Origin of the sequence: Embleya sp. NPDC059237, assembly GCF_042754105.1 — a bacterium.
Classification (GTDB): Bacteria; Actinomycetota; Actinomycetes; order Streptomycetales; family Streptomycetaceae; genus Embleya.
Genome location: NZ_JBHZAE010000014.1, coordinates 225,238 through 282,908 on the forward strand (window position 1 = coordinate 225,238; position 57,671 = coordinate 282,908).

At 70.8% G+C, this 57,671-nt stretch carries 44 protein-coding genes (2 of these 44 only partly in view); 20 read left to right on the plus strand and 24 right to left on the minus strand.

Annotated elements, in window-relative coordinates; translation table 11 throughout:
- The 9 genes from ACFXKZ_RS36295 to ACFXKZ_RS36335 form a co-directional block, all read right to left on the minus strand.
- Positions 1 to 862 carry the 5' portion of a helix-turn-helix domain-containing protein gene (locus ACFXKZ_RS36295; protein ID WP_380006637.1) on the minus strand. Its footprint begins 104 nt before the window's first position, so 862 of the gene's 966 nt are visible here — the first part of the coding sequence; the start codon lies at positions 860 to 862; its stop codon lies off the left edge, out of view.
- Between the two features lie 153 nt (positions 863 to 1,015).
- Entirely contained in the window at positions 1,016 to 1,909 is an 894-nt protein-coding gene (locus ACFXKZ_RS36300; RefSeq protein WP_380006640.1) for a helix-turn-helix domain-containing protein, read from the minus strand.
- 15 nt (positions 1,910 to 1,924) lie between these two features.
- Positions 1,925 to 2,779, minus strand: coding sequence for a helix-turn-helix domain-containing protein (locus ACFXKZ_RS36305; protein WP_380006643.1), 855 nt, complete (start codon positions 2,777 to 2,779; stop codon positions 1,925 to 1,927).
- Positions 2,780 to 2,967: 188 nt separating this feature from the next.
- Positions 2,968 to 3,960, minus strand: coding sequence for an alpha/beta hydrolase (locus ACFXKZ_RS36310; protein WP_380006646.1), 993 nt, complete (start codon positions 3,958 to 3,960; stop codon positions 2,968 to 2,970).
- A 214-nt stretch (positions 3,961 to 4,174) separates the two neighbouring features.
- A complete protein-coding gene (locus ACFXKZ_RS36315; RefSeq protein ID WP_380006649.1) occupies positions 4,175 to 4,381 on the minus strand; it encodes a hypothetical protein in 207 nt (68 codons plus the stop codon).
- A gap of 62 nt (positions 4,382 to 4,443) precedes the next feature.
- Positions 4,444 to 4,833 carry a hypothetical protein gene (locus tag ACFXKZ_RS36320; RefSeq protein ID WP_380006652.1) on the minus strand — a complete coding sequence of 130 codons (390 nt, stop codon included), beginning with the start codon at positions 4,831 to 4,833 and terminating at the stop codon, positions 4,444 to 4,446.
- Positions 4,834 to 5,078: 245 nt separating this feature from the next.
- The gene (locus ACFXKZ_RS36325; RefSeq protein ID WP_380006655.1) at positions 5,079 to 6,095 is read right to left on the minus strand and encodes an SMP-30/gluconolactonase/LRE family protein; all 1,017 of its coding nucleotides are present in this window, start codon (positions 6,093 to 6,095) and stop codon (positions 5,079 to 5,081) included.
- Positions 6,096 to 6,315: 220 nt separating this feature from the next.
- Positions 6,316 to 7,380: a sensor histidine kinase gene (locus tag ACFXKZ_RS36330; protein ID WP_380006876.1), complete on the minus strand. Its 1,065-nt coding sequence runs from the start codon at positions 7,378 to 7,380 to the stop codon at positions 6,316 to 6,318.
- Between the two features lie 127 nt (positions 7,381 to 7,507).
- Positions 7,508 to 8,203 carry a response regulator transcription factor gene (locus ACFXKZ_RS36335; RefSeq protein ID WP_380006658.1) on the minus strand — a complete coding sequence of 232 codons (696 nt, stop codon included), beginning with the start codon at positions 8,201 to 8,203 and terminating at the stop codon, positions 7,508 to 7,510.
- A 157-nt stretch (positions 8,204 to 8,360) separates the two neighbouring features.
- Here ACFXKZ_RS36335 and ACFXKZ_RS36340 point away from each other — a divergent pair, with 157 nt between their 5' ends.
- From ACFXKZ_RS36340 to vanX, 4 genes are all read left to right on the plus strand, one after another.
- On the plus strand, positions 8,361 to 9,515 hold the full coding sequence (locus ACFXKZ_RS36340; RefSeq protein WP_380006661.1) for a lipid II:glycine glycyltransferase FemX: 1,155 nt from the start codon (positions 8,361 to 8,363) through the stop codon (positions 9,513 to 9,515).
- A gap of 124 nt (positions 9,516 to 9,639) precedes the next feature.
- Positions 9,640 to 10,698: a D-isomer specific 2-hydroxyacid dehydrogenase family protein gene (locus ACFXKZ_RS36345; RefSeq protein ID WP_380006664.1), complete on the plus strand. Its 1,059-nt coding sequence runs from the start codon at positions 9,640 to 9,642 to the stop codon at positions 10,696 to 10,698.
- Positions 10,691 to 11,731: a D-alanine--(R)-lactate ligase gene (gene vanA, locus ACFXKZ_RS36350; RefSeq protein ID WP_380006667.1), complete on the plus strand. Its 1,041-nt coding sequence runs from the start codon at positions 10,691 to 10,693 to the stop codon at positions 11,729 to 11,731. Before ACFXKZ_RS36345 ends, vanA begins: the two co-directional genes overlap by 8 nt.
- Positions 11,728 to 12,336, plus strand: coding sequence for a D-Ala-D-Ala dipeptidase VanX (gene vanX / locus ACFXKZ_RS36355; RefSeq protein ID WP_380006670.1), 609 nt, complete (start codon positions 11,728 to 11,730; stop codon positions 12,334 to 12,336). Before vanA ends, vanX begins: the two co-directional genes overlap by 4 nt.
- A gap of 489 nt (positions 12,337 to 12,825) precedes the next feature.
- On the opposite strand, the gene ACFXKZ_RS36360 is transcribed toward vanX, so the two are convergent.
- Both ACFXKZ_RS36360 and ACFXKZ_RS36365 read right to left on the minus strand, forming a co-directional pair.
- Entirely contained in the window at positions 12,826 to 13,188 is a 363-nt protein-coding gene (locus ACFXKZ_RS36360; RefSeq protein WP_380006673.1) for a DoxX family protein, read from the minus strand.
- A 138-nt stretch (positions 13,189 to 13,326) separates the two neighbouring features.
- Positions 13,327 to 13,839 carry a cupin domain-containing protein gene (locus tag ACFXKZ_RS36365; protein WP_380006676.1) on the minus strand — a complete coding sequence of 171 codons (513 nt, stop codon included), beginning with the start codon at positions 13,837 to 13,839 and terminating at the stop codon, positions 13,327 to 13,329.
- A 95-nt stretch (positions 13,840 to 13,934) separates the two neighbouring features.
- Between ACFXKZ_RS36365 and ACFXKZ_RS36370 the strand changes: the two genes are divergently transcribed.
- Positions 13,935 to 14,786 carry a LysR family transcriptional regulator gene (locus tag ACFXKZ_RS36370; protein WP_380006879.1) on the plus strand — a complete coding sequence of 284 codons (852 nt, stop codon included), beginning with the start codon at positions 13,935 to 13,937 and terminating at the stop codon, positions 14,784 to 14,786.
- Positions 14,787 to 15,342: 556 nt separating this feature from the next.
- Here the strand turns inward: ACFXKZ_RS36370 and ACFXKZ_RS36375 are convergent.
- Positions 15,343 to 15,993 (minus strand): response regulator, encoded by a 651-nt coding sequence (locus ACFXKZ_RS36375; protein ID WP_380006679.1) that lies wholly within the window; start codon positions 15,991 to 15,993, stop codon positions 15,343 to 15,345.
- Positions 15,975 to 17,195 (minus strand): sensor histidine kinase, encoded by a 1,221-nt coding sequence (locus ACFXKZ_RS36380; protein WP_380006682.1) that lies wholly within the window; start codon positions 17,193 to 17,195, stop codon positions 15,975 to 15,977. The genes ACFXKZ_RS36375 and ACFXKZ_RS36380 overlap by 19 nt, the downstream gene beginning before the upstream one ends.
- Positions 17,196 to 17,304: 109 nt before the next feature.
- On the opposite strand from ACFXKZ_RS36380, the gene ACFXKZ_RS36385 reads away from it, so the two are divergent.
- The 6 genes from ACFXKZ_RS36385 to ACFXKZ_RS36410 all read left to right on the plus strand — a co-directional run bounded on the left by ACFXKZ_RS36385 (position 17,305) and on the right by ACFXKZ_RS36410 (position 24,809).
- The gene (locus tag ACFXKZ_RS36385; RefSeq protein WP_380006685.1) at positions 17,305 to 18,078 is read left to right on the plus strand and encodes an ABC transporter ATP-binding protein; all 774 of its coding nucleotides are present in this window, start codon (positions 17,305 to 17,307) and stop codon (positions 18,076 to 18,078) included.
- The gene (locus ACFXKZ_RS36390; protein WP_380006688.1) at positions 18,057 to 20,498 is read left to right on the plus strand and encodes an ABC transporter permease; all 2,442 of its coding nucleotides are present in this window, start codon (positions 18,057 to 18,059) and stop codon (positions 20,496 to 20,498) included. Before ACFXKZ_RS36385 ends, ACFXKZ_RS36390 begins: the two co-directional genes overlap by 22 nt.
- A gap of 424 nt (positions 20,499 to 20,922) precedes the next feature.
- Positions 20,923 to 21,756: a trypsin-like serine peptidase gene (locus ACFXKZ_RS36395; RefSeq protein WP_380006691.1), complete on the plus strand. Its 834-nt coding sequence runs from the start codon at positions 20,923 to 20,925 to the stop codon at positions 21,754 to 21,756.
- A gap of 296 nt (positions 21,757 to 22,052) precedes the next feature.
- Positions 22,053 to 22,397, plus strand: coding sequence for a restriction endonuclease (locus tag ACFXKZ_RS36400; RefSeq protein ID WP_380006694.1), 345 nt, complete (start codon positions 22,053 to 22,055; stop codon positions 22,395 to 22,397).
- Positions 22,397 to 22,777: a hypothetical protein gene (locus tag ACFXKZ_RS36405; protein WP_380006697.1), complete on the plus strand. Its 381-nt coding sequence runs from the start codon at positions 22,397 to 22,399 to the stop codon at positions 22,775 to 22,777. The genes ACFXKZ_RS36400 and ACFXKZ_RS36405 overlap by 1 nt, the downstream gene beginning before the upstream one ends.
- A 475-nt stretch (positions 22,778 to 23,252) precedes the next feature.
- Positions 23,253 to 24,809, plus strand: coding sequence for a glycosyl hydrolase family 18 protein (locus tag ACFXKZ_RS36410; protein ID WP_380006700.1), 1,557 nt, complete (start codon positions 23,253 to 23,255; stop codon positions 24,807 to 24,809).
- A gap of 408 nt (positions 24,810 to 25,217) precedes the next feature.
- On the opposite strand, the gene ACFXKZ_RS36415 is transcribed toward ACFXKZ_RS36410, so the two are convergent.
- Both ACFXKZ_RS36415 and ACFXKZ_RS36420 read right to left on the minus strand, forming a co-directional pair.
- Complete coding sequence (locus ACFXKZ_RS36415) at positions 25,218 to 25,700, minus strand: ricin-type beta-trefoil lectin domain protein (protein ID WP_380006703.1); 483 nt, start codon at positions 25,698 to 25,700, stop codon at positions 25,218 to 25,220.
- A gap of 27 nt (positions 25,701 to 25,727) precedes the next feature.
- The gene (locus ACFXKZ_RS36420; RefSeq protein WP_380006706.1) at positions 25,728 to 25,937 is read right to left on the minus strand and encodes a hypothetical protein; all 210 of its coding nucleotides are present in this window, start codon (positions 25,935 to 25,937) and stop codon (positions 25,728 to 25,730) included.
- A gap of 168 nt (positions 25,938 to 26,105) precedes the next feature.
- Between ACFXKZ_RS36420 and ACFXKZ_RS36425 the strand changes: the two genes are divergently transcribed.
- Complete coding sequence (locus ACFXKZ_RS36425; protein WP_380006709.1) at positions 26,106 to 26,690, plus strand: snapalysin family zinc-dependent metalloprotease; 585 nt, start codon at positions 26,106 to 26,108, stop codon at positions 26,688 to 26,690.
- Positions 26,691 to 26,939: 249 nt separating this feature from the next.
- Here the strand turns inward: ACFXKZ_RS36425 and ACFXKZ_RS36430 are convergent, their stop codons facing one another.
- Positions 26,940 to 27,815 (minus strand): hypothetical protein, encoded by an 876-nt coding sequence (locus ACFXKZ_RS36430; protein WP_380006712.1) that lies wholly within the window; start codon positions 27,813 to 27,815, stop codon positions 26,940 to 26,942.
- A 10-nt stretch (positions 27,816 to 27,825) separates the two neighbouring features.
- Positions 27,826 to 28,275, minus strand: coding sequence for a papain-like cysteine protease family protein (locus ACFXKZ_RS36435; RefSeq protein WP_380006715.1), 450 nt, complete (start codon positions 28,273 to 28,275; stop codon positions 27,826 to 27,828).
- Positions 28,276 to 28,551: 276 nt separating this feature from the next.
- On the opposite strand from ACFXKZ_RS36435, the gene ACFXKZ_RS36440 reads away from it, so the two are divergent.
- The 4 genes from ACFXKZ_RS36440 to ACFXKZ_RS36455 all read left to right on the plus strand — a co-directional run bounded on the left by ACFXKZ_RS36440 (position 28,552) and on the right by ACFXKZ_RS36455 (position 33,445).
- Entirely contained in the window at positions 28,552 to 29,484 is a 933-nt protein-coding gene (locus ACFXKZ_RS36440; protein WP_380006718.1) for a carbohydrate kinase family protein, read from the plus strand.
- Between the two features lie 200 nt (positions 29,485 to 29,684).
- Positions 29,685 to 31,808 (plus strand): HAD-IIB family hydrolase, encoded by a 2,124-nt coding sequence (locus ACFXKZ_RS36445; RefSeq protein WP_380006721.1) that lies wholly within the window; start codon positions 29,685 to 29,687, stop codon positions 31,806 to 31,808.
- Positions 31,809 to 31,942: 134 nt separating this feature from the next.
- Entirely contained in the window at positions 31,943 to 32,221 is a 279-nt protein-coding gene (locus ACFXKZ_RS36450; RefSeq protein WP_380006724.1) for a hypothetical protein, read from the plus strand.
- 390 nt (positions 32,222 to 32,611) lie between these two features.
- Complete coding sequence (locus tag ACFXKZ_RS36455; protein ID WP_380006727.1) at positions 32,612 to 33,445, plus strand: hypothetical protein; 834 nt, start codon at positions 32,612 to 32,614, stop codon at positions 33,443 to 33,445.
- An 18-nt stretch (positions 33,446 to 33,463) separates the two neighbouring features.
- Here ACFXKZ_RS36455 and ACFXKZ_RS36460 read toward each other — a convergent pair whose 3' ends face one another.
- Positions 33,464 to 33,778: a hypothetical protein gene (locus ACFXKZ_RS36460; RefSeq protein WP_380006730.1), complete on the minus strand. Its 315-nt coding sequence runs from the start codon at positions 33,776 to 33,778 to the stop codon at positions 33,464 to 33,466.
- 116 nt (positions 33,779 to 33,894) lie between these two features.
- On the opposite strand from ACFXKZ_RS36460, the gene ACFXKZ_RS36465 reads away from it, so the two are divergent.
- Both ACFXKZ_RS36465 and ACFXKZ_RS36470 read left to right on the plus strand, forming a co-directional pair.
- Positions 33,895 to 35,856 carry a hypothetical protein gene (locus ACFXKZ_RS36465; RefSeq protein ID WP_380006733.1) on the plus strand — a complete coding sequence of 654 codons (1,962 nt, stop codon included), beginning with the start codon at positions 33,895 to 33,897 and terminating at the stop codon, positions 35,854 to 35,856.
- A 195-nt stretch (positions 35,857 to 36,051) separates the two neighbouring features.
- Positions 36,052 to 36,519, plus strand: a complete 468-nt coding sequence (locus ACFXKZ_RS36470; RefSeq protein ID WP_380006735.1) for a hypothetical protein — start codon at positions 36,052 to 36,054, stop codon at positions 36,517 to 36,519.
- A 215-nt stretch (positions 36,520 to 36,734) separates the two neighbouring features.
- Here the strand turns inward: ACFXKZ_RS36470 and ACFXKZ_RS36475 are convergent, their stop codons facing one another.
- Genes ACFXKZ_RS36475 through ACFXKZ_RS36485 form a run of 3 tightly spaced genes read right to left on the minus strand, consistent with a single transcriptional unit; the run spans position 36,735 to position 41,006 of the window.
- Positions 36,735 to 37,787, minus strand: a complete 1,053-nt coding sequence (locus ACFXKZ_RS36475) for an isocitrate/isopropylmalate family dehydrogenase (protein ID WP_380006738.1) — start codon at positions 37,785 to 37,787, stop codon at positions 36,735 to 36,737.
- The gene (locus ACFXKZ_RS36480) at positions 37,784 to 39,769 is read right to left on the minus strand and encodes an aconitase family protein (protein WP_380006741.1); all 1,986 of its coding nucleotides are present in this window, start codon (positions 39,767 to 39,769) and stop codon (positions 37,784 to 37,786) included. The genes ACFXKZ_RS36475 and ACFXKZ_RS36480 overlap by 4 nt, the downstream gene beginning before the upstream one ends.
- A complete protein-coding gene (locus ACFXKZ_RS36485; RefSeq protein WP_380006882.1) occupies positions 39,753 to 41,006 on the minus strand; it encodes a LeuA family protein in 1,254 nt (417 codons plus the stop codon). The genes ACFXKZ_RS36480 and ACFXKZ_RS36485 overlap by 17 nt, the downstream gene beginning before the upstream one ends.
- Before the next feature lie 377 nt (positions 41,007 to 41,383).
- Between ACFXKZ_RS36485 and ACFXKZ_RS36490 the strand changes: the two genes are divergently transcribed.
- Together ACFXKZ_RS36490 and ACFXKZ_RS36495 are read left to right on the plus strand one after the other, a co-directional pair.
- Positions 41,384 to 54,382: an amino acid adenylation domain-containing protein gene (locus ACFXKZ_RS36490; RefSeq protein WP_380006744.1), complete on the plus strand. Its 12,999-nt coding sequence runs from the start codon at positions 41,384 to 41,386 to the stop codon at positions 54,380 to 54,382.
- A gap of 248 nt (positions 54,383 to 54,630) precedes the next feature.
- On the plus strand, positions 54,631 to 55,479 hold the full coding sequence (locus ACFXKZ_RS36495; RefSeq protein WP_380006749.1) for an MBL fold metallo-hydrolase: 849 nt from the start codon (positions 54,631 to 54,633) through the stop codon (positions 55,477 to 55,479).
- Between the two features lie 18 nt (positions 55,480 to 55,497).
- On the opposite strand, the gene ACFXKZ_RS36500 is transcribed toward ACFXKZ_RS36495, so the two are convergent.
- The 3 genes from ACFXKZ_RS36500 to ACFXKZ_RS36510 form a co-directional block, all read right to left on the minus strand.
- Complete coding sequence (locus ACFXKZ_RS36500; protein WP_380006752.1) at positions 55,498 to 56,550, minus strand: AraC family transcriptional regulator ligand-binding domain-containing protein; 1,053 nt, start codon at positions 56,548 to 56,550, stop codon at positions 55,498 to 55,500.
- Positions 56,551 to 56,644: 94 nt separating this feature from the next.
- The gene (locus tag ACFXKZ_RS36505; RefSeq protein ID WP_380006755.1) at positions 56,645 to 57,154 is read right to left on the minus strand and encodes a hypothetical protein; all 510 of its coding nucleotides are present in this window, start codon (positions 57,152 to 57,154) and stop codon (positions 56,645 to 56,647) included.
- A 117-nt stretch (positions 57,155 to 57,271) separates the two neighbouring features.
- Positions 57,272 to 57,671, minus strand: the end of a protein-coding gene (locus tag ACFXKZ_RS36510) for a LuxR C-terminal-related transcriptional regulator (protein WP_380006758.1). Its footprint extends 1,901 nt past the window's final position; the window shows 400 of its 2,301 coding nt (coding positions 1,902-2,301); the start codon falls outside the window, past its right edge; it ends in the stop codon at positions 57,272 to 57,274.

The following is a 57,671-nucleotide window of genomic DNA, read 5'->3' on the forward strand; positions in this document are numbered from 1 at the left end:
GCGCCACCTCGGTGAGTCGCGGGTGCATGGCGGCACGCCGGTCGAGCTCGCGGACGCACGCGTCGACACGCCGCTGCTGGATGATCCGGCCGAGCGCGGCCCCGTGCCCGTCGAAGAGTCGGTGCAGGTGGTCCACCGTGATGCGCTGCTGTGCCGCGATGGCTTCCGGGGACAGCCCGGGGTCGCCGAGGTGGGTGTCGATGTAGCCGAGGACCTGGTCGACGAGGTGTACCCGCGAGAGCGCGGCATCGGTTCGTGCGCCGTCGACCCGGCACCCCTCTTCGAGAACGGTCGCCAGCAGGTCCGCGGTGTGGCCGGCGAGACGCTCGCCGATCCCGGCGGAGACCTGGGCGCAGACGTCGGCGAGCCGTGCGACGAAGTCGACGAAGATCCCGCCGACACCGGATCCGGGCGCGAGCACCCGACCCGTCGCGTCTTCCAACGCTCCGCCGAGCCGGGCGACGACGTCGTGCGGCAACCGCACGAGGTTCATCGTGAAGTCGTCGAACTGGCGGACGGCGAAGGGACGGCGCATGTCGACGAGGGCGGCCTGACCGCCCCTGAGCACGGTGTCACGGCCGTCCTGCGCGATCGACGCGACGCCCTGACGTTGGAGGGCGACGGTCACCGCCCCGAGTGGGTGACGGTGCGTCATTCGGGTGCTGCGGCCGAACCCCAGGCCGCTCGACGCGACCGTGAGGACGCGTGCGTATCCGATCCGGGTGCCGGTGAATACGGCTCCGACCCGACGCCCGCGCGGAACCGTGACCCCGACCGGCCCGAGGGATCGGCGAAACGCGGCTTCGAGGCGCTCACGTGCGTCGCGTTCGTCGTCGAACGTGGCTTCCAGCAGGATGTCCACACCGCCTCCTCACCGGGCCGCGATCGTTCGGGGTGCGCCCGTCGCGTACGCACGGGCGCGTTGGATCTCGGGCACCAGGTTACGGTCGTACCTGCCGCGGGCCGGCGGCCGACGTGGCATTTCGCCGACCGGGACCCGGGCCCATGGCCGTCGTCAGGATTGTCGACGGGCGGGGAGCGCCGGATGCGGCCCCTGCCCCCGGTCGCGCCACTCCGTCGGAGAAACGCCGTACGTCGCGCGGAAGGCCCGGCTGAAGTGGGCCGGGCTGACGAAGCCCCAGCGTTGCGCGACCGCCGCCACGGTGGGGCTGGTGCGTCCGCGCCTGGCCAGCTCGCGAGCGCACTCCTCGAGACGGCGGCGCTGGATCAGCCTGCCCACGGTGGTGTCCTCGGACTCGAACACCCGGTGCAGGTAGCGCGGCGAGATGCGCTGCGCTCGCGCGACGCGTTCCGGCGTGAGGTCGGGATCGCCGAGGTTCGCGTCGATGTACTCCCGTATACGAAGCGTGAGTTCGCCCGACACCGAGGACGGCGCGGGCGTCGCCGACGGGGCCAGCTCGGTGATCAGGCTCGCCAGTAGCTCCGTGACGTTGCCCGCCACTCTTTCGCCCACCGCCGGTGCGAAGGGATCCGGCGAACACGCCAGCGAGGTCAGCACGGCCTTGACCACGGCGGAGACCCCGGTGCCCGGGACGATGGCCTGCGCGGTGACGGCACGCAGGTCACGGTCGGCGATGGCCACGGCCCGGCGAGGCACACGGAACGCGTGCACGCGCACGTGGCTCTCGGGTTCGAGGGTGAACGTCCTGTCCGTGTCGACGACGAAGAGTTCGCCCGGGTGCACGAGCGATCCGTGTCCGTCCTGGACCACCCGGGAGGTGCCGAGATCCTGGAGCCCGACGCCGAGGTACGGGTCGGCACGGTCCGCGAAGCGCGTGCGAACCGTGTGCGGTGCGCCCGGGTCCGCCTCGATCGTCGCGACCCGGAGGTAGCCGAGTCTGTTCGTGCGGACCACACGTGGCAACGACGCCTGATCGGTGATGCTCACCTGTCGCTCCCTACCTCAGCCCTGGTGCCCTGTGGTGCGCGACTCGCGCCAGTCCCGGGGCGAGACACCGAAGGCGGCGCGAAAGGCCCGGCTGAAATGCGCCGGGTTGGCGAAACCCCAGCGCTGGGCCACGGTGGCGACCTTCACGGAGTTCCGGCCGGTACGCCCGAGTTCCCGACGGCACTCGTGCAGACGACGCCGTTGGATCCAGCGGGCGAGGGTGACGCCTTCCCCCTCGAAGAGCTTGTGCAGATAGCGGACGGACACGTAGTGCGCCGCCGCGATGCTCTCGGGGCTCAGCTCCGGGTCGCCGAGGTGGCAGTTGACGTACCAGCGGATGTCGGCCATCAGCTCGTCGGCACGAGCCGGCCGCGGGTTCTCGGCGAGTTCCGCGATCAGCGTCGAGACGAGGTCCGCCACGTGATGGCTCATCCGGTCGAGCGGTACGACGTCGGACCCCGAGGTTCGGCACAGGGACACCACGGCCGACGAGACGAGGGCGGCGGTGCCACGCTCGGCGTCGAGGACACGCCCGGTCGCTCGCCGAATGGCCGGGTCCGGCTCGGTCAGCAGTGCCCGGGCGAACGCCACGAGTGCCAGTTCGCAGGCTCCGACGGAGGCGAACGTCGATGGGCACCGGCCGTCGACGACGAGGAGAGTGCCCGTCGAGACAACGTCGTCGCCGTCGTCGGTGGCCACGGCGAGCGATCCGGAGATCGGGATCGCGACCACGATCGTGTCCGCGTTCGCCTCACCCCCGAGATCGGGGAGTCCGTCCCCGTCGAGGAGGCATACCGTGCGGGCCCGCAGTCCTGGGTGGTTGGCCGACGGCCCGGATGTCGCCTCGGCCCGCGAGGGTTCCGTCACCATGACAGGCCGCATCGTCACTCCGCCCACGTCGCCGTCGTACGGCGCTGGACCGGCCGCTCGATGATCGTGACGCGGCGTCCACGGGTGGCGTTAGGTCAACTGACTCACGCGCGAGGTCGGGTCGACCGACCTACGCCCGATGTCGCGTCGACCGGCTCCCGAGCGGGCCGATTCCGTCGTCGGGTCGGTCAACCGCGCCAGGCGTGCAAGGCGACGTGCAGCGTGTCGACGACCTGGACGCGCGCCGCCCGGGAGGCATGGCTGTCGCGCAGCGCGTCGAGGGCGACGAAGGCGTGAATCGTCCCGTGATAGCGCAGCGAGACCACGGGGACACCGGCGGTTCGCAGCCTGGCGGCGTACGCTTCCCCCTCGTGGCGCAGGACGTCGGCCTCCGCGACCAGGATCAGTGCGGGAGGCAGGCCCGCCAGTTCGTCGACGCCGGCGCGCAGCGGCGACACGGTGCTCTCGTCGCGGAGCCCGGCATCGGGGACGTAGCCGTCCACGAACTCGGCATACCAGGACGTCGAGGCCGAGGCCGAGGCATCGGTGGTCGGGCAGATCAGCACCTGCTGGAGCAGCGGCGGACCGCCGTGGCGCCGGGTGGCCAGGGTCAGGCCGGCCACCAGGTTCGCCCCGGTGGACACGCCGACGGCGGCGACGCGACGCGGGTCGAGTCCCGCGTCCGCGCCGTGTTCGAAGAGCCACGAGGCGATCGTGTGGAGACGCTCCACCGCGGCGGGATGGCGCTTGCCGTGGGGGTGCGGCGGGTCGAGGACGACGACCGCGGCATCCGCGCCGAGCACGAGGTCGCGCTCGAACGCCCGCTGCGGGGGAGCGTGGGTCCGTGTCCGGGACGGGCCGGGTACATACAGGATCACCGGCAGTGGCTCGTCGGCATCGACGGGGCGCAGGACGCGGACGACCTGACGGTCGTCGTGCGCAACGGGCACCGTCAGCGTCGCCTCCTCAACGTCGGGGTCCGCGGCGTGGATGCCGGACGTGAGGCCGGCCGTGATGCCCGATGTCTTCGAGTACCGTCCCGGGAGGCCATCGTCGGGCCGCGCGGTCGAGCGCCCGCCGTCCTCCCCGGTCGAGGCCACGCGCCGGTGCTCGTCCACGAACGCGCGCACCAAGGGTTCGAGCACGACCGGTTCCCGTCCGGGGTGGGGTTCGTGGTCCACGGAGACTCCTGCTTCGGCATGCCCTCGGCCTCTCGACCGACGGGCGCGGCTTCCGATCCCCACCTTACGGAGCGGACCCGATGCGGAGGCCGCCCCTCCGGGGGAACACGTGCCGCTCCGTGCACAGATTGCTCCACCGACCACAGGCGGGCCCCGACGAGCGCCGCCCGCAAACCCACGGTGGGCCGCGACCGGCGCCCGGGGCGCGGGACGGTTACTCGGCCATGCACGCCTTCCACTGACCGCGGGCGAAGGCCTCGCCGCCGGACCAGTAGTTGTTGTTCCAGTCGATGGTGCAGCGCTCGAACTTGGAGTGCGCGTAGGGCGGGTTCGCGTGTGCCGCGGAGCCGGCGGTCAGTACGAGCGCCGGGGCCAGGACGGCCGCGCCGGCGATCGCGGTGGCGATGCGACGGATCTTCATGGGATCAACTCGCTTTTCCGGTAGAAGAATTGGTGCGGCGGTGCGGCGGTGCGGTGGTGCGGCTACGGTCGGACCTGGGTGAGCAGGCTCGGGTCGATGATGATCGGTTTGTCGGGACGGAGATCACCGGGACGGACGAGGTACGTCTGGCGCTTTGCATCGCAGGCCGAGTAGCTCCGCTCGGCGTGCAGCATGGAGTCGATGTGGCTGTGGCCGGTGGTGATCCAGGAGTAGTAGGCGGTGGTGTACACGACATCGCACCGGTAGGCGGCGGCGACGTCGGGGTCGGTGCCGGCCGGAGCCTCGACGGCGGCGGAGGCCGACGCGGCGCCCACGCCCAGCGTGCCGAGGGAGAGTGCGCCGATCGCGACCAGGCGAACCAGTCCGGCGCGACCCCTGGATCCGGGCGCCGGCCCGGTTCGTTCGCGGAGAATCGTTACGCTGCGTCTCATCTGCGTGTTCGTCCCATCTCGTGCGGAGTGCGAGTGATGCCGCGTCCCGAGGGATCGGGACGTGCTTGGACGGCGCGATCCACCGCACCGGTGCGGGTGGCCGACCACCGACTGCACCCGGTTCGGAACGCGCTGTCGTTATCCTCGCCGTTGCGCTCGGGCAGCGAAATCCCACGGATCTGGGAGGTTTCCGGGACTCGCAGATAACGCCCGGCCGCCGCTTCGTCCTGTCCTCCGGTGACTTTTCACTCGGCCGGGGGTGTGCGCGCCAGGACGACGATGTCGTCCTCGTGCAGGCCGGCTGCGACCAGTGTTCCGTCGTATTCGGCGACGCCGGTCACGAAGGCGTACGAACCGTCGTCCGTGCGCAGGTCGTGGACGAGGCGGCCGTCGAGGTCGAACGCCATCACCCAGGCGATGGGAGCGGCCTCGGGGCGGATCGCCTCGGGGAGGTTCCACACCAGCAGCCGAAGGAAGCCCGGCAGCGGCAACAACCGGTCCAGCAGCGCGTTTCGGGGCGCCACGATCGACACCCACACCAATCCGTCCCGGCCCAGGCTCATGTTGTCGGGCAGGCCGGGGAGGTTGTCGACGAAGGGCTCCATGCCGCCGGCGTTCGGTCCGGTGAGTCGGTAGCGGCTCACCCGGTACCCGCTGGTCTCGGCCACGAGGAGGTGGGAGGCATCCGGCGCGAGGACGAGGCCGTTGGCGAACTTGAGGTCGTTGCGGAGCACGGTGACGGTGCCGTCGCGGTCGCGGCGGACGAGCAGGCCGGTGCAGGAGTGCTCCAGGAAGTCGCCGAGGTGGTGTTCCAGGTCCCAGCGGCGCGTGGACACCGTGAACCAGACGGTCCCGTCCGGGCCTTCCACCACGTTGCTCGCGAAGGTGAGCGGCCGGTCCTCGACCGTGTCGACGAGCACTTCGACCGATCCGTCGGCGGACATGCGCAGCAGCCCGCGATCGTGGTCGCACACCAGGACGCCGCCGTCGGCGGAGGGTTCGAGGCCCAGCGGACGGCCTCCGGTGTTCCCGAGCACGGTGCGGGCGCCGGTGGCCGGGTCGATGCGCACGACGGTGCCGTCGTCGAGGCCGGCGAGCATTCGGCCCCGCTCGTCGAAGATCACGTCCTCGGGACCGTGGCCGCCGGTCGGGATGCGGCGGCCGACGACGAAGCGGCCGGTGACCTGTGTGCGTCCATGGTCGGCCGGGGCAGGGGGAGGGGTCCAGCGGCGGGGCGAGATGAGGCGGCGGGTCGCGGTCATGCTGGGCTCCCTGACGGGGCGTCGGCGATGTTCGAGGTCGTGGCGGTGGGTGACGGACTTGTCGTGGGTGGCGTTCAGATGAAGTCTGCCTCGGGCCGCGCCTACATTCGCCAACCCTGCTCGGCGACCCTGGCGGCAGCAACGCCGGCCAGTGCTCGGCCTACGCGGCCGATCAGAGCGACGCCATCCTCGCCCACGCGGCCGACCTCGGCGGGCCCGCTCACGGTGTCGCGCCCGCATGCCGTGCCCTCGGGACGGACACGCGCGTCGTGGTGGGCAGTTCGACGGTGATGCGCAGTCCGCCCCAGGGGCGTGGGGTGATGACGAGGGATCCGTCGTGTACCCGGACGATGCTCTTGACGATCGCCAGCCCCAGGCCGACGCCCGCGTGGTCGTTGCGGATGCGTTCGGTGCCGCGCTGGAACGGTTCGGTGAGGGTGGAGACCAGCTGTGCGGAAAGCACCTCGCCGCTGTTTTCGACCGTGAGCACCACTTTGTTCGGGCGCACGCAGGTCTCCACCCACACGACGCCCTGTTCGGGCAGGTTGTGCACGATGGCGTTGTGGACGAGGTTCGTCGTCATCTGGAGCAGGAGCGCCGGCGACCCGACGGTGGGGGTGATCTCGCCGGAGGCGTCGATGGTGACGCCGCGTTTCTCGGCGAGCGGGAGCAGTGTTTCGGCGGCTTCCTCCACCAGGAGCGACAGGTCGACGGGTTCGCGGGTGACGGAGCCCTGGTCGGTGCGGCTGAGCACGAGCAGCGCCTCGGTGAGTTCGATCGCCCGGGCATTGACGGCGTGCAGGCGGGCAACGAGTTCGCCGTGGTCGTGGATCGGATTGTTGCGGGCCACATCGAGAAGCGTTTGCGAGATCGCCAGTGGGGTGCGCAGTTCGTGCGACGCGTTGGCGGCGAATCTTCGTTGTTCGGCGACGTGTTCCTCGAGCCGGGCGAGCATCGCGTCGAAGGTGTCGGCGAGTTCGCGAAACTCGTCCTTGCGGCCGCGCAACCGGATCCGGTGGGAGAGCGACCCGTCGGCGGCCTTGCGCGTGGCGTCCGTGATGCGGGTGAGGGGGGCGAGCATGCGGCCGGCGAGAATCCATCCGCCCACCAGACCGAACACCAACAGGAAGCTCATGATCGTGGTCGCGACCGGCATGAAGGTGCGCAGAAACATCATGCGACCGTGCCGAGGGACCAGACCGTCGCTGTCCCTGATCGGCTTGTAGGGCACATACCGCCAGATGGACCACCACAGCACGATGAGCAGCAGGAAGCCGGCCAGCATGAGGAAGCCGGCGTAACTGAGGGTGAGTTTCAGGCGCGCGCTCAGTCCGGGAGCCCGCGCCGGCGGCTGCTCGGGTGTGCTGTGCACGGCCGGCGGAGGCGCCTTGCCCAGGGGCTGTACGGACGCCCTATGCACGGTCGTTGCCCTCGCGATCGTGCGCCGGTTGGGTGTCGATGCGATACCCGACGCCGGGTACGGTGAGGATGATCCAGGGTTCGCCGAGCCGTTTGCGCAGCGCCGAGACCGTGATGCGTACCGCGTTGGTGAACGGGTCGGCGTTCTCGTCCCACGCCCGCGCCAGGAGTTCCTCGGCGCTGACGACCCCGCCCTCGGCGGCGACGAGGACTTCGAGCACGGCGAACTGCTTCCTCGTCAGCGCCACATAGCGCCCGTCGCGGTAGACCTCCCGGCGAAAGGGGTCCAGCCGCACACCCGCGAGCTCGCGTACCGGGGGCCTGCTGTGTGCCCGTCTGCGGTCCAGGGCCCTGAGCCTGAGTACCAGTTCGCGCAGTTCGAACGGCTTCGTGAGGTAGTCGTCGGCGCCGAGTTCGAACCCGGTGACCTTGTCGTCGATGCGGTCGGCGGCGGTGAGCATGAGGATGGGCATGCCGCTGCCGGAGGCGACGATACGGGTGGCGATCTCGTCGCCCGAGGGTCCGGGGATGTCCCGGTCGAGGATGGCGATGTGGTAGCTGTTGATGCTCAGCAACTCCAAGGCGGTGTCGCCGTCTCCGGCGATGTCGGCCGCGATCGCCTCCAGGCGCAGGCCATCGCGGATGGCTTCGGCCATGTAGGGCTCGTCCTCGACGATCAGCACACGCATGCCCCGATGCTACGAGGCGCGGCATATCGTCGGTCTATCGAAAAGTGCATACGTATCGGCAACGGCACGCCGCCTTCACTGGCGCAATGTCCTACCACCGGCCGACACCGCCGTGTACCTCCCCTCCCCACCGGACCGGCGCGGGGGCGAGGCACCGATGAGCCGAACCGCACCCCGCCGCAACTCCCCGGCCGCGGGGACACGTTTGACCGTCGCGTCGATCGGCGCGAACGAGCATCTGGCGTTCGTGCGCGCACAGCGCTCGGTCAGCTTCCTTCAAACCCCGGCGTGGGGCCGCGTCAAGACCGAGTGGCGCAACGAATCGGTCGGCTGGTACGACGGCCCGCGGCTGGTCGGCGCCGGGCTCGTGTTGCACCGTCCGGTGCCGCGGCTGGAGCGGTACACGCTCGCCTATCTGCCCGAGGGGCCGACCATCGACTGGACCGGCGACATCGACGCCTGGCTCGACCCGCTGGCGGCCCACCTCAAGGCACGCGGGGCGTTCGCGATCCGGCTGTGCCCGCCGGTGCGCATGGACACCTGGAGCGCGGAACAGGTCAAGGAGGGCGCCGCCGATCCGGGCATCCGGCGGCTCACCGACATCCCCGGCCGCTCGCCCGACCCGGTCGGCGCCCATGTGAGCAGCCGGCTTCGGGACGCCGGATGGTTGCCGCAGAGCCCGGAGGACGGTTTCGGGCTCGGCCAGCCGCAGTTCAAGTACGAGATTCCGCTGGCCGGCAGGACCGAGGACGACCTGCTCGGGGGCATGAACCAGCTCTGGCGTCGCAACATCAGGAAGGCCGAGAAGGAGGGCGTCGAGGTCACGATCGACGCGGACCTGGCGGCGTTCCACGACCTCTACGTGCACACTGCCGAACGTGACCGCTTCATTCCGCGACCGCTGCGCTACTTCGAGAGCATGTTCGCGGCGATGAGCGCGGAGGATCCGGAGCGGATCAGGCTCTACGTGGCTCGGCACGAGGGCGATCCGGTCGCCGCGACCATCCTGGTCCGCGTCGGTGCGCACGCGTGGTACTCGTACGGCGCGTCCTCCACCGCCAAGCGCGAGGTGCGCGGCTCCAACGCGTGCCAGTGGTCGATGATCCGCGACTCGCTGGCGGCCGGCTGCGACGTCTACGACCTGCGCGGCATCACCCCCACCCTCGATGCCGACGATCCGCACGTGGGCCTGATCCGGTTCAAGGTCGGCACCGGCGGTCGGGCGGTGCGGTATGTCGGCGAGTGGGACCTGCCCCTGCGACCGATGGTCTACCGGGCCTTCGATCTGTACATGAGGCGTCGCGGGCGATGACGCCGCGTTCGCGCCGAACCACGCGGGTTTTCCGTGCGCACGATAATACCTGTGGGTAACGTAGCGTCGGCATATCGAAAAGCGCGTACGTTCCGACAACGCCATGCCGCCTTTACTGGGTGTCATGAGTTATCGCGATCCGATACGAACCGAGGCCCGCCGCACCGGATCTGCGGCGTCCTCGTCCTCCGCTTCCTCTGCTTCCTCTTCGGATGTTCGAACCACGGGAATCACGATCTATGGATGTGAGCGGGACGAGGCCGCTCTGTTCCGAGAAATGTCACCCCGATTCGACGTAGTGCCGACCATTACCGCCGCAGCGCCCGCCGAGGCCAATATCGAACTGGCGTCGGGGAACCGCTGTATCAGCGTGGGCCACAAGACGCGCATCGCCGATGCCACCCTCCTCGCGCTCAGCCGGGTCGGCGTGGCGTATATCTCCACACGAAGCATCGGATACAACCATATCGATGTGAAATACGCGGAGAGCGTCGGAATCTCCGTCGGTAATGTCGTCTATTCCCCGGACAGTGTGGCCGACTACACGCTGATGCTCATGCTGATGGCACTGCGAAATGCCAGATCCATCATCCGCCGTGCGGACGCGCACGACTACTCACTCAACGATGTGCGCGGGAAAGAGTTGCGTGACCTGACCGTCGGGGTGGTGGGAACGGGGCGCATCGGTGCGGCCGTCGTGGACAGACTGCGGGGCTTCGGCTGCCGGATAGTGGCCCACGACACCACCCCCAAGGTCGCGGCGGATTACGTCGACCTCGACGAACTGCTGCGCGTGAGCGACATCGTGACGCTGCATACACCGCTCACCGCGGACACCCACCACCTCATCGACGGCCGACGCATCGGGCACATGAAGAACGGTGCCTTCATCGTCAACACCGGGCGCGGTGCACTGATCGAAACCGAGGCCCTGATCGCGGCGCTGGAACGCGGCGAATTGGGTGGCGCGGCGCTGGACGTCCTCGAAGGAGAGGAAGGAATCTTCTACGCCGACCGCCGGGACAAGCCCGTCGAAAGCAAGTCGTTGCTGCGGCTGCACCAACTTCCGAACGCCCTGGTCAGCCCGCACACCGCCTATTACACGGATCACGCCCTCCGGGACACGGTCGAAAACTCCATCGTCAACTGCCTGAAGTTCGAGAACGGGGATCAGCGTGGCTGAGACAAGAATCGGGATCATATTCGGGGGCAGCTCCGAAGAGCACCCCATCTCCGTCAAATCGGCGCAGCTGGTCGCGCAGAACCTCGACCCGGAAAAGTATCTGCCCTTCTGGGTCGGGATCACGAAGGGCGGAGCCTGGAAGCTGTGTGACGGCCCCGACGCGGACTGGGAAGGCGGCAATTGCCGTCCGGTCGTACTGGCACCGGACCCGAGCGTGCAGGGACTGCTCCTTCTGGAGTCGGGTCGCTACGAGACGATCCGCCTGGATGTGGTGTTGCCGGTGCTGCACGGAAAGCACGGTGAAGACGGCGCGCCGCAGGGTCTGCTCGAACTCTCCGGAATACCCTATGTGGGCTGCGACATCCAAAGCTCCGCGCTGTGCATGGACAAATCCCTTGCCTACGCCATCGCGGCAGGCGCGGGGATCGACACGCCGAATTTCATCGCCGTCACGGCGCACGAGAAGGTCGACGCCGACGGGATTTTCTATCCCGCGTTCGTGAAGCCGGCCCGTTCCGGATCGTCGTTCGGGGTCGGCAAGGTATCCCGGCCGGAAGAACTGGCCGATGCGATCGCCGAGGCACGTCGATACGACTCGAAGATCCTGATCGAAGAGGCCGTCGTCGGCAGCGAGGTCGGCTGCGCGATATTGGGCAACGATCCGGAATTGATCACGGGCGAAGTGGATCGTATCGCGCTGTCGCACGGATTCTTCAAGATCCACCAGGAGGCGGCGCCCGAAAGAGGCTCCGACAATTCGACACCGATCGTGCCCGCCGACATCCCGGCGGAGTCGCGCGCTCGTGTCCAGGAAACGGCCAAGGCCATCTATCGTGCCCTCGGTTGCCGGGGGCTGGCCCGCGTGGACATGTTCCTCACGCCGGCCGGAAACGTGGTCCTCAACGAGGTCAACACCCTTCCCGGGCTCACCTCGTACAGCCGTTATCCGCGCATGATGGCAGCCGCCGGATTCCCGTTGTCCGAAGTGATCGATCGGCTGGTGTCGTTGGCGATCGAAGGAAAGAATCGATGAACGACGACTTCGCCTTCGTCGACGAGCTGATCCCCGGGGTGCGGTGGGACGCCAAGTACGCCACCTGGGACAACTTCATCGGCAAGCCGGTGGACGGGTATTCGGCCAATCGCATCGTCGGTACGAGGGCCTTGTGCGCGGCCCTGAAAAGGGCGCGGGAAGAGGCCGCATCGGTCGGGTTCGACCTGCTTCTGTGGGACGGATACCGCCCCCAGCGCGCGGTCGACCGATTCCTGAGCTGGTCGACCCGGGCGGAGGACGGTCGGACGAAGCCACGACACTATCCGAATATCGACAGAGCCGAGATGTTCGAAAAGGGGTATGTGGCCGCCAAGTCGGGCCACAGCCGCGGCAGTACCGTCGACCTGACGCTCTACCACCTGGATACCGGCGACCTGGCTCCGATGGGCGGCCACCACGACCTGATGGACCCGATCTCGCACCACGGAGCACGGGGTATTACGGAGGTCGAAACGACCAATCGACAATATCTCCGCTCCATCATGGAGGCCGCCGGGTTCAGCGCGTACGACTGCGAATGGTGGCACTACACGCTGAAGGATGAGCCCTACCCGGACACCTATTTCGATTTCCCGATCGCATAGTCGGGAAGCCCCGACAGCCACGCCGATCCTCGGCGGCTCGCGAGGCCGGTGACGGTCGTTCCGAACCGCCGAGGTTCGCGGTGACGAGGGCGCCGGCCCGGTTGGCCCGGGCGGCCCGGCCGGCCGGTCGGGCCGCGGCGGCCAACTCCCCGTCGCTCGTGTCGAGTTGCCTGGCGACCAGCGTCACCAGGTCGGTGTGGTCGCCACGCCGCGTGGCCATCGGGTCGCGGCTCATGCGCCCCGCGTCCAGACGTGTACCCGGATCCGGACCGCGCAACTGTGCCGACAGCAACTCCGTTCACCAGGCGACGCGTTCGCCCAGGGCCTCGTGAGAGCGCGAAGAGTGCGAGTGGTGACCGCGTGGGTGTGGTTGACGCGGTCGAGGTGGTCGAACGCGGCGACCACCTGCGGACTGCTCGGCTTCTGCCCCCGCTCAACGGGGCGACCTCGGCCGTACCGGCCCGCCGCATCACGAAGTTCCCCGCTCGATCACAGCTGGGCGGTGGCGAGCCAGATGGTCGCGGCGGCAGCGGTGACGAGCCCGATGTTGAGGATGATTCGGCGGTCTTCGCCGGTCAAGTGGACGGCGATCGCGCCTATTTGCAGCAGGGTGAACCCGATGGCCGCGGCGGGGGCCGCCCAGGGGGCGATGCCGGTCGCCGGCGGGAGGAGCAGGCCGACGGCGCCCAGCACTTCGACCGTTCCCAGTGCCCTGACGGCGGGCAGCGGTATCCGGTCCACCCAGGCCATCATCGGCCGGAGCAGCTTGGGGCTGCGGACCATTTTGAGCCCACCCGCGTAGAGGTAGAAGGAGGCGAGCAGGCCGGCGACGATCCAATAGGCGATGTTCATGATCTCCGTTCGGGGTCACCGCATGGGGGTGACCCGCCGGGTCCGGGGCGGCCCGGAGGTCGTGGATGGGCGTGTGTGAGCGATCCGGGCGCCGAAGGGCTGCCGAGGGATTGAGGGCGCCCGGTCACGCCACCGGCTTCAGGCGAAGTCGGTGGTGGCCACGGTGGCGTAGCGGCTCATCGTCTCGAGGCCGGCCCGTGGCGCCGGCGGTCCGCCGTCCGCGGTCAGGGTCTGGAGGTCTCGGAAGTACTGCACGTAGAGGTCGGGGGTGAACATGCTGAGCAGGACGGCGGGTTGGTCGGTCGGGTTGGCGAAGGTATGCGGGGCTCCGCGCGGGACGACCACGAGTGTGCCCGCGGTCGCCTCGTGCCGCGTGTCCCCGATGGTGAACACCAACGTGCCCGAGACGATGTAGAAGCCCTCGTCGTGCAGGGCATGGCGGTGTTGCGGCGGCCCCGAGGTGTGCGGGGCGAGGATGGATTCGGTGACCCCGAGACGGTGCTCCGTGTGGCTGCCGTCCTCGAGGACTCGCATGCGCGTGGTGGCCATGATGATCACCTCGCCGTCGTCGGGGCCGACCACCGAGACACCGGGGTGGGTGGCCTGCGGTTCACCGGATTTCGCTTCAGCGGATGTGTTCTCGTAGGACATGCTCCAAGTGCACCGCCGGGGCTCCGCCGCTGTCCAAGACCCATTCCGGCGCGCCGATACCGTACGGGTATCGTTGCAGCGTGGAGCTACGTACCCTGCGCTACTTCGTGGCGGTCGCCGAAGAACTCCACTTCGGCCGGGCCGCGGCTCGGCTGCACATGAGCCAGCCGCCGCTGAGTCGGGCGATCAAGCAGTTGGAGACCGAGATCGGGGCCGCGCTGTTCGCCCGCTCGCCCGGCGGCGTCACGCTCACGCCGGTGGGGGCGATACTGCTCGACGAGGCGCGGGCGCTGCTCGGGCAGGCCGACCTCCTCCGCGCGCGCGTGGTGGCGGCGGCCGGCCTGGCGGGGATCACCGTGGGCATCCTGGGGGACAGCAGCGATCCCGGCATCACCAGGCTGGCCACCGCCTTCCGCCGCAGTCATCCCGGTGTCGACATCCGCATCCGCGACGCGGACCTGACCGACCCGACCTGTGGGTTGCGCGCCGGGTTGGTCGATGTGGCCCTGACGCGTGCGCCGTTCGACGAGACGGCCTTGACGCTGCGCGAGTTGCGCGCGGATCCGGTCGGTGCGGTACTGCGCGCCGACGATCCGCTGACCCGACGCGACCGTCTGGAGATTGCCGATCTGGGCGACCGTCGCTGGTTCCAGTTCCCACCGGGCACCGATCCGATCTGGCAGTCGTACTGGAACGGCGGCGAGCCGCGCGAGGGCCCGGTGGTGCGCGTCGTCCAGGAGTGTGTGCAGGCCGTGCTCTGGAACAGCACCGTCGGGCTGGCTCCGCTGGGACACGGCCTGGCGGAGAACGTGCTACCCGAGAACCTGACCGTGGTTCCGCTGGTCGACATGGCGCCGAGCCGGGTGGTCGTGGTGTGGAACGACGGCGACGGCAACCCGTTGATCCGCTCCTTCGTCGAGATCGCGACGGCGGCGTACCGCCGCTGAGCACGCGAGTGGTCACGGCCCGGCCGCCGTGGGGTTCGCGTGCGGTGCGCGCAGGGTTCGAGCATCGATGTGGCCGGACTCGATCCCGCCGGCGACGGCCTTTCCGGGATTCGGGGTCTGCGGGGCGGCGCTCCGGGCGTTCCGGTGCCGCTCGTCCCGGCGATGCGGTGGCCGTCGGGGCCCGCGAGGTGTGCGACCGTTGCGGCGACGTCGTCCGGGTTCATGTGTGGCGCGCCGCCGCCTGCGGGGCCAGGAACACCGCGCGTACATGCACCGCGATCGTGTGGTCCACCTCCGCCGGCGGGATCGGTCGTGGCGGTGGCGGCGGCGCGGGTTTCGTCGGCCTCGCGGAAGAGCCATGCCGCCGCGCAGTGGGCAGTTCGGTGAGCGGCCCGTACCCGAGGTGCCGCGTCAGGCGTGGGTCTTCTCATTCGTGGCGCCCGGTGGCGGAGCATGCGGCTTTCCCCGGTGGATCGAGGTGGTCGGACAGTCTTGATGCGCCGGGCGAGCGGGTGGCCGGGTGCTCTCGACGTGCCGGCCGCGTTGCGCGGGTGCTTCAGCCGCGTAGGTAGGCCAGGACGGCCAGGACTCGGCGGTGGTCGTCGGGGGCCGGGGGGAGGTCGAGTTTGGTCAGGATGCTTGCGATGTGTTTGGCCACGGCGGCTTCCGTCACCACCAACGCGCGCGCGATGGCGGCGTTGGAGCGTCCCTCGGCCATGTGGGCGAGGACCTCCCGCTCGCGCGGAGTCAGGCGCCGCAGCGGATCACGTCGACGCGCCAGGAGTTGGCGCACCACCTCGGGGTCGACCACGGTTCCACCCCCGGCGACACGAGTCAGGGCGTCGGTGAACTCCTCGACATCGCCGATGCGTTCCTTCAGCAGATATCCCATGCCCGAGGCGCCACGCGCGTCGAAAAGCTCCTCCGCGAAGGTCTGCTCGACGTACTGGCTCAGTACCAGAACGGCCAACGACGGCATCGTCGCCTGGAGTTCGCGCGCGGCGCGCAGCCCTTCGTCGGTGAAGTCGGGTGGCATGCGCACGTCGGCGATCACCACATCGGGGCGATGCTCCCGCGTGGCCGCGATCAGCGAAGGACCGTCGCCCACTGCCGCGGCCACTTCGTGGCCGAAACGCTCGAGCAGTCCCACCAGCCCCTCGCGCAACAGCACGGCGTCCTCCGCGAGCACTACTCTGAGGCCGGACACGGGATCTCCACTCGCAGCAGGGTCGGGCCACCCATCGGGCTGGACAACAACATTCTGCCGTCGAGAACCGCGAGTCGATCGACCAGACCCGTCAGCCCGGTGCCCGCCTCCGGGTCGGCACCGCCCGCACCGCCGTCACGCACCTCCAACGCCAGCAGCCCGTCGGCCACCCGCCCGCGGACCGCGCACCGTTGCGCGCCGCTGTGCTTGGCCACGTTCGCCAACGCCTCGCACACCACGAAATAGGCGGTCACCTCCACCGCCGCGGGCAATCGCCCGGCCACTTCGACATCGACGTCGACCGGGACCGGCGAGCGCCCCGCGACATCGCGGACGGCGGCCGGCAGTCCCCGTTCGGTGAGCACTTGCGGGTGCACGCCGCGGATCAGCTCACGCAGGTCGGTCAGCGCCGCCCGCGCCATCTCGTGTGCCTCCCGGACCTGATGGGCGGCGGGCGACCCGGGCGGCAGGTCGAGCGAGGCCAGGCCCAACTTCATGCTCAACGCGACCAGGCGCTGCTGCGCGCCGTCGTGCAGATCGCGCTCGATCCGCCGGCGCTCCGTCTCGAACGCGTCGACCAGACGCGCCCTGGATCGCACCACCTCGATCAACTCCGCCTCGCGAGGCGCGAGCACGGCACGCGTCATCGTCGCCCGCACGCCCGCCCACGCCGCGATCAGGAACAGCGCGACGGGCAGCAGTACGACCCCCACCAACGGCAGCACCACCGCCATCCACAACGGCGCCGTGGGCTGCAGCGGCGCCGAGACCAACAGCCCAGGAATCACCAACGCCACCGACGCGATGCCCAGATCCACCCACCACAGCGCGAGCAACGACACCAGCGCGTAGCCGAGTTCGCGTCGCCCGGCGGGCTCGCGCAGCCGCGCCCGCACACCGCCCGACCGCTCCGGCGGCGCGAGGGCAGCGCCGATGAGCCGCAGCCGCCACCGCTCGAACGGCGCGGCGGCGAACGCCATGCACGCGAGGGCAACGAGCCCCAGCGACGCGGTGAACACCGGGCCGACCGACGTCTCCCACGTCGTGACGCCGACGGCCACGACCGACGTCACGGTCACCACCACGACCGCCCCGACGACCCAACTCGCCCCGAGATAGGACAGGGCCCGCCATGGCACCGGAGACACCAGGAACCGCACCGGTCGCCGACCGATCGAGTCCCATGAGGCTTGCGCGAACATACGACGACGTTAGCCGGCGCGCGACGGCCGCGTCGGTAGTGCCAGGGCTAGTTCCACTCTCGCCCTGGCACCAATGTGCCGGCCGTTCGCCGACGGTTTCCTGGAGGGCATGACCACAGCGACATCCACACCGACGGGCCCGGCCGTGCGCCTGCTCCGCGTGACGAAGACGCACCACGCGGGCGCCCAGCGGGTCACCGCGCTCGACGGCGTCACCCTCGACTTCCCGCGCGGCACGCTGACGGCGGTGATGGGCGCCTCCGGCTCGGGCAAGTCCACGCTGTTGCAATGCGCGGCCGGCATCGACCGCGCCGACGGCGGCGAGATCCGGGTCGACGGCGTCGACGTGCGCGCCCTCGACGAGCACGAGTCGACGCTGTTTCGGCGCTCGCGCGTCGGCTTCGTCTTCCAGTCCTTCAATCTGGTCTCCGCGCTCACCGCCGAGCAGAACATCGCCCTGCCGCTGCGCCTGGCCGGGCGCCGCCCCGACCCGGCGCGCGTCGCGGCGGCCCTGGCCGAGGTGGGGCTCGCGGACCGGGCCCGCCATCGACCGGCCGAGTTGTCCGGCGGGCAGCGACAACGCGTCGCCATTGCCCGCGCGTTGATCACCCGGCCCGCGGTGGTCTTCGCCGACGAGCCGACCGGCGCGCTCGACTCGAAGGCATCGCGCGACGTCCTGCGCCTGCTGCGCGAGATCGTGGACGCGCGCGGTCAGACGGTGGTGATGGTCACGCACGACCCGACCGCCGCCGCCTTCGCGGATCGAGTGGTACTGCTCACCGACGGCCGCGTGGCCGACGAGATCCATCGCGGCGCGGACGGGGCCGGCATCTCCGCCGAGACCATCGCGGCCCGTATGGCATGGCTGGAGGAGTTGTGCTGACCCTCGCCACCATGCGGGCCCGGTGGGTGTCGTTCCTCGGCTCCTTCATGGGCCTCGGGCTGGGCGTGACGATCCTCGCGACGACGGGCGTGGTGCTGCTGTCCTCGGGCCCCGAGACCCCGGAGCGGTTCGCGGCCGCGCCGGTCCTCGTACGCAGCGGTGAGGCCCGGCAGCCGGCGCCTCCGTTCGACGACGGCCCCCCGTGGTCGGCGGAACGGGCTCGGCGGCTCGCGGATCGTCTCGCGGCCGTGCCCGGAGTCGGGCGTGTCGTGGTGGACCGCTCGTTCTACGCCCAGGTGGTGATCGGTGGTCGCCCCGCGGGCGATCCCCGGTTCGACGATCCGTTGGGGCACGGTTGGTCGAGCGCCGCGCTCGCGGCCCACGCGCCGGTCGCGGGGCGGCCACCCGTCACCGACCACGAGGTGGTGCTCGACCGCCGGCTCGGGCCGCGCCCCGGCGATACGGTCACCGTGCTCACCGCGTCCGGACCCGCGCCCTACACGGTGTCGGGTCTCGTCGACGGCCCCGGCATCTACCTGACGGACGGCCAGGCGGATCGACTCGCAGGCGGTGTACGCGTATTGGGCCTGCTCGCCGGCGCCGGCGCGACGCTCGACCCGGCGGCGGTGCGGGCGGTGGTGGGCGCGGAGGGGCGGGTGCTCACCGGCTCCGACCGCGCCGAACTGGAACCGGGCCACGCCGCGTTCACCCGGTGGGTGGGCCTTCAGGTGCTGTCCGCCATGGCGGCTCTGGCCGCGTTCACGACCGTGTTCGTCGTGGCGTCCACGTTCGCCCTCTCGGTCGCGGGGCGTCGACGCGAGTTCGGTCTGCTGCGCACCATCGGCGCCACGCCGAAGCAGGTTCGGCGCGCGCTGTTCGCGGAGGCGGGCGCCGTCGCCGCGCTCGCGGCCGGGCTCGGGGTCGTGCTCGGAGGGGCCCTGTCTCCCACGTTCGCCGCCGTTCTGGTCGATCTCGGGTTCGAGCCAGAGGGCTTCACGGTCGAGGTCGGCGTGTTGCCCCTGGTCGGCGCGTTCGCGCTGGGCATGGTCGTGGCCATGGCGGGAGTGTGGTCGGCGTCCCGTCGCGCCGCGCGGATCGCGCCCTTGGAGGCCCTGCGCGAGGCCGACGTGGACAACCGGCCGATGTCGCGCGGGCGCGTCGTCGGTGGGCTGTCGTTCGTGGCCCTCGGCGTGGTCTCGGCGGCGGTCACGGCGACGGCCGACCCCCGAGCGCTCGCGGATTTCGGGCTGTATCCGCCGATGGCCCTCATCGTCGGGCTGACCATGCTCGCCCCGGCGGTGGTGCCTGCCGTGGTGCGGGTGCTCACGTGGCCGCTGTCGCGAGGCGCCGGGGCGATCGGGTTGCTCGTACGCGAGGGCATGCTGACGGCCGTGCGCCGCACCGCCGCCACCGCGGCGCCGGTGCTTGCCACGGTCGGCCTGGCGGTGCTGATCACGGGCATGGTGGCGACCACGGCCCAGTCCTACGAGGCGCGGCGGGTGGCATCGGTGCGCGCCGAGCGCGTGATCGTGCCCGATGACGCCCCGGGCCTGACGGACGCCGCGGTGGCCGAGGTGGCGGGCACCCCCCTGACACCCACGACGGTCTACGGCGACAAGGGCGTGGTCGTCGAGGCGGCGGGTGTGGTCACCGACGAATTCGCCGCCATCGGCGACCGGATCGAGGCTCGACAGGGCTCCTTCGCCGAGTTGCGGGGTCCCACCACGATGGCGGTGTCCGAGAGCGCCGCCGCGCGCCTGGGGTGGCGACACGGCGGCGACGCGCGGGTGACCTTCCGCGACGGCGCCACCGAGACGATGCGCGTGGTCGCCGTGCTCGCCGACCGGTCGACGCCCTATGACGTCCTGTTTCCGCGCGGGACCGTCCGCGCCCACGATCCCTCGGCCCTGACGGCGGCCGTCTTTCGCGCCGGCGCCGATCCCGCGCCGGCGCCACTGGGCGGCAAGGAGGTGAGCGTCGCCGCCTACGCCTCGTCGGCCGACGCCGAGGAGCAACGCCTCGTGTGGATCTTCACCGTGCTGCTCGTGGTGGTCTCCGTCGGCTACACGGCCATCGCGATCGCGAACACCCTGATGACGGCCACCGCCGATCGGCTGCCCGATCTGCGCGTCCTGCGCCTTTCCGGCGCGACCGTCCGCCAGGCGCTGTGCGCCATCGCCGCCGAGTCGGCCATCGTCGTGACCATGGGCACGGCGCTCGGCGCGGTCGTCGCCGTACCGTCGCTGCTGAGCCTGCGTTCGGCGCTGAGCGATCTCGGCGGCACCTCGGTCCCCCTGGTGGTGCCGTGGCCGCTCGTCGGTGGCGTCATCGCCACATGCCTCACGGCCGCCCTGACCGCCTCCGTCGGCCCCGCGTGGATGGCCCTCCGCCCCAACCGCCACCGAATACCCGCAGGATGAACCAGCCCACCCCACCCACCGGTCCGGGCCAGGCAACCGGAGGGCATCGACGACTTCGACTCCACCGGTCGGGGCAGCGAGATCCTCGCCGCGGTCGACCGGGCCGGCAGGCGCCACCGGCGACAGTCGGGTGTGTTCTTCCTCGCTCACGACGACGAAACCGTCGGCGCGGCGCAACGGACGGGATCCTCGTGGGAGTTCGAGTCCGGGTCGTCGGCACCTCGACGACGGCATCGAGGTGTTCGCGCTGCGGCAGCGATTCCGGTGGCATCGGCCGAACCGGGTTCGGCGATGGTCGGTGTGCGCAAAGAAACACCCAACTCACTTTGTTTACTTGTCTCTTGGGTGTCGAAGCCTCAACAATGCGCATGCACCACACAATTGCGCTCCTTCATCGTCCCCACCCTCAAAAGGGGAACCTCACATGAAGAAGTCCCTCGTCGGCGCACTCGGCGTCGTCTGTGCCCTGCTGTTCGCGGTCGCGGGCACGGCACCCGCCGTCGGCGCCCCGCCGGCCACCGTCAAGGCGGTCAACTTCGCCGGTACAGTGGCGCTGAGCAACTGTTCGGGATCCGTGATCCGGATGCCCAACTCGCAGCCGGGCGACCCCGCGCTCGTCCTCTCCAACGGCCACTGCCTCGAGACCGGATTCCCCGGTGCCGGGGAGGTCATCACCGACCAGCCGTCGTCCCGCACCTTCTCGCTGCTCGGCGCCTCCGGTTCCAGGGTCGCCACCCTGCGGGCCCACAAGGTCTCGTACGCCACGATGACCGACACGGACATCTCGATCTACGAGCTCACCCAGACCTACGCACAGATCCAAAGGTCGTATGGGATCAGCGCACTGACCCTCAACGACCGCCACCCGGTGGCCGGTTCGGCGATCAAGGTGGTTTCCGGGTATTGGAAGCGGATTTACAGCTGCAACGTGGACGGCTTCGTGTATCGCCTGAAGGAAGGCGACTGGACCTGGCGGGACTCGGTCCGCTACACGTCGTCCTGCAACACCATCGGCGGTACGTCCGGCTCGCCGGTGATCGACACGACGACGGGCAAGGTCGTCGCCGTCAACAACACCGGCAACGAGGATGGCGCCACCTGCACGGTGAACAACCCGTGTGAGGTCGACGAGAACGGCAACGTGACCATCCATCAGGGCATCAACTACGCCCAGGAGACGTACATCATCGTGCCCTGCATAGGTATCGGCAACAAGGTCGACCTGAGCCTGCCGGGCTGCACCCTGCCCAAGCCCTGACGACGCCCACGGAGACGGCCGCGGTTCCGGTCCGTCGACATCACCGCACCTCGTGAGCCCTGCGTGGCAGGCGGGGTGCGGTGGTCGGGGGACGTCGATGGTGATCACGTCCCCGAACTGTCTCCGAGGTGGCGGCGGTTCCGGCCCGGTTTCGGAAGCCGGCGGATTTCCTGCGGATCATCCACCAGAGCGGACTCGGGTGTTTTCGACGACGGGGGATCGCCATGACGCAGCCGCAGGGGCGTGGATCGACAACCGGGGCGCCGCGAGCGACGGGTGGACGGACGGCGTCGATCGTGGCGGCGGCGATCCTGGTGACGGTGACGGTGGCGTTCGTCGTCGGGGGCGTGTGGGCGGCGCTCGGGGTGACGCCGGCCGCCGCGTCGGCGGGGGTGGGTCGGTGGTTGTGGTGCGCTCACCACGCCGCGCGGATCGAGGACGAGCGGTGGCGACACCAGGACGCCGTGGCCGCGGGACGACGGCGGACCCTGGCGGAAGTGGACGCGCTCACCGGCCCGCAGTTCGAGGAACTCGTGGCCGAACTGTGCCGCCGCGACGGCTGCACGCAGGTGCGTCGGGTCGGCGGTTCCGGGGACAACGGCGCCGCGACCCGCGACCCCTGCACGACGATGCCCACCTGATGTGGGCGCTGCGCCTGCGGCTGCCCGACGTCCTGTTCGACACCACCGTCGACGCGCACGGCGTCCACGCCCGCCTCCACGACGGAGCCCGGTCCTGGGCGACGATCTCCACGCCGCCGAACGGGGGCGCGCTCGCCGCGCAGGGCGGTCCGCGCCGACTCGTCGACGAACTCGAAGCCGCGTGGGACGCGTGGATGGCCGACGGCGCCATCGGCCTGTACGACCACGGCATGACCGTCACGGCCGACGACGAACAGTTCGTCTGGGCGGGCGACCCCGACACCGGCACCCGATGGCGCCTTCCCGTACCCGCACCCGCACCACAGCGGCACCCTGCCGGGGCCCGGGGTCGGGTAGAGCCGGCCTGTGTGCGGATGTAGGTGTACCCGGCAGCGGCGACCGCGTCGAGGCTGTTGATGTCGGCCACACCGGCGTTGTCCTCGCGGCCGGCGTGCCAGTAGAGCTGGAGCGGAACCGTGCCGCGGCCTCCAGGTCCGCGTAGACCCACGGCTCGTATCGGATGAGCAGGTAGCCGGGCGCGGCGCTTTGGTCGTCGACCGGGGTGGCGGCGGTGAAGTTGTCCCCGCGTTGCCACATCCACCACAGCTTCAGCCGGTACACACCGCCGCCCGCGTGCGCGGCGCCGCGCCGCCGGGGCCGGATCAGAGCCGTTCGAGCCGCCGAGGTTCGTCGAACACGAGAAGCTCTGGTCCAGACCAATCTGGTACAGACCATTGACCGGTGGTTCGGACCCTTCCTAGGCTCGGGCAGCCGCGACGGGGTGTGTCGTAGCTCTCGACACGCCTGCGCGGCGACGCAGTCCCCGTACGTTCGGACCGAGTTCGAGGAGTTCCCTTGAGCACAGGCACCGCACGACCCGTCACGCACACGCGAGACCCCGATCGGCCGGGCGCCAGGCGCGGCCGGATGCTCATCGCTCTGCTCACGGCCCTGCTGTTGCCCCTGGGTGCCCTGGTCGGCCTGACCGGACCGGCCCATGCCGAGGGCACCGGCGGCTCGGAGACGTCCGACCAGGTCGCCGACCGGGGCCGGGACCGGCCGCCGACCGCGCCGGGCAGGCCCCACGCGAGCCACGTCACCGATACGTCGGTCGCACTCTCCTGGCGCGCGGCCAGGGACGACCGGGGCGTGCGGAACTACGACGTGCTGCGCGACGGCGTCAAGGTCGCCACCGTTCGGCACACGTCCTACGTCGACCGCGGCCTCAACACCGGAACCGGCTACACCTACACCGTCGTCGCGCGCGACACGAAGGATCAGGTCGGTCCCGCAAGCGCCCCCGCGAAGGTGCGCACCACCGGCGAAGCGAAGGTCAAGCTGGGCTACTTCACCAACTGGGGCCCCTACCTGGCCAAGAACATCGACACGTCCGGCACGGCTCGCAACATCACCCACATCAACTATGCGTTCGGCAACGTGGTGGACGGCAAGTGTGTGGTCGGCGATCCCTGGGCCGACTACCAGAGGCCCTACACCGCCGCCGACAGCGTCGACGGTGTCGCCGACACCGCGGAGCAGCCGCTGAAGGGCCACTTCAACCAGCTGCGTGAGCTGAAGAAGAAGTACCCGAACATCAAGGTCCTCTACTCGTTCGGCGGCTGGACCTGGTCCGGCGGCTTCACCCAGGCCGCGCAGAACCCGGCCGCGTTCGCCGAGTCGTGCCACAGCGTGGTCGAAGACCCGCGCTGGGCCGACGTGTTCGACGGCATCGACCTGGACTGGGAATACCCGAACGCGTGCGGCCTGACCTGTGACGCGAGCGGCTTCGGGTCGATCAAAACCCTGCTGGACGCCACCCGTGCCCGCTTCGGCGCCGGCAACCTGGTCAGCGCCGCCATCACGGCCGACGCCGTCCCGGGAGGCAAGCTCGACGTCGCCGACTACGGCGGCGCCTCGGGGGCCGTGGACTGGTACAACGTCATGACGTACGACTTCTTCGGTCCGTGGATGGCGCAGGGCCCGACCGCCCCGCACTCACCACTGACGTCGTACCCGGGCATCCCCGTGCCGAACTTCAACTCGGCCGACGCCATCGCCAAGCTCCGGACGAAGGGCGTACCCGCGAAGAAGCTGCTGCTCGGCATTCCCTTCTATGGTCACGGCTGGACGGGCGTCACGCAGAGCGAACCGGGTGGCACCGCGACCGCGCCGGCATCGGGTGACGGCAGCTACCGCGCGCTCAAGGTGCGTTGCCCCGCCACCGGACTGGCCGGCGGCACCTCGTACGGCCACTGCGGCAACGAATGGTGGGGCTACGACACGCCGGCCAGCCTCGCCGTCAAGACGAAGTGGGCCAAGGAACAGAAGCTGGGCGGCGCCTTCTTCTGGGAACTGAGCGGCGACACCGACAACGGCGAACTCGCCGCAGCCCTCAACGGCGGACTGGGATAGCCCAGCCTCCGAGAAAGGTCGCGGCCGGGCCGAGCGGGGCCGGTCGCGACCGGGGGCTCACGCTCCGGGCTTCACAAGACCGGTCCGGTGGGCGATGACGACGAGTCGGTCACGGTCGCGCGCCGTCGGCGAAGTGTCGTCGGATGGGGGTACGTTGCGTCGGGTCATGGGATACGACATCAAGGAGCATTCGTCGTGACTTCCGGGGCGGCTCCGGTGACCGGCCCCGACGGATGGGCTGCCGTCCCGACCGATACCTCCGGGCTCGCGCCGGCCGGTGCGGCTCGCGACATGGTTGTGTGCTGTGGGTACCGCCGACGCCACCAGGACGATCACGGGTGCCCATAGGCAACGCGGCGCCGTGCCCGGGGCGGCCGTCGGCACGCCCCGGGCACGGTGGTTGTGACGTCAGGCGAGTGCGAGGCTGATCTGGTCGTTGAAGATCACCCAGTGCTGGCCGCGGTCGGCGGTGTCGCACGGCTTCGTGGAGATGTTCGGGGTTCCCCAGGCGTTGGCGAGGCAGTAGCCGGGGGCGAAGGTGAGCGCGATCTGTTGGCCCGAGACGCTCCAGTACTGTCCCTGGTCCTTGGGGGCGCACGCTTTGGTGGCGACGTCCGGGGTGTTCCACGCGTTGGCCAGACAGTAGGCACGCGCTTCGGTGAGGGAGATCTGCTGGCCCGACACGGTCCAGTGCTGGCCGCGGTCGGCGGTGTCGCACGGCTTCGTGGAGATGTTCGGAGTGCCCCAGGCGTTGGCGAGGCAGTAGAGGCCCGGTGTGCGCGGAGTGGGGTCGGCGACGGCGTCGGAGGCCCCCGCTCCGCCCACGGGCAGGAGGGAGGCGGTCAGGGTCAGCGCGGTGATGGCGAGCGTCTTGCGGAATGCGATGGCCATGAGGCTGGTTCCGTTCTCGCTATAAGGTCATGCGTTGTCGTGCTCGATCGAGAATGGGCATTGATGAATGAGACGGCGATAATCACCGGGTGCTTCGAACGGCAGCGATGCCGGCCGCCGTCCGTGCGTCGACGGGGCGAGCGGGTCGTACGCGTAGTACACCGAACCGTTGCCGACGAACTCGACGAACTCGACGAACTCGACGAACCCGGCGGAGCCGGGCACCTTGCCGTCCATCCCGCCGAGCCGCGTCTTGGCTTCTGTGTGTCGATGTTATGGCCGACTGGTATGCCTGCGAATCCACGAGCACGCACATACTCCCAACGACGCAACGAGTCGACAGGTCACCGACACCCCGGGACCTGTGCTCCACCCGCCACGGACAAGTCGAGCGGAAGGACGCATATGCCCCCCTCCAAGTGGTTCGCGGCGGTCGGGACCGCCGCGGTCGTCACCATGGTCATGGCGCCTGTGGAGCAAGCCGCGGCCGCGCCGTCCAACGCCGCCGCCCCGAACAGCGTTTCGGCGGCGACGACCCTCTACTACGACGACTCCCGAGCCGGTGGTTGGGAAGCGGCCATCACCGCCGGAGTCGCTTCCTGGAACGCGAACGTCACCAACGTGAAGCTGATCAAGGCGCCACCCGGTACCCGTGCCCAGATTCGGATCACCGCCACCAACGGTTGGCCGCAGGCGAGCCTGGGCCCGGTCCGCCCGGGTGGACAGGCGTGGGTGGAACTCGGCAGCCAGGCGGTCGACCAGGGTTACGACAAGACCCGCATAGCCGCCCACGAGATCGGGCACAACCTGGGCCTCCCGGACAACAAACCGGGTCCGTGCTCCAAGCTGATGTCGGGCTCCAGCGCGGGAGTCGGCTGTAGGAAGCCTGTTCCCGACGCGGCCGAACGGTCCCGGGTCGAGTCCGCCTACGGTGGCCGTGCCGCCGCGCAGACCCCGGCCGACGGCCGGGTGCTGGTCGACGTGCCCTGAGGTCCCGCTTCGACGGCCCACACGAGTGATACGCCTCCGATCCGGTGCGCGACGCCCGTCGCAGGACACAATGACCGTCTACCGAGGCACCGGAAGGCCTGGCGTGGCATGGAGTTCGTGATCACGCCGGGCCGCCGTTCCGGGGCCGGACGCGGTCCATGGCGCAGGACCTCCTCCCACCCCGACCCCCGCCACGACGGCGTCCACCCCGAGGTGCCGGGAGCGGGGGAGGGGTGAGCGGGACCGGGTTCAGCCGGTGTCGGCCCGTCGGCGCCGGTGGAGGACGACGGCTCCGCCCGTGAGGGCGAGGGCCGCGCCGGACGCGGCGAACAGCGGGGTGGAGGACGACGCTTCGTCCGTGGCGTGCCGGGGGTTGTAGCCGCTGGAGTACCCCTTCGTGTCGTACTCCGAGCCGGGTAGTTTGTCGGCGTAGCGGGCCTTGACCAGCTTCTGGTAGTCGCCGAGCGACACCGACGCCCGGCCGCCCAGTCCCTCCCGGGCCTGGTCGTTGAGCGGCTCGACGGTGTCGAGCCTGAGCTGGTACCAGCCGCGGATTTGCGGTTCGGTGAAGACCAGAGTGCCGACGGTTGCCTTGCCGGCGTAGCCGGCGTCTCCGTCTCCGTCGCGGATGGCCGCCAGGTGCCAGCCGCCGCCCTGGGTGGGGGCGAGCATGACGGTGGCGGTGCGGCCGTTGACGGTGGCGCTCAGCGAGGAGAGCAGGCTCGTCAGTTTGACGGCCTCGGTGGGCAGGGGCGGGGCGGTGCCCGCGACGAATCCGGCAGTGATCTCGTTCAGTGCCACCGGGTCCTTGATGGTGAAGGCCGGGAGGCCCTGGCACGGTTCGGCTGTGTCGGGGATGGTCTGCACCGTCCCGGCGGCGCCGGCGGGGATCGGAGTGCTCAGGAAGCGGCAGACCGAGTCGCGGACGGCGGGGGACTTCACCGCGTCGAGGGCGGCCTGGTAGTCGGGGATGTCGGCGGGGAGCGGGTCCTTGGCCGGGGCCGCGTGGGCCGCGCCGGCGACGGACAACAGGACGGACGCGCTCGATGCGAGTACGAAGGACAGAAGGGAGAAGCGAAAGCCGGTTCGTTTGCCGGGCGTTGTGGTGCCGCTGGTGTCGCGCATGTCGCCTGCCTTAGCCGGAGATGCCGATGCGGGAGTGCGTCCACTTCGACGAGCTGTTGCTCACGTAGTCGGCGTAGTTCCACCACGTGTACGTGGCGGTGTCCGGCCATGGGTCGGCCACGGCGATCGTGTTGCGCGACGTGTCGAAGCCGTAGACCACGTTCATGTGGCCACCACCGGAGGTCCACCCGATGCGGGCACCGATCGGCCGGGCCGCCTTGACCTCGGTGTACACCTGGTTGAATGTGGCGGCGCTGTTCAGTCCCGAGCCGGGGTGGGTCATGCCCAGGCTGTTCCAGCCCCGGGCCATGTCGTCGAGTGTGGCGGGCTGGTTGTTGCAGCCGTAGTAGGGCTGTGCGCGGGTGCAGAAGTCCGTCTGCGTGGAGCCGAACCCCTGGAACTTGGCGATGGTCAGGCCGGAGGCGACCCAGCACCACTGGGTTTTCTCCTGTTTGTACATGGTGATGGTGTCCTGACCCGCTTCCGCGTGAGCAGTACCTCCCGCGAGCGCACACAACCCCAAGGCGGCCGGCACAATGGCCGTTGCCGCGATTCCGTACCTGAATCTGCCCATGTTGCTGCCTTCCCGTGATGAGACGAGCGGGGCAATCTGGCGCGAATATGACATCACATCACGTTGACGTGACAAAGGGGCATTACGGCAACTTCATTCCAATAGACTATTTACCTGATAATTGTATATACAAGAAATCTCTCGGGGCGAGATGATGCGGGCGTGGGCATCTCCGAGGAACGTCGTGAAGTCCTGGTTGCCGGGGCGTACTTCGCCGACCTGATCTTCCGCGACCTGCCGGGTGAGGCGGCCGTGGGACGCGAGACGTTCGCCGGCGGCTTCGAAATGTTGCCCGGCGGCGCCTTCAATCCGGCATTGGCGTTGCACAGGCTGGGCAACGACGTGGTGTGGGCCACCGACTTCGGCGACGACGAGTTCAGTCGACACGTCCTGGCCGGGGCCCGAGCGGCGGGGTTGGACGAGTCCGGATTCCGTCACCACGCCGGGCCGCTGCGCAGCGTCACGGTCGCGCTGTCGTACGCCGCGGACCGGGCCATGGTCAGCTTCCGGGACCCGACGACGCCCCGCCCGGTGGACGAGTTGGTCCGTGCGTACCGGCCGCGGATCCTGGTCCTGCCCGAACTGCGCCACGGCCCGGGCGTGGCGGCGACACTGGGCGCGGTACGCGCGACGGGCGCGTCGGTCTTCATGGACTGCCAGGACGTCCCGGTCACGCTGGAGACGCCGACCGTGCGCGAAGTCCTGGCACAGGTGGACGTCTTCGCGCCCAACGTGGACGAGGCGCTACGCCTCACGGGGGCCGCCACGGCCGACGACGCGGCCGCGGCTCTCGGCGAACTGGTGCCCACGGTCGTGATGAAGCGCGGTGGACACGGCGCCATCGTGCTGCGGGACGGGCGTCGGTTCGCCGTTCCCGCGGTGCCGGTTCGGGTCGTGGACACCACCGGCTCCGGCGATTGTTTCAACGCCGGATTCGTCCACGGCCTGCTCGCCGACTGGGACGTGACCCGGTGCCTGGCCGCGGCGGTGGCCTGCGGATCGGCGGCCGCCACCTCGCCCGGATCGCGCGGGGCCGTCACGGTCGGCGAACTGTCCGCGTGGCTCGCGATGGTCGAACCCGTGACGTCGATCTGAGCACGACAGCCCGGGTATCGCCCCCGGCGGTCGCCGAACTCCCTACAGTGTTCTTCGTTCTACGCGTGTCGGCGTTCGCGCCGCCGTCGCCCGACCGCGCTCCCGAGCCGCGGGGCGCATCCGGCTTCCCGGCCGGCACGGTCGCGCACGGTTCGCACACGGGGTATCTCGTGGCGTCCGTATCGAGTGGGGGAGCGCCGATGAGAGTCCTGGTCACCGATCTGGACGGCACGTTGTTGGGCGGGACCGACACCGAGCGCCTTCGGCTGCGCCGGGTCCTGTCGCGCCACCCCGAGATCACCCTGGTGTTCGCGACCGGCCGCGCACTGCCCTCGGTGCGTCGGGTGCTCGACGATCCGCTCGTGCCCAGGCCTCGGTGGATCGTCGCCGATGTCGGGGCCACCGTGGCCGACGGCACGGACCTGAGCCCGGTGGCGGACCTGCAGTCCCGATTACGCGAGGGCTGGCCCGGTGCGGCCCGCGTCCGTGCGGCGCTCTCGGGGTTCCCCGCCCTGGCGTACCAGGAGGGAGTGGTCCAACAGGGACGATGTTCGTTTCACCTGCCCCCCGAAGAGCTGACCGGGGAACTCACGCGCGCGGTGGCCGCGCTGGGCTGCTCGTGGGCGTACTCGGCCGATCGCTACTTCGACGTCCTGCCTCCCGGAGCGGGCAAGGGCGCGGCGGTACGGGCGCTGGCGCGGCGGCACGGCTGGGCATGGGACGACATCCTGGTCGCCGGCGACTCGCTCAACGACCTGTCGATGTTCGAGATCGGCGCGCACGGTGTGGTGGTCGCCGGCTCCGAGCCCGGCCTGGACCGGGCGCTCGCCGGCGACGAGAAGGTGTACCGCGCCGAGCACCACGGCGCTGCCGGCATCCTCGCCGGGCTCGCGAACCTGGGTTGGACGGCGCCCGGGCACGCGGTGGTTGTGGGCTATCACCGCCCACCCCGGGAATGGACGTCGGCCGGGTGGCGGCCCCCGGCCAGCCCGAACGGGATCCTGCCGACACTGTGCGCGGTCCTGGGCACCGAACACGCGGACGCCCGCGACGTTTCGGCCCTGTGGGTGGCCGGGTCGGTGGCCGAACAGGCGCCGCCCGATCCGGAGCCGAGAGCCGCCGGTCCCGGCCCCGCGTTGTCTCTGGAGCCGTTCGACGTCTCGACGTGGTCGGCGTACTTCCACCGTGCCTGCAAGGAGACACTGTGGCCGGCGCTGATGTCGCAACCCGAACGCATCCGCTTCGACGACGCGGACTGGGACCGATACCGCACCGTGAACCGCCGCTTCGCGGAACACATCGCCGACCGCGCCGCGGAACGGGGCACCGTCTGGCTGCACGACTACAACCTGTGGCTCGTGCCGGGACTCCTGCGTGTCCTGCGACCGGATCTGCGCACGGGCCTGTTCCACCACACACCGTTTCCCCCGGCGTCGGTCTTCGCCGCGCTGCCCGTCGCGGCCGAGGTGCGCGCCTCCCTGACGACACTGGACTGGGCCGGATTCCAAACCGCGCGTTTCGCCGCGAACTTCCGGGCCACACTGGGCAGGACCCGGATCACGCCGAGCGTGGGCGTGCACCCGTTGGGCGTCGACCGCGACGCGATCGACGCCCGGGTCCGGGCCAGGGCACCCCACCCGCCGTCCGCCGCGGGCCACGTGGTCCTCGCGGTCGAGCGCCTGGACTACGCCAAGGCCCCCGAGCGCAAGGTCGACGCCGTGGGCGCACTCCTCGCCTCCGACCCGGACCTGCGCGGCCGGCTGCGCTTTCGACTCGTATGCCCCCCACCGGAGCCCGGCATCGTCGTCCACGACGCGACCCGGGCCGCGCTCGAACACCGCATCGCCGACATCAACGACAGGTTCGGCGACACGACCTGGCAACCGATCGAGTACCACCCGCGAAACCTGCCCTTCGACGAGATCGTGGACCACTACCTCGCCGCGGACGTGTTCTGGGTGACATCGCTCCAGGACGGAATGAACCTCACCGCCAAGGAATTCGCCGCGGCGCAGTCCGCCGCGCACGGATCCGGGGTCCTGGTTCTCTCCCGCCACGCCGGCGCGGCCGAGGAACTGGCCTGCGGCGCCCTCCTGACGGACCCGCATTCCCCGGCGGACCTCGTGCGGGTCCTGCGCCGGGCGCTGCGCATGCCCCGACGGGAGCGCCGCGCCCGCATGATGCGACTGGACGCGGCCCTCGGCCACGACCACCCCCGCCACTGGGCCGCCGGGATCATCGCCGCCATCCGAGGCCACGCCCAACCGACCCCCACCACCATCGCCCTCCCGACCGTGCCGCACCCGGGGCCGCGATCCGCGTGAACGGCCTGCCCGCCGCGATGATTCTCGCACCCCGCCTCACGACCTGCGGACGCAGAGGGTTACTCTCGCCCCATCAGTTTTGAACGTGTTCAAAACTGATGGGGCGGACTCCACGACGAGGGGTGGTAGCGCGCATGGTGCACGACGTTTCGAGGACTTCCTTCCATCCGGACACTCCGCTCTGGCTCGGGCTTTTCTCCGTGGCCGGGGTGATCTGCTGCCTGACGTGGATGCCGGCGCCCTTCGCCGGCTTCGCCGGCGTCGTGGTCGGCATCGTGAACGTCCGCGAGTCCCGACGAGAGCAAGTCTTCCGGACCCGCGCGCTGTTGGGCCTGCTCTGCTCGTTCGTGGCCTGCCTGTTCTGGATCTGGGTGCTCTGGTTCAGCGGCTGGATGGACTCCGATTACAACTAGCCCGGCCGGCACGGCGACTCGGTCGAAACGGGAGCGAACCACGGTTTCACCACGGGGAATTCATCAGCGAGAGGTGATGTGATGGGCCGCAGGGTGAGCGGGGACGGCGAGGCAGCCATGCGGTGGGCCGGGGCGACCCGAACGACGAGGGCGCCGCAACCTTTGCGCGGGACGACATGGTGGGCGGCTGTGACGGTGGTCGCCTTGGGTGTGGCGGCCGGTGATCACGTGCTGGGATTTCGGGAGGCATTAACGGGGCGGCAGTTCGACGGGGAGGACGGGGCCCGGTGGGCCATCGGGCTCGCCGTCGTCGGGGTTCCGTTCCTGGCGTGGGTGGCTTGTATACGGTCCCACGCTCTGTTTCGCCCGGGTACGCCTTCGCGGGAATTGATGCGTTCGAGCGTGGCGCCCTGGCTGATCCCGTTCCACCAGTGCTGGGCGCCCTTCGGCCTGATGCGGGCGGTCGCGGCGGCGACCACGATCGCCCGGTGGCCGCGCGTCGTAGTGCGGGTGTGGTGGACGTTGTGGATCGGGATGTGGGCGGCCTGGTGGATCTCGGTCGGTGTGGGCATGTCCGCCGACACGGCGGGTCGTGGCGCCGACGGGTGGGTACGCGGGGCCGACGCGACCTTCCGCGGCCTGGCCACCCTCGCCGCGCTCGCCGCGATCGTGCTGGTCATCGCGCTGACCCGGGCCCGACGCGCCCGGCGCGCGGAGCCCCCGGTCGCCCGAACGTGGGCGGAACTGCGCGGGGGCGGGCTCGACTTCGCGAGCCGGGTCTCCGTGGCGGTATGCCTCCTCGCGGCGCTCCCGGTGTGTTGGGTCGGCTCGATATACCTGGGTTCCGGGCCGCTCTCCGTGACGCTCTCCCGCGACGAACTCGTCGGCTCCTGGCACGACGCGGCCGGCGCCCGGGTGACGTTCACGGCCGACGGACGATTCGGCGCGAACGGTCTGCCCGGCTCGTGGTGGCAGCAGGCCGACCCGGACCACCTGCCCGCACCGATCGCCGAGCGCTGGTCGGGGCAGGGCCGCTGGACGTACGAAGAAGGCACCCTCGAACTGACCGGGTACGCCGACGTGGGCCCGCAACCCCCGTCGGCTACACCGGAGTTCGCCCTCCACGAGCTCCGACCGAAGGGCTCACACACGGATCCGCGCCTGGTGGCACACCTGGGCGGCCCCGGCGGAGGCCTTCGCTACGAACTTCGCAAAGCCGAGTAATCACGAATTGATCCGGTCTCAGGTGAGATCGAATGTGGTGTTCACCGAACCATCCCGGCCCTGTGTCTCCGTGAGGATGAGCGTTCCGTCCTTGGCCTCGTCGACCTGCACCAGGAGGTGACCGCGGTCCTCGCCGGGAAACGCGAGGGAGAACAGGGGGTCCATCTCCATGAGGAAGTCCCAGCCTTCACGCCCCGTCGTGTCCAGGGCGATGGAATGCCGGCCGGACGCGTGCCACGCGTTTGCGGCATCGACCGTTATGGTGATGTCGATCTCGTACTCACCGAGGCAGATCGATGTGTTGGCCCACCACTCGAGACGTGCCGAGCCCACGAATCGGTCCATGAGCACACCATGCACTCCGCCCCGAAGCGTGTGCCGCACCGGCCTTGGCATAGTGATGATTCCGTGGGCCGACCGCGGCGGGCCCGCGTCGGTATCGTCGCGGGGTGAAGGATGACGAGGGCGGCCGGGCGTCCGCGGCCGATGTGCTGCTTGTATACGCCGATGTGGCGACGGCCGCGCGGGTCCGCGAGCGTCTCGGGCTGCTGTCGACCGTCGGCTCCGACGTCGAAACCGGCGCCCACAACGCCTCCGCCGACGCCGTGGCAGGCCCGGACCCGGGCACCCCGTTGGCGGAATGGCTGCGGAAGCTCAAGACCCGCCTGGACAGCACGGCACTCGACGGACACTCCCGCAGCGACTGGGACTTGGTCGTAGCGGAGCACCTGCGCGAGCCATACCGCGTCGACATCGCCCGTCGGTTGCTCGTCCACCCCGACTGCCCGACGGACGCCGCCCTCGTCCTGGCCGCCGAGTCGCCGCTCGACGTCACCACGGCTCGCCGGCACACCGCGTTGTGCGCGGCGCTGGACCGGCGCGTACTGACCGCCCGTCGACTCGCCTTCGAGGGCAGACCCGCGTGGCGCGCGCTCAGCACCCTGGCACGGCACGCGCGCGCCGTGTACGCCGAGCCCCGCATCGCATCCCTCGACCGCGTCGTGGACGAAGCGGCCCGCATGCTTCCGGGCCCCGACCCGGCCGCGTGGGCGTGGCTGGCGCAGCACGCCCCGGACTACCCGGGGACGTTCACCGAGTTGTGCGCGGACGCCGCGAGGGCCGCCGGCCCCGACCACCCCGGCGCCGGGGCGCCCCTCGTCGGGTCCGACCCGCCCGATGCCGACACCGTCCATGCCATGGCGCAGCGTTGGGGCCATACGTCCCCGCTCGGACTGCTGGGCCGGCTTCCACCGAACGACGCCGCCGCCGTGCTCGCGGTGCTGCCCTCCGACGCCTGCGACGTGTTCAGGCGGGTCGACGAGCCGCTTGCCGGCCACCTCGTCCTCGCGCTGATGCGAAACCCGGAGCTCGATGCGCGCGCCCTCGTCGGCCGCCTGATCCCCGACCGGGAGACGGAGGGCGTGCTGCTGGCCAGGCACGACCGGCACATAAACGCCGCGCTGCTGGCCGAGTCGTCGGACGCCGCGACCCGGTACGCGGCCTTCGCCGCGACCCGCCGCGACGCGTCGCCCCGAGTGCGGCTGACGGCGTTCGACCGCAGTTTGCTGAACGGGCCGTACGAGGACGGCTACTTGGAGGCGGTGCACGGGCATCACACCGCGTTGCTGCGTCGGGTGCTGCTCCGCCGTGCCGAGGACCTGGGTTCGGCGGGCGTGCTGCGGGGGCTGCTCAGCCTGTGGGAGGCGCAGGGCCGAGGGGCGCTGCTCGACCCCCGGCTGCGGTCGCTGCTGCACCGCTCGTCCACCGCACGACTGGCCCGGCGGTGGGCCCTGAACGCACCCGACGGCCTGGCCCGGTTGCGCGCCGAGACCCTGCGCCGCGAGCATCCGGACGAACGCGTCGCCGCCATCCGCGAACGGCCCGAGCGCGCGGCGCGACACGTTCCGGATGCGTTCTGGCCCGCGGCCGTGGCGGCCCACGAGCGGGAGCCGCTGCCCCGCGCGGCGCTGGTGCTCCTCGCCCGGCATGCGTCGTGTCCCGCCGAACTGCTCCGTGCGGCCGCGGCCGTGGACGACCGGTCGGCCGTCGAACTGGCCGCCGGCGTGCGCGAGCACGCACTCGCGGCGCTCGCCGGGCCGCTCCCGCCCACGTCGCGGGAGGCTCGTCTCGGACTCTGCTGGTTCGGCAACGCCCTCGCCGACGACGTGCTCTCGGTCCGGGAGTTCGTCGAACGCGGCCACCCGGCGGCGCGGTTGCTGGAAGCAGTCGCGGACCTTTCCGGTGTCTTCCCCGACGGGCACGCCGAAGCCTCGGCCGTGCTCGCCGAGCATGCGCGGGCGACGATCGCCGGCGACCCGGAGGCGTGGGCGGTGGCCGTGATGCTGCTGCCGGACTTCAGCGGGACGGTGCCGGAACTGCTCGCGACGGCAGCGGCAGCCGCGTCCGCCTGACCGGCGGCGCCCCCTGCGCTCGTCCGCTTCGGAGGAAAGAGTGCGCTCCATGCCTACGAGGAGGCGCGCTGTGCGAATGACGCGGGCGGCGACCCGGCGACAGGATGGCGATGTCGCCGGGTGAAATTCCGGCGGACGAACCGTACGGCGCATGGCGACCCGAATCTCGAGTCGCCGACCAATCAGGGAGTTTCCATGGCATTGCAGCTGCGCAAAATAGGGGGCATCGTGGCTTCCGGCCTCGCCCTGTCGGCGATTTCACTGGTCGGAGCGTCCCCTGCGTCCGCCGACGCGTCGGACCCGGGCGACGTCGGCACCAGCTCGAGTGACGCGTGGTGTCACTACGCCGCCCCGTGGGGCGGTTCGTTCTACTGCAACAGCGACGTGAAGATCAAATTGCCCAACGGGCATTGGCAAGCCTTCGTCATCGGCACCAATCACGGTACGTACACCCAGTGGAGCTCCGACTCCGGCCTGAGCGGGTGGAAACACCTGGACAACGGCTACTGCACCAGCCCCGGCAACAGCTCCATGGACGTTTGGGACGTCAACGGCTGGGCCTTCAACGTCACCTGCATCGGTATGAACGGCAAGCGCTACTACGACCACCGCTATACCAACGGTAATTGGAGCGGCTGGAGCACCACGCGCATCGGGGCGTAGCGCCCGATCGTATGCCGCGCGGCCACGCGAAGTCCCCTTCGGTTCGCCGAAGGGGACTCCCGCGTGATCGAAATCGGTTACCGAGCTTTTCACGACGTTGTAGTACAGCCTGGCGTAGGAGGCATTGCATTGCTTCCGCATCGGTGAATTCGCGAGCGTGGCCACAAAACACCGCCCCTGCATGTCGAAGCGGATCGGCGGTCCCGGGGACGCGGTCAGACCTGGGGCTCGGTCCTGTCGTCGGCGAGAGCCTCCTCCAGCCGGGTCATGACGTCCGCCATGAATGTGCCGGTGGTGCCGTGACCGCCCAGGTCCGGGGTGGCGGAGTCGGTCCGCGCCGCGGCGGCCAGTGCCCGGCGCAGCGGCGCCGCCGCCCGGGGGTGGCCGAGATGGTCGAGCATGAGGGCGACCGCCGTCGCCGCGGCATACGGATTCGCGATGCCCCGGCCCGCGATGTCGGGCGCGCTTCCGTGTACCGGCTCGAACAGGGCCCAGCCGGTCTCCGGGCATACGCTCGCGCTCGCGGCGAGCCCGAGTCCGCCCATCAGGGCCGCGCCGATGTCGCTGACGATGTCGCCGAAGAGATTCGAGGCAACGATGCCCTCGTAGGGCGAGGGGTCGCGGACCAGGTGGTAACAGAAGGAGTCGACGTACTCCTCACTGCCCACCAGTGCGGGAAAACCGGCGAGTTCGGCTCGGAAGACCCCCTGCCAGAGGCGACCCGTGTGGGGGACGGCGTTGCTCTTGTGCACCAGGGTGACCCGTTTGCGACCGCTCTCGCTCAGGGTGCGCAGGCAGTAGCGGAGGAACTTCTCCACGGTCTCCCGGGTGTACACGCATTCGTCGATGGCCACGGCCGGGAGCCTCCCGTGCGAGACGGTGCCGCCGACTCCGGCGTACAGGCCCTGGGTGTTCTCCCGGAACAGGGCGATCGCCCGGTCGCTGCCGCGAGGGGTGAAGGGTCGATAGTTGACGTACAGGTCGAGGCCGCGACGAAGGCCCAGCAGAATGTCGCGACCATGTGCCATGTCGGGGATCCTGGGGTCACCCAGGGCGCCGAGGAGGATGGCGGGGTAGTCGGAGGCGAGCAGGTCGAGCGCGTCGGCCGGCAGACCGACCCGCTCGGCCAGCCATCGCTCGGCGCCCCAGTCGAAGATGCGGTACGAGAGGTCCAACCCGAAATGGTCGCTGAGGAGTTCGAGCGCGGGCAGCACGGCCGGGACGACTTCGCCGCCGATTCCGTCCCCGGGGATCACCGCGATCTTCACGTCCGTGCTCCGGTGGCGAGCATGTCCTCCACGGAGCTGAGCCGTCCCGCGATGGCGCTCGCCGCGACCACGTACGGGGAGGCCAGGTAGACCTGCCCGGGCCCGGACCGTCCGGGGAAGTTGCGGTTCTGCGCGCTGACGGTGATTTCGTCGGGCCGCTCCGAGACTCCGGGACCGGCGTTGATGCAGGCGCCGCAGGAGGGCGGCAGGACGGTGACGCCGACCTGCTCGAACAGGTCGAGATAGCCGCGTTCGGCGGCGTGCTTCAACACGGCCTCGCTGCCGACCTGGATGTACGCCCGGACCTCGGCGGGTACCGATCGTCCCCGGTCGCGGGCGAGTTCGAAGACGGCGGCGTACATGTCCATGTCCTCGGCCTTGCCGCCGGTGCAGGAACCGCCGTACACCTTGTCGACGCGGACTTCCTCGCGCACCGACGCGAGCGGGACGGCGTTGCGCGGGTCTCCCGGCAGGGCCACCATGGGCTGGATCGAGCCCAGGTCCACGGTGACGGTCGAATCGAACCGGGCGCCGGGGTCCGAGGACGGTGCGGCGTCGGCGGGACTCGCCGGGGTGCGGCGGGCCAGATGGGCGTGGGTGACGTCGTCGGCTTCGAACAACGCGGTCATGCCCCCGGCCTCCACCGCCATGTTGCACAGGGTGGCGCGTTCGTCCACGCCGATGGACCCCACGCCGGAGCCGGTGAACAGCAGAACCTTGCCCAGGGTCCGGCTCCCCTCGATCCCGGGATGGACCAGCAGGCCGAGCATGACGTCCTTGGCGCACACGCCCGGCCGCAGTGCGCCGTCGAGTTCGACCCGGACGACGGCCGGCACCTTCACCAGGGTCTCGCGGTTGTACCAGGCGTTGGCGATGTCGGTGGCGCCCACCCCGAAGGCCAGCGCGCCGACGGCGCCGGCCGTGCAGGTGTGGCTGTCCGTACCGATGATCACGTCCCCCGGGCGGGCGACGTGCTCCAGGATGTGGTTGTGACAGATCGCCCGGCTGCCACCCCCCTCACGGAGGCCGATGAAGTGCCCGCCGGCGAGTTCCGCGAACTCCCGTTGCCGGACCCCGAGATCCTCGACCCGGGCGATGAGCCGGTCGCCGTTCTCCCGGCGCTCGAGGACGGGGGCGGCCAGGGAGAGGTGGTCCTGGAAGAAGTAGCACGTGTCGGGCTGTTCGAGCCGGGCGTGCGGTCCGAACTGTCGGGTGAACATGCCCGCGGCCATGGGGGTGACGTACTCGTGCGAAAACCGGACGTCGGTCGTGACGAAGTACGACTCGCCGACGCGCACCGAGGCGTTCTCGGGAAGCGGGTTGCGCGGTGACAGGGCACGCTGAAGGATCTTCTCCACCACGTTCAGCGGGCGGGCGGGCGCGAAGGCGGGGGTGAGGCCGCAGCCTTGCCGATTGAAGCCGAACAGGCCCCCGAGGTCGACGATGGCGCGCTCGATGGCGTTGGCACGTCGGGTGAACGCCGCGAGCGGCACTTCCTCGCCGTCGAGGAGCGACTCCAACAGGTCGAAGTCGGTGCAGGTGACGATGCCGACGTTGCGGCAATTCTGCTCGTAGATGCGCTCGAAGGACCGGGCGAAGACGACTTCGACGCCGGCGTACTTCTCGGCGTAGACGGCGTGTTCCCGGGAGGAGCCGCAGCCCTTCGCCTCGCCACTGACGATGATTCGGGGCGCGAAGGACTTCAGGGCGCCCTCGGCGACCTTCCTGTCCCGCAGTCCCAGGTAGGCGTAGTCACCGAGCTTCTCGTCGTACCGGTAACAACACCAGCCCGGGATGATCTCGTCGGTGGAGATGTTGTCCATGAGCGGCGCGCGCAGCAGTTCGGCGACGCCGGGCGCCGCATCACCCGACAACTGGGCGGCCACGACATCGGTGTCCTCGGTCAGGACGAGGACGTTGCCGCGCAGGCGGATCCGGCGCTCCTCGGACCCGTCGTCCCGGGGGTCACTCCGCTGTTGCAATGATCCGCCCTATCTGTTCGTCGGTGAGGGGACCCCGATGGGCCCTGGAGCCGTCCAGGATCTTCTTGAGGAGGGACGCGTCGGTGCTGTCGTAGCCGTGGACGGTCAGCCAGTAGCGGACGTTGTTGGTGCCCGACGCCCGATCGATCAGCACTTCCTGTTCGCGGCCCAGGTAAGCGGCCGGGACGCTGGAGTACACGCTGTCCTTGACGAGTGTGTCGCCCTTCAGGTGTGCCTTGAGGATCGCGGAGGCGTGCACACCGGCGCTGGTCTTGAAGACGTCCCGGCCCAGCGCGGGGTAGTTCTGCGGGATGTCCACGTCGAGCACGTCCGCCGCGTACTCGCCGTACCGCCTGAGCGCCTTCAGGTCGTATGTTCCGTGTCCGTCGAGATGGCTGTTGACGATGAGCTGGTCCAGGGAGGCGTTGCCCGCGCGCTCTCCGATGCCCAGGATGGTGCCGTGCACCCGGGTGCAGCCCAGGGCCAGCGCCGTCAGGGAGTTGGCGAGGGCGAGCCCCCGGTCGTTGTGACCGTGCCACTCCAGGTCGACGGATCGTTGCCGGTTCCGGAAGTACCGGGAGGTCCAGTGGAGCAGCGCGGCCGTACCCTCCGGGCGGGCCGCTCCGACGGTGTCGCACAGGGTCAGCCGGGTGACTCCGGAATCGATCGCGGCGTCGTAGACCTGGCCGAGGACCTCCGGGGTACACCGCACCGCGTCCTCCAGAACCAGGACGAAGTCCACCTCGCCGTCGACGCAGGCCGCGGCGGAATCGACGATGTTGCGTTGGATGCCGGCGATGCTCCAGTCCTCGACGTACTGCCGGATGGGGCTCACCCCGACGAAGACGTAGGCGTCCACCGCGGTCTCGGCCCGCGCCGCGATCTCCCGGATCGCGGCGATGTCCGCGGGGTGGGTGCGGCCGGCGTAACCCGGGACGATCGGGTGCCCGGAAGTGACGATGTGCCGCGCCAGAGCCACACATTCACGGAGTGCTTCCGGATCGGACCCGGGGAAACCCAGGTCGGCGGATCGCACCCCGACACGAGCCATGTGGTCGACCAGGGTCCGTTTCCGATCCAACGAAGGATTTCTGATGTGGGGTGCCTGCACTCCATCGCGGAGGGTTTCGTCGAAGAACGTTCCGGAGTACGCCGCAGGGTGCGGTGCGGCGTCGACGACCATGGTGTTCCAGTTGAACCAGATGTCAGGGCTCGGATTCCCGCTCCGGCCGGTCATGCCGTTCAATTCGACCTCCTTTTCGACGGGGTGGGATCTTTGGCGGGACCGGGGTGGACACCAAGGGCGCCGGAGTATGCACCGTGACAGGATCCGGGACGCCCCTCCGGGGAATCAATGGTTCGAGACGCGCCGGCAATTACCCCGTCGGAGATGATGCGGACGGACCGCATCCGCTTTTCCGGATCTGTCCTGTCGACAGGACAAAAGATTCCACGGTGAAAGATGTGCCTGCGACGCGAGCCGCGTTGCGTCGAATTCGCTTTCTCGCATCATGTTCCCAGGGGATCGGCCGGTCGGTGGAGCCGAGTTCCGGAACGGAGGATTCCGAATTCGGGGAATCATTCCGACGCGTCTTTACGAGGGGGCCGAATCCGGTGCGTTCCATTGGCGTTTCACAAGCGCAGGAGAGCCTGTGGCTGGCTCAGAAGATCACGCCGGATGTGCCGAACATCCCCGCGTGCAGATGGCTTGTCGCAGGCGACGTCGACGTGGAGCTGCTGCGCGCCGCGCTGCGCGTCGTCTTCCACGAATACAGCGCCGCACGGGTGAACTTCCGACAGTTCGGAGACGAACTGAGGCAGGTGCTCCGCGAGGGCGACACGGACACTTGGACGCCCGCCTTCCACGACGCGAGCGCTGCCGCCGACCCCGAATCGGCGGCCCACGCATGGGCCGAGGCCATCGAGCGAGAGCCGTTCGACCTGGAAAACGACCTCCTGTTCCGGGCCGGGGTCGTCCGCGTGTCGAAGTCTCGCCACCTGGTGTTCCTCGCCGCCCATCACACCGTCGCCGACGGCTACACGTTGACCCGGCTCCTGCCACTTCGCATCGCGGAGTGCTACCGGGCCCTGAAGCACGACACGCCGATACCGGAGCGCTCCCACGGCGGACCGGAGCTGATCCGCCAGGAAGACCTCCGCTACCGGAACTCTCCGCAGTTCGCCAAGGACGCCGAATTCTGGCGATCGCGTCTGGACGAGGCACCCGAACCGCTACGGCTGCCGGGACAACGCAGCGCCGGCCGCCCCACGGTGCTGCACCACACACTGGCGGTGCCGACACGGGACACGGACGCGTGGTTCGAGGCCGCCGCCTCCATCGACGTGCGGATGCCCGCCTTCCTGACCGCCGCCGCCGCCGTCTTCTTCCGGCACGTGGGCGGGCGTCGGGACTTCACCTTCTCGACGATGGCCCTCGGCCGCACGAAGGCCGCGAGGGACTTCTACGGCTCACAGTCGACCACCCTGCCCTTCCGCGTGCACGCCCCGTTGGCCACGCGGTTCCGAGACTTCGCGCACACGGTCTCCCGCGAGCTGTGGCAGATCGGGCGGCACTCCGCCCACCAGGTCTCCGACATCCGTGCGGAGGCCGGGAGAGCCGATGTGGGGTCGGTCGCCAGTCCCTTCGGAGTCACCCTCAGCATCCTCCCCTTCGTCACCCCGGAGGTCGACTACGCGGGTGCGACCGCGTACGCGCAATCCGGTTTCTCCTGGGGCGCCTTCGACGACCTGCACCTCGCCATCTACTACGACGGCCAGGCCAAGAGCGGCCTGCACATCCGGGTGGACGCCAACAGCACGTTGTACAGCGCGGACGACGTGCGTCGTTTCGCCGACACCATGGTCGCCTGCATCAGCGGCACGGCACGGAACCCGCACGCCGCGATCGGCTCGTTGGACCTGCTGGGGCCGGGTGCGCGCGAACAGGCGCCGGGCATCGCCGACGACACGGCGGCCGAGTTGCCCGAGGTGAGCGTTCCGGAACTGTTGGCACGGGCGGCGGCGGATCCGGACGCGGTCGCGGTGGCCTTCGAGGATCGCCGAGTGAGCTACGCCGAGTTGGAGGTGCGCTCGGACCGGCTCGCCCGGGAGCTGACCGGCCGGGGCATCGGCCCGGAGGCGCTGGTGGGGCTGGCGCTGCCCCGCTCGATCGAGCTGATCGTGGGCATGCTGGCCGTGCTCAAGTCGGGTGCCGCCTACCTGCCGATCGACCCCAGGTACCCCGGCGCGCGTTTGGACCTGATCCTGGCCGACGCGCGGCCCGCACTCGTGCTCACCGACGCGGACACCGCTCCTGCCCTCCCGCGAACCGGGACCCCGCTTCTGCTGTTCGGTGACGTCGACTTCACGAGCGCGGCCCCGGAGCCGGAGCAGGCCCCGGCGCCGGTACGGCCCGCGAACGCCGCGTACGTGATGTACACGTCCGGCTCCACCGGCACGCCCAAGGGCGTGACGCTCACCCACCGCGACATCGTCAACGGCGTGCTGCGCCTGAAGGACGAGGTCGGTATCGACAAGGGCACCCGTACTCTCGCGGGAACCTCCATCGGCTTCGACGTCTCCGTCTTCGAGGTGATCACCACCCTGGCCGCCGGTGGCACGGTCGAGGTCGTCCCGGACGTGCCGACGATCGCCGAGCGCGGCGGCTGGCAGGGTGGGGTGATCAGCACGGTTCCGTCCGTCATGGCCGCGCTGTTGGACCGGTGCGGCGACGGTTTGCAGGCCGATGCCGTCGTTCTGGCGGGCGAGGCACTGCCGGCCGCGCTCGTACGGCGCGTGCGCGAGGCCATTCCCGGCGTACGGGTGGTCAACGCATACGGCCAGACCGAGTCCTTCTACGCCACCACCCACACCGTCGGCGAGGACCGGCCCGAAGCGGTGACCGCGCCGATCGGTGTGCCGCTGGGCAACATGCGCGCCTATGTACTCGGCCCCGGACTGGCGCCCGTACCGCCGGGCCTTCCGGGCGAGTTGTACGTGGCGGGCAACGTCGCGCGCGGCTACCGCGACCGTCCCGGCCCGACCGCCGAGCGCTTCGTCCCCGATCCCTATGGGCCGCCCGGTGGGCGCATGTACCGTACCGGCGACCTTGCCCGGTGGAACGCCGATGGGCAACTGGACTACCTCGGCCGCACCGACGCCCAGGTCAAGATCCGCGGCATCCGGGTCGAGCCCGGCGAGGTCGAGGCCGCCCTGACCGCACACCCGGGTGTCGCACAGGCCGTCGTCGTCGTCGGTGCGAACCCCGCCGGCGAGCGGCAGTTGGTGGGCTACGCGGTGCCCGTCGGCGTCGGCGTCGGCGTCGGCGTCGGCGCCGGCTCGCCCGGCCTCGGCGCCGTGGCCGGCCTCGGCGAGCTGGACCTGGACCTGGTCGGGACCGTGTCGCCGCGGGAGCTGCGCCGATTCGTGGCCGCCAGACTGCCCGAGTTCATGGTGCCGTCGGTGTTCGTGCTGATCGACCGGGTCCCGCTGACCCCGAACGGCAAGCTGGATCACAGGGCCCTGCCCGAGCCGGAGTTCACCGTCGGCGCCTACCGCGCCCCGAGTACTCCCGTCGAGCAGGTGCTCGCCGGGGTGTACGCGGACGTACTCGGCCTGGAACGGGTCGGCGTCGAGGACGACTTCTTCGCCGTCGGCGGCGACAGCATCCGCTCGATCCAGGTCGTCTCGCGAGCCAAGGCACAAGGCGTCGAAGTCACACCCCGGCAGGTCTTCGAATGCCGCACCGTGGCCGAACTCGCCCAGGCGGCCGGCGACGTGCGGCACACGCCGGTGCTCACCGAGTCGGCGGGTGGAGGTGTCGGCTTCGCGCCGCTTCTCCCGGGGGCTCACCACATGCTGCAAGCGGGCGGCGGCCACGGCCGGTTCGCCATGACGACGACCGTCGATCTGCCCGTCGGGATCGACGAGGCCGGTCTGGTCGCGACGCTGGCCGCGGTCGTCGACCGGCACGACGTCCTGCGCTCGACCCTGGTGAACGGCGACGCGGGGCCGGGGCTCGACGTGGCCCCGCCCGGCGCCGTCGACGTGGCGCAGCTCATCCGCCGGGTCCCCGTCGACGGCGCTCGGGGCGAGGACCGGTCCGACCGGGCGCGCAGGGAACCGGACGACGCGGCCGACCGGCCGACCCCGACGGCCGGGGTGATGGCCCGGTTCGTGTGGTTCGACGCGGGCCCGTCGATCGCCGGCCGGCTGAGCATCGTCCTGCACCACCTCGTCGTCGACGACGCCTCCTGGCGCATCCTGCTCCCGGATCTGGCCGCCGCCTGGCAGCAGGTCCGCGACGGCCGTACGCCGCGCCTCGCCGAGGTCGCCACCTCGGTACGCCGCTGGGCGCACGCCCTCACCGAGGAGGCGGCTTCGCCCCGGCGCACCGGCGAACTCGCCCTGTGGCGACGCGTCGTCACGGGACCCGACCCCGACCTGGGCCCGCGCCCCTTCGACCCGGCCCTCGACGTGACGTCCACGGTCCGCCACATACACCTGGAACTGCCCGCACCCCGCACCCGGGCGCTGCTCACCACCCTGCCCACCGCGTTCCGCAGCGGTGTCGACGTCGGCCTGCTCACCGCGCTCGCGCTGGCACTGGCTCGGTGGCGGCAGCGGCGAGGCATCGCCGAGACCTCGCTCCTGCTGCGGGTCGAGGGCCACGGCCGGGAGGAGTCGGCCGTGCCGGGCGCCGATCTGTCCCGCACCGTGGGCCGGCTCACCAGCGTGTTCCCGGTCCGCCTCGACGTGCACGGGGTCGACCTGGACGAAGCGCTCGCGGGCGGGCCGGCCGCCGGAGCCGCCGTCAAGGCCGTCAAGGAACAGCTGGCGGGCATCCCGGACAACGGCATCGGATACGGCCTGCTGCGCCACCTCAACCCCGAGACCGGCGAAGCCCTGCGCCGGTATCCCACCGGGCAGATCGCCTTCACCTACGTGAACTCGCCCGCCGTGGCCGGGAACACGTCCGACGGCCTCGGCTTCACGCCGAGCGCGGGCACCACGGACCTCATTCCCGGGCCCGACCCGGACATGCCCGCGCTCGCCTCGTTGGACATCACCGCGTACGTCGACGCATCGCCCGAGGGCCCCTGCCTCAAGGCCAGGATCGGCTACCCCGAGACCCTGCTGTCCCACCGTGACGTACAGGACGTGACGGACCTGTGGCGCACGGCGCTGGAAGCACTCGCCGACCACGGCAGCCGCCCCGACGCGGGCGGGTCGACCCCGTCCGACACCCCTCTCGTGGACATCGACCAGGCCGAACTGGACGCCTGGCACGCGCGATACGGAAGGCTGATCGACGTCTGGCCGTTGACCCCGATGCAGTCCGGTCTGCTGTTCCACACCATGCTCACCGGCAGCGCGTCCTTCGACGCCTACCACATGCAGCTCACCTTCCACCTGTCCGGCGAGGTGGACCCGGAGCGCATGCGCGCGGCCGGGCAGGCCCTGCTCGACCGGCATCCCAACCTCGGCGCGGCGTACGCCGCGAACAGGTCGGGGGAGTGGCGCCAAGTAGTGCCGCGACGGGTGGAACTGCCTTGGCAGCACCTGGACTTGAGCACATTGGACACGCCACGTCGGGACGCGGAGCTGAAGCGGTTCCTGACCGCCGACCACGGCACGTACTTCGATCCGGCGACGCCGCCGCTGCTGCGGCTTTCCCTGATCAAGTCGGCGGCGGACCGCTGGGAACTGGTCCTGACGGCCCATCACATATTGTTCGACGGCTGGTCCGTGCCGCTCCTGATGAAGGAACTGCCGCGGCTGTACGCGGCAGCGGGCGACGGTACGGCGCTGCCCCCGGTGCGCGGCTACCGCGACTTCCTGTCCTGGCTCGCGCGGCAGGATCGGTGGGCGGCGGCCGACGCCTGGGCCGCGGAACTGGCCGGGATCGAGGAACCGACCCTGCTGGTCCCCGACGCGCCCGCGGACGGGCACAGCGCGGGGATCGGGCTGATCGAGGTGCCGTTGTCGCCGCAGGCGGCGCGTGACCTCGCCCGGACGGCGGCCGAACTGGGGGTCACGGCCGGCACGCTGCTGCATGGCGCCTGGGCGGTACTCCTGGCCGGACTGACCGGGCGTCAGGACGTGGTCTTCGGCACCACCGTCTCCGGAAGGCCGCCCGCGCTTGCCGAGATCGACTCGATGGTGGGCCTGTTCATCAACACGCTGCCGGTGCGCGTCGACTGCGCCCCCGGCCGCACGCCGCGCGACATCCTGACCGGACTGCACCGCCGACAGGGCGCCCTGCTGGACCACCAGCACCACGGTCTCCTCGACATCCAGCAGGACCTCGGCCTGAGCACCCTGTTCGACACGATGGTCGTCCTGGAGTCCTTCCCCGTCGACAGCGCGGCCATCAGCGAGGCGACATCGGCCGCCGGGATGCGGATCACCGGCCTGAGCCCGCTCAGCGGTGTCCACTACCCGATGGCGGTCGTCGCCCTCGCCGAACCGCACCTGCAGGTGGCCGTCCAGTACCAGAACCACCTCTTCGACCGCGAGCGCGCGGCCGACATCGTCGCCGCGTACGCGAGGATCCTGCGCCGTCTCACCGAAGACCTCGACACGCCGGTCGGCGCGATCGACATCGTCACCGACACCGTCCGCGACCGCCTCCTGACCGACTGGAACGACACCGCGACGGCACTGCCGAAGACCACCCTCGACGAGTTGTTCACCGAACGGGCCGCCGAGACCCCGGACGCGGTCGCCGTCGTCGACGGCGAACGGCAGCTCACCTACGCGGAGTTGGAGACCCGCGCCAACCGACTCGCCCGGGTCGTCGCCGCACGAGGGGTGGACCGGGACACACCGGTCGGGCTGGCGCTGCGGCGTTCGGCCGACCTGATCGTCGCCACGCTCGCGATCCTGAAGGCCGGGGGCGCCTACGTGCCCCTCGACCCGGACTACCCGGCCGAACGGCTCACGTTCATGCTGCGCGACGCCGCCCCCGCCCTCGTCCTCACCGACACCCGGCTCGCCGCGGAACTCCCGTCGGACATCCGCCCGTTCCTGATCATCGACGAGCCCGCCGTCGAGCAGGAGATCGCGCGCTCCGCCGATCGTGCCCCGCAGCGGCGGCACCACCGCGACCAACTGGCCTACGTGATGTACACATCCGGCTCCACCGGTACCCCGAAAGGCGTCGCCGTCACGCACCGCGCCGTGGCGAGCCTCGCCCTGGACCGCCGCTTTGCGAACAGCGCGCACGAGCGGATCCTCATGCACTGCGCGCAGGCCTTCGACGCCTCCACCTACGAGATGTGGACCCCGCTGCTGCGCGGCGGCACCCTCGTCCTCGCCCCGCCGGGCCCCCTGGACACCAGCACGTTCGCCGCTCTCGTCGCCGCGCGGGGAGTGACGCTCGCGTGCTTCACCGCCGGGCTGTTCAAGGTGGTGGCCGAAAGCGAGCCCGAGAGCTTCGCGGGCCTGCGCGAGATCCTGGTCGGCGGCGACGTGGTGTCCCCGACCGCCGTGGCCCGGGTCGCCGCCGCCTGCCCCGGCATCCGGATCTTCAACGCGTACGGACCCACCGAGACCACCAGCTTCTCCATCTACCACCCCATCCCCGCCGCCGAAGGTGTGCCCGACCGGCTGCCCATCGGCCGGCCGCGAAGCAACACCCGCGCCTACGTTCTGGACACGGCCCTGCGGCCCGTCCCGCACTCGGTCCCCGGCGAGCTGTATCTCGCGGGCGCCGGCCTGGCCCGCGGCTACCTCGGGCGCGCCGCGCGGTCCGCCCGGTCCTTCGTGGCCTGCCCGTTCGGGCCCCCGGGGGAGCGCATGTACCGTACCGGCGACATTGTCGTGCGTACCCCCGACGGGCGGCTCGACTTCCGCGGCCGCGCCGACTCCCAGGTGAAGATCAACGGCTTCCGCGTCGAACCGGGGGAGGTCGAGGCCGCGCTGAGCGCGCACCCCGGCGTCGCGCAGTCCGCCGTGACGATCGTCGCGGACCGCACCGGCGAGCGTCGCCTGGTCGGGTACGTGGTGCCCGGCGCCGACCTTCCCCCCGCCATCGACCCGGCACAACGGATCCACGACTGGGAGCAGATCTACGACCGGGTCTACGCCAAGGCGCGTGCCCCGTGGGGAGAGGACTTCTCCGGCTGGGAGTCCAGCTACACGGGCCGGCCGATCCCGCCGTCCGACATGCGGGAATGGCGGGCCGCGACGGTGGACCGCATCACCGCGGATGAACCGCGCCGCCTGCTCGAACTCGGGGTCGGCTCGGGCCTGTTGATGTCGTCGATCGTCGGGTGGGTCGACGAGTATTGGGGAACCGACCTGTCCGCCGAGGCCATCGAACGGCTCGCCGACGAGGTCGAGCAGGCCGGGTACGCCGATCGGTGCACGCTGCGCCACCAGGCGGCCGACGACGTGACGGGCCTACCGCACGGCCGCTTCGACGTCGTCGTCCTCAACTCCGTCGCGCAGTACTTCCCCGACGCCGACTACCTGGACCGGGTGCTCACCCAGGCCCTGCCGCTGCTCGCGCCCGGCGGACGGCTCTTCGTCGGCGACGTGCGCAACGCGGCCACGCTGTGGCTGTTCCGCGCCGGTACGCAGCGCGCCCGGCGTCCGGACGACTCCCCGGCGGCGGCCCGCACCGCGATCCGGCGCGCGGTCCTGCTGGAACCGGAACTGGCCCTGGACCCCGAGTGGTTCACCCGCTGGGCCCGGCGACACGGCGTCGCGAGCGTGGACGTCGCGCTCAAGCCCGGCCGGGTCCACAACGAACTCACCCGACACCGCTACGACGTCGTCCTGCGCCCGGATCCGCCCGCCGACGCCCGTGCCCTCGACGACGTTCCGCGCGTGCCGTGGGGCCCGGGGGCAGTGGACCTGAACGACCTGGATCGGCTGTGGCGCACACGTGACGGCGAGGGTGCGCTGGTCGTCACGGGCATCCCCAACGCCCGGCTCGACGGTGAAGCGGCACTGGCGGCGGAACTGGGCTTGACCGGTCCCACGGCCGGGAGCCCGGCCGGCCCCGCCGCCGGGCACCCGGACACCGGCGGCGGGGCCCTGGACCCGCACGACGTGCTCGCCTGGGCGGCCGAGCGCACCGCGACCGCCCGGCTCACCGGGTCGGCGACAGGCGTCGAACGTTTCGACGCCGTACTCCTCCCGCGCGACCACGGGCCCATCGCCCTGTGCCCCGCATCCACCGCCCGCCCCGATCGGGAACTGGCCACCGACCCGTCCGCCGCGTCCCGCATCGGCGTGCTCGTCGGCTCGCTCCGCGGCCGGCTCGGCGAGCGACTGCCCGCCCACCTGATCCCCGCCGCCGTCATCGCCGTCGCCGCACTGCCCCTGACACCCCACGGAAAGCTGGACCGGCGAGCCCTGCCCGTCCCCGACTTCGCACCGACGGCCACCGGGCGGGCCCCGCGCACCCCGCTGGAGGAGCTGCTGTGCGGGCTGTTCGCCGAGGTGCTCGGGCTGGACCGGGTCGGCATCGACGACGACTTCTTCGACCTGGGCGGCCACTCCCTGCTGGCCACACGCCTGGCCGGCAGGGTCCGCTCCGTGCTCGGCATCGAGCTGTCGCTGCGCGTGCTGTTCGCGGCCCCCAAGGTCGTCGAACTCGTGGAACACCTGCCGCACAACGCCCGCACGCGCGCCCCGCTACGGCATGGCGCACCGCGCGGCAAGACGGTTCCGCTCTCCTTCGCGCAGCGCCGCCTGTGGTTCCTGGACAAGTTCGAGGGCGGATCGAGCACCTACCACACGCCGTTCCCGCTGCGCCTGACCGGCCGGCTCGACGCGGCCGCGCTCGCCGAGGCACTGCGCGACGTGGTGCGGCGCCACGAGAGCCTGCGCACCCTGTTCCCCGAGGACGCCGCGGGCGAGCCGCACCAGTACGTCCTGGACGCCGGGAAGGCGACCGTCGACCTGCCCGTCGTCGACGTCGCGCCGCAGGACCTGGACGAGGTGCTGGCCTCGGCGGCGTCGCGCCCCGTCGACCTGGCCACGCAGATCCCGATGCACGCCACGCTCGTGCGCCTCGCCGCCGAGGAACACGTCCTCCTGCTGATGATTCATCACATCGCCGCCGACGGAGAGTCCCTCGCGCCGTTGGCCCGGGACCTGTCCGCCGCCTACACCGCCCGCCTGCGCGGCGAGGCGCCGCGCAGGCGCGAACTGCCCGTACAGTACGTCGACTACACGCTGTGGCAGCGCGAACTGCTCGGCTCCCCCGACGACCCCGACAGCCTCCTGTCCACCCAGATCGACTACTGGAAGGCAGAACTCGCGGGCCTGCCGCAGCCCCTACAGCTGCCCACCGACCGCCCGCGCCCGCTCGTCGCGAGCCACCGGGGCGACGTCGTGGAGTTCGCCATCGACCCGCGCACGGCGACCGCCGTCGAGGAACTGGCCCGCGGCCGCGGGGCCACCGTGTCCATGGTGTGCCAATCCGCGCTCGCCGTCCTGCTGCGCGCGCTGGGCTCCGGTGACGACATCGCCATCGGTTCCCCCATCGCCAACCGCACCGACGACAACCTCGCCGACCTGATCGGCTTCTTCGTCAACACCTGGGTCCTGCGTGCCCGGATGGTGGGCAACCCCGCCTTCCTGGACCTGCTCGATCAGGTGCGCGGCAAGTCGCTGGACGCCTACGACCATCAGGACCTGCCCTTCGAACGCCTGGTGGACGTCGTCAACCCCGAGCGCTCGACGTCCTATTCGCCACTGGTGCAAGTGATGCTCGCCTGGCAGAACTTCACTCGGGAGAACCTCATGCTGCCCGGGCTGCGGGTGGGCCTGGAGCCGCTGCGCAGCCGCGTCGCCAAGTTCGACCTGTGCTTCAACCTCTTCGCCGACGCGGCCGGCCAGGGCATCGTCGGCCGGCTCGAATACGCCACGGACCTGTTCGACCGGGACACCGCCGAACGCCTCGCCGACCGCTTCGTGCGGATCGTGGAACAACTCGTGGCCGATCCCACGCAACGCGTCGGCGCCGTGGACGTACTGGAACCACGGGAGCGACTGCGCCTGAGCGCCTGGTCGCGGGCGGGCGGCCCCGGCGACCCCGTTCCCGACCTGACCCTCGCGCGGGCTTTCGAGGCGACGGCGGCGGCGCACCCGCGGCGGCCCGCGGTCACCGGGGGAGCACGAACGCTCGACTACGCGGAGCTGAACGCCGCCGCGAACCGCCTGGCCCGCCTGCTGCGCGGGCGCGGCGCGGGGCCCGGCCGACTGGTGGCCGTGGCGCTGCCCCGCTCGGCCGAACTGATCGTCGCGCTGGTCGCGGTCCTGAAGACCGGCGCCGCGTACCTGCCGATCGACCCGGGCCACCCCGTCGACCGCAGCGTGTACACGCTCACCGACGCCGGCCCCGAACTCGTGGTCACCGACGCCTCGTTCGCCGAACGATTGCCGACCGGGCCGCCCTGCGTGGTCGTCGGCGGCCCCGGCTCCGACGCGGCGCTCGCCGCGTTGCCGGGCCACGACCTCGACGCGGACGAGCGCGGCACCCACCGCCCCGACGACGCGGCCTACGTCATCTACACCTCGGGCTCCACGGGCCGCCCCAAGGGCGTCCTGGTCACCCACCGCAACGTACTCGCCCTGATGACCCGCACCCGGGACCTGTTCGACTTCGGCGCCGACGACGTGTGGACGATGTTCCACTCGCCCGCCTTCGACTTCTCGGTATGGGAACTGTGGGGGCCACTGCTCCACGGCGGGCGCCTCGTGACGGTCCCGGAGGACATCGTCCGGTCGCCGGACGACTTCCTCGCGCTGCTCGTGCGCGAGGGGGTGACGGTGCTCAATCAGACGCCGTCGGCGTTCCATCAACTCATCCGCGCGGATCGGGAGAATCCCGAGCCCGGTCGCCGATCGGCCCTGCGCACAGTGGTGTTCGGGGGCGAGGCATTGGATCCGGCGCGTCTGGTCGAGTGGTACGAGCGGCACCCCGCCGACGCCCCACGGTTGGTGAACATGTACGGCATCACGGAGACCACCGTGCACGTCACCCACGGCCCGCTCGACCCCGCGCTCGCGCCCGGCGGCGCGGGCAGCGTGATCGGCATCGGCCTGCCCGGACTGGACGTGCGCCTGCTCGACGGGGCACTGCGTGCCGTACCCGCGGGGGTCGTGGGGGAGCTGTACATCGGCGGAGACCAGCTCTCCCGCGGCTATGTGAACCGTCCGGGACCGACGGCGGCACGGTTCGTCGCCGACCCGTACGGGCCGCGCGGCAGCCGCCTCTACCGCTCCGGCGACCTGGCCCGCTGGACGCGGTCGGGACGGCTGGAGTACGTCGGGCGCGGCGACGACCAGATCAAGCTGCGCGGGTTCCGGATCGAACCCGGCGAGGTCGAGGCAGCGCTCCTCGCGCGTGCCGACGTGGCCGAGGCACGCGTCGCCGTGCGCGTCGACGCGGCGGGGGACAAGGCGCTGATCGCCTACGTGGTGCGGGTCGGCTCCGATGCCCTGCCCGAACCGGCCGTGCTGCGCGCCGAGTTGCGCAGGGTACTGCCCGACCACATGGTCCCCGCCGCCTTCGTGTCGCTGGATTCCATCCCGCTGACCGGCAACGGCAAACTCGACCACGCGGCGCTGCCCGCGCCCACACGCATCCTGTCGGGGCCTGCCGCCGCCGGGCCCTCCGGGGCGCTGGAACTGCACGTCGTCCGGGCATGGAGCCGCGTCCTGGACCTCGACCAGGACGGCGTGGGCATCGACGACGACTTCTTCGACGCCGGGGGAGACTCGTTCAAGGCGGTCGCGCTGGCCCGTGCGATCGGCCGGGGGCTGCCCGTGGTCGAGGTCTTCAAGAACCCCACCCCCCGTCGACTGGCCGCATGCCTGGTCTCGACGACGGACGCATCCGGGCTGTTGCACCGCCTGACCCCCGAGCGCGAGGACGGGACGGCCCCCGAGCACACCGTCGTCTGCATCCCGTACGGCGGCGGCAACGCCACCGCCTACCGGGCCCTCGCCCGGGAGCTTCGCGAAAGCGCCGATGTGTGGGCCGTCGAGCTGCCCGGACACGACCCGGTGCGCCCCGACGAGCCACTGCGGCCCTGGGCCGAAACCGCCGAGCTGCTGGCGAAGGAGATCGTACGGACGGTGCGCGGCCCGTACACGCTCTACGGGCACTGCGCGGGCACGCTCCTCGCCGTCCGCGTGGCCCGCCACCTCGAGGACCGCGGCGCCGCGCCCTCGGCGATCGTCCTGGGAGCCGCGATCCCACCGGGCGACGCGGCCGACGACCTGCCGGCGGACGTGGCAGACGTGGCGGACGTGGCGGACGACCAGCTCTACGGCACACTGCACGCGCTGGGCGGCTTCTCGGGAGCCCTGGACGACACGGATCGCCACCGTGTCCTGACCGTCGTACGCCACGACATGGCCGAGGCCATGCGGTTCCACCGCGAGGGCGCCTCCGATCGGGAGCGGCTGCGTACGCCGGTCCGGGCCGTGATGGGCACCGACGACCCGCTCACCGACGGCCACGCGACGCGTTACCGCGCCTGGGAGCGCTACGCCCACGACGTGACGCTGCATGTGATCGACGGCGCGGGCCACTACTTCGTCAAGGACCGCGCGAAGGAGGTGGCCCGCGTGATCAGCGGCGAGTGAGCAGCCCCGGGCCGTGACTTCCCCGACCGGTTGGCGTGTTCCGTCCGCCGGGCGGCGCATCGGGTCCAAGGATGCCCGGTCCGTACGGAGTTAGGTTCGTTCCGCAGCCGGGGAACGTGATCTCGATCCCCGTCGACGTCCCGTCCGAGCGGTGAACGCGGAACACCCCGGCAGACCCGGAAGGCCCGCGCAACGGCCGTGCTGCGAAACGCCCTTCGTCCCGACGTGTCGTCCTCTGGAGATCCACCATGTCCCGTGACACCCACGGTCTGACCATCCACACGCATACGGCCTCGGAAGCCGGCCTGCTCGTCAACTCCTACCTGGTGGAGACCGACGAAGGCGTCGTGGTCGTCGACACCAACCTCCTCAACTCCGAGATCGCCGCACTCGTCGCCAAGGTCGACGCACTCGGCAAGCCGCTCCTGGGCGTCTTCGTCACCCACGCACACCCCGACCACTTCAACGGCGTGCACGCCCTCGTCGACGGCCGCGACGTCCCCGTCTACGCCACCGAAGCCGTCGACCGCGTCATCCGCGACATCTCCGACGCCAAACGCGCCCAATGGGGACCCGTCTACGGCGACGAATGGCCCGCCGTCACCGCCTTCCCCACCGTGCAGTTGAAGGACGGCGACCCCGTCACCCTCGACGGGGTGCGCTACACCGCCCGCGATCTCGGCCCCGCCGAAAGCCACGCGGACAGCGTCTTCCTCGCCCGCGCCGACAACGCCGAGCAGGATGTGGCGTTCATCGGCGACCTGGCCTTCCACGGCACCCACCCCTACACCGCCGACGGCCACGGCGCCCAGTGGCTGGGGGCCCTGGATACCCTCGCCACCGAACTCGCCGACGCCGCCGTACTCCTGCCCGGCCACGGCGCACCGACCGGCGTCGAGGTCCTCGCCGCACAGCGCGACCACCTGCTCTGCTACCGCGCCGAGGTCGCCCGCCTGGCCGACGGGCAGGCGTCCCTCACCGACGAGGCCAAGGAAGAACTCGACCGCGTCATGCGGGAGTACGCGCCGGACGCCCCGCTGTCCTGGATGATCGCCCTCGGCGCCGACGCCGTCGCGGCCGAACTCGCCGCGTCCTGACGGCCGGTTCGGGATATTTCAGCCCAACAGGGGCTGCGCGATGCCCGGCCCGGTCGGGTCGGGCCGGGCCGCCCGCTGCGCCTCGGGGGTCTCGCCCCGCCATCGGCGCATCGCCCGGCGGAGGGTACGCGCGTCCGTGTAGCCCACGCGGGCGGCGATGGCCTGCTGCGGCAGGTCGGTCTCGCGCAGCAGCCTCAGCGCACGTTCCTCGCGGGCGGCGGCGACCTCGCCGCGCCAGGTCGTACCCTGCGCGGACAATCTGCGCTGGAGGCTGCGGCCGCTGATGTGCATGCGGGCGGCGACCTGGTCGAGGGCGACCGCGTCGCCTCGGAACGCGGAGTCCAGGGCCGCGCGGAAGCGCTCCTGCCAGGTCGGCGTGGCACGCGACGTCGCCATGATTTGGTCCGCGCAACCGCGCAGGAACCGGTCGAGGCCGGGTTGGAAGCCGGGCAGCGGACGTCGGACGTCGTCGAGCCGGAACGTCACGGAGTTGGCCGCCGCCTCGAACTCGATGTTCCGCGTACCGAAATGCTCGGCGTGCCGGCGAACCCCGGCCGGGGCACGATGCGCGAGGGTCACCTTCAGCGGGACGAGCGGCGTCTTGGTGGCCTCGCCCGCGCGGCGCAAAAACACGGCCAGCGTCATCAGGTCGAACGCCTCGGCCACATCGGGGACGTCGACCCCGACGGACTGCCGCAGCGTGTAGAGCGAACCATCCTCGATGCCCTCGATCCGGGTGTCCGCGTCGCCGACCACCCTCAGGTACTCCGCGGCGGTGGCGAACGCCGTACGCAGATCGGGGCCGCAGGTGCTCAGGTAGTCCCATATGCCGAACGTGCCGATGTCGGCCGCGTCGGTGAGGCGCAGCGCGACGAAGGGACCGGATCCGGCCACCACCAACTGCTCCCACAACGCGACCGCCGACGCGGTCGGAACGCGTATCAGATCATCGCCGAGGTCCTCCGACGAAAGCCCCGGAAGTTCGTCGAACCGGGCGGAATCCCCGCCTGAGTCGCGCACGAGCGCGCGGAAGAACCGCGCGCAGTGCGCCGAAACCGTCCATTCGTGCACGATCGGCAATCCTAGATGCGGTTTCCGCCCCCCGCTGCGAAAACATGACCGAATTTGTGCCCAGCCGGCATCGGTCTCGGCAGTGGCTCGGCGATCAATCGTCCTCGACTTGCAGGAGCAGCGCGAAGTGTGTGCCGTTCATGCCGGCGACCAGCAGATCGAAGGTGATCGGGGTCAGGCCGTTGCGCCAGGTTTGTTCGCGGTTCGACCACCAGATGGCCTCGGGCCCGAGCGTGGCGACGATCTCGGTGGCCGTCTCGCGTGCGATGTCGGGGTTCATGATGGTCTTCGGGGACCACGCGAGGCTCACCGAGGCGGCCTCGGTCAGCAACTCCACCGCTTCCTCGGGAGTTTCGAGGGGAAAGATCGACCGGTCGATCATCTGCAGATGCCCCATCGACAGGACGGGTCGTCCCTGGGTGTAGTAGGCGAACAGGTCGACGGCTTCCACGTCCACGACTCGTTCGAGGAATGCGCGAATCTCGTCGACGAACTCCGGCATGTCGGGGCCCGGTCGCGCGAATGCCCCCGACGAGGCGAACACCCCGCGCGAGTGGGTCAGTGAAGCGAGGAGCCGATCGAGGCGGCCTGCGATGTCGGACACGGCACCAGTGTGCCTCGCACCGCAGGCGATACCCCCTGCTCCGCGCGAATCGACCCGGCCGGCGCCGGGCGGCGCGGCGGCGACCCGGTCGGACGCCGCCACGCCCGCGCGCCCGGGTCAGTTCCGGGCGCGCGTGGTCAGGTCGGCGCGACCCGTGACACCCAGCTTTCGGTAGACGTGGCGAGCGTGGGTCTTGACGGTGTTCACCGAGATGTACAGATCGACGGCGATCTCCCGGAGCGTCAACTCGCTGCGCAGGTAGCGCAGGACGAGCGTCTCGCGCTCGCTGAGGCGTTCGACGGGATGCCCGGTGGCCGCGACCGCCGCCTCGCTCCCGTCCGCGGTGTTCGCCAACGCGCCGGCGACCCGCTCGCGCAGGTCGGTGAGCCCCAGCGGGTTCGGGCAGCGCGCGAGCCGGGCGTCCGCGTACGCCAGCCGCGCCGCCGCCGCCCGAACCTCGCCGTGTTCCACGTGGGCACCCGCGAGCGTCAGTGCGGCGAACGCCGCCATGGAATGG

What these genes read in the sequence shown, in the direction of transcription:
- ACFXKZ_RS36305 (WP_380006643.1), bottom strand. Translation starts at nt 2,779, where the DNA reads ATGGTGACGGAACCCTCGCGGGCCGAGGCGACATCCGGGCCGTCGGCC.
- ACFXKZ_RS36315 (WP_380006649.1), bottom strand. Translation starts at nt 4,381, where the DNA reads ATGAAGATCCGTCGCATCGCCACCGCGATCGCCGGCGCGGCCGTCCTG.
- ACFXKZ_RS36320 (WP_380006652.1), bottom strand. Translation starts at nt 4,833, where the DNA reads ATGAGACGCAGCGTAACGATTCTCCGCGAACGAACCGGGCCGGCGCCC.
- ACFXKZ_RS36325 (WP_380006655.1), bottom strand. Translation starts at nt 6,095, where the DNA reads ATGACCGCGACCCGCCGCCTCATCTCGCCCCGCCGCTGGACCCCTCCC.
- ACFXKZ_RS36330 (WP_380006876.1), bottom strand. Translation starts at nt 7,380, where the DNA reads ATGCTGGCCGGCTTCCTGCTGCTCATCGTGCTGTGGTGGTCCATCTGG.
- ACFXKZ_RS36335 (WP_380006658.1), bottom strand. Translation starts at nt 8,203, where the DNA reads ATGCGTGTGCTGATCGTCGAGGACGAGCCCTACATGGCCGAAGCCATC.
- ACFXKZ_RS36340 (WP_380006661.1), top strand. Translation starts at nt 8,361, where the DNA reads ATGAGCCGAACCGCACCCCGCCGCAACTCCCCGGCCGCGGGGACACGT.
- ACFXKZ_RS36345 (WP_380006664.1), top strand. Translation starts at nt 9,640, where the DNA reads ATGAGTTATCGCGATCCGATACGAACCGAGGCCCGCCGCACCGGATCT.
- vanX (WP_380006670.1), top strand. Translation starts at nt 11,728, where the DNA reads ATGAACGACGACTTCGCCTTCGTCGACGAGCTGATCCCCGGGGTGCGG.
- ACFXKZ_RS36360 (WP_380006673.1), bottom strand. Translation starts at nt 13,188, where the DNA reads ATGAACATCGCCTATTGGATCGTCGCCGGCCTGCTCGCCTCCTTCTAC.
- ACFXKZ_RS36365 (WP_380006676.1), bottom strand. Translation starts at nt 13,839, where the DNA reads ATGTCCTACGAGAACACATCCGCTGAAGCGAAATCCGGTGAACCGCAG.
- ACFXKZ_RS36380 (WP_380006682.1), bottom strand. Translation starts at nt 17,195, where the DNA reads ATGTTCGCGCAAGCCTCATGGGACTCGATCGGTCGGCGACCGGTGCGG.
- ACFXKZ_RS36385 (WP_380006685.1), top strand. Translation starts at nt 17,305, where the DNA reads ATGACCACAGCGACATCCACACCGACGGGCCCGGCCGTGCGCCTGCTC.
- ACFXKZ_RS36390 (WP_380006688.1), top strand. Translation starts at nt 18,057, where the DNA reads ATGGCTGGAGGAGTTGTGCTGACCCTCGCCACCATGCGGGCCCGGTGG.
- ACFXKZ_RS36395 (WP_380006691.1), top strand. Translation starts at nt 20,923, where the DNA reads ATGAAGAAGTCCCTCGTCGGCGCACTCGGCGTCGTCTGTGCCCTGCTG.
- ACFXKZ_RS36405 (WP_380006697.1), top strand. Translation starts at nt 22,397, where the DNA reads ATGTGGGCGCTGCGCCTGCGGCTGCCCGACGTCCTGTTCGACACCACC.
- ACFXKZ_RS36415 (WP_380006703.1), bottom strand. Translation starts at nt 25,700, where the DNA reads ATGGCCATCGCATTCCGCAAGACGCTCGCCATCACCGCGCTGACCCTG.
- ACFXKZ_RS36420 (WP_380006706.1), bottom strand. Translation starts at nt 25,937, where the DNA reads ATGGACGGCAAGGTGCCCGGCTCCGCCGGGTTCGTCGAGTTCGTCGAG.
- ACFXKZ_RS36425 (WP_380006709.1), top strand. Translation starts at nt 26,106, where the DNA reads ATGCCCCCCTCCAAGTGGTTCGCGGCGGTCGGGACCGCCGCGGTCGTC.
- ACFXKZ_RS36430 (WP_380006712.1), bottom strand. Translation starts at nt 27,815, where the DNA reads ATGCGCGACACCAGCGGCACCACAACGCCCGGCAAACGAACCGGCTTT.
- ACFXKZ_RS36435 (WP_380006715.1), bottom strand. Translation starts at nt 28,275, where the DNA reads ATGTACAAACAGGAGAAAACCCAGTGGTGCTGGGTCGCCTCCGGCCTG.
- ACFXKZ_RS36445 (WP_380006721.1), top strand. Translation starts at nt 29,685, where the DNA reads ATGAGAGTCCTGGTCACCGATCTGGACGGCACGTTGTTGGGCGGGACC.
- ACFXKZ_RS36450 (WP_380006724.1), top strand. Translation starts at nt 31,943, where the DNA reads ATGGTGCACGACGTTTCGAGGACTTCCTTCCATCCGGACACTCCGCTC.
- ACFXKZ_RS36455 (WP_380006727.1), top strand. Translation starts at nt 32,612, where the DNA reads ATGCGTTCGAGCGTGGCGCCCTGGCTGATCCCGTTCCACCAGTGCTGG.
- ACFXKZ_RS36470 (WP_380006735.1), top strand. Translation starts at nt 36,052, where the DNA reads ATGGCATTGCAGCTGCGCAAAATAGGGGGCATCGTGGCTTCCGGCCTC.
- ACFXKZ_RS36485 (WP_380006882.1), bottom strand. Translation starts at nt 41,006, where the DNA reads ATGACCGGCCGGAGCGGGAATCCGAGCCCTGACATCTGGTTCAACTGG.
- ACFXKZ_RS36495 (WP_380006749.1), top strand. Translation starts at nt 54,631, where the DNA reads ATGTCCCGTGACACCCACGGTCTGACCATCCACACGCATACGGCCTCG.